Source organism: Mesorhizobium sp. WSM4836 (genome assembly GCF_055811815.1).
This window is the reverse complement of sequence record NZ_JBVVQF010000002.1, coordinates 344167-401837: the sequence shown is the minus strand read 5'-3', so window position 1 is coordinate 401837 and position 57671 is coordinate 344167. Positions and strand designations below refer to the sequence as shown.

The 57671-nt window shown below is 63.0% G+C and carries 48 protein-coding genes, 1 tRNA gene and 1 riboswitch (2 of these 50 only partly in view); of the genes, 20 read left to right on the top strand and 29 right to left on the bottom strand.

Translation table 11 applies throughout. The features are described 5' to 3' along the window. A protein-coding gene (locus tag AC0L2P_RS04095; protein WP_473499955.1) for an FGGY-family carbohydrate kinase crosses the window boundary here: on the top strand, positions 1-1032 show its 3' portion. Its footprint begins 339 nt before the window's first position; the window shows 1032 of its 1371 coding nt (coding positions 340-1371); its start codon lies off the left edge, out of view; the stop codon is at positions 1030-1032. A 36-nt stretch (positions 1033-1068) separates the two neighbouring features. Here AC0L2P_RS04095 and AC0L2P_RS04090 read toward each other — a convergent pair whose 3' ends face one another. Next, positions 1069-2319, bottom strand: a complete 1251-nt coding sequence (locus AC0L2P_RS04090; RefSeq protein ID WP_473499954.1) for a D-amino acid dehydrogenase — start codon at positions 2317-2319, stop codon at positions 1069-1071. A 43-nt stretch (positions 2320-2362) separates the two neighbouring features. Then, positions 2363-3358, bottom strand: a complete 996-nt coding sequence (gene galE, locus AC0L2P_RS04085; RefSeq protein WP_473499953.1) for a UDP-glucose 4-epimerase GalE — start codon at positions 3356-3358, stop codon at positions 2363-2365. A gap of 265 nt (positions 3359-3623) precedes the next feature. Here galE and hemA point away from each other — a divergent pair, with 265 nt between their 5' ends. Beyond that, positions 3624-4901 (top strand): 5-aminolevulinate synthase, encoded by a 1278-nt coding sequence (gene hemA, locus AC0L2P_RS04080; protein ID WP_473499985.1) that lies wholly within the window; start codon positions 3624-3626, stop codon positions 4899-4901. A gap of 149 nt (positions 4902-5050) precedes the next feature. Here the strand turns inward: hemA and AC0L2P_RS04075 are convergent, their stop codons facing one another. Continuing rightward, positions 5051-6217 carry a pyridoxal phosphate-dependent aminotransferase gene (locus AC0L2P_RS04075; RefSeq protein ID WP_473499952.1) on the bottom strand — a complete coding sequence of 389 codons (1167 nt, stop codon included), beginning with the start codon at positions 6215-6217 and terminating at the stop codon, positions 5051-5053. Positions 6218-6329: 112 nt separating this feature from the next. Beyond that, a complete protein-coding gene (mscL, locus tag AC0L2P_RS04070; protein ID WP_473499951.1) occupies positions 6330-6752 on the bottom strand; it encodes a large conductance mechanosensitive channel protein MscL in 423 nt (140 codons plus the stop codon). A 231-nt stretch (positions 6753-6983) separates the two neighbouring features. Here mscL and AC0L2P_RS04065 point away from each other — a divergent pair, with 231 nt between their 5' ends. Beyond that, positions 6984-10472, top strand: a complete 3489-nt coding sequence (locus tag AC0L2P_RS04065; protein WP_473499950.1) for a PAS domain-containing hybrid sensor histidine kinase/response regulator — start codon at positions 6984-6986, stop codon at positions 10470-10472. A gap of 62 nt (positions 10473-10534) precedes the next feature. Here AC0L2P_RS04065 and AC0L2P_RS04060 read toward each other — a convergent pair whose 3' ends face one another. Beyond that, positions 10535-11197, bottom strand: a complete 663-nt coding sequence (locus AC0L2P_RS04060) for a response regulator transcription factor (RefSeq protein ID WP_473499984.1) — start codon at positions 11195-11197, stop codon at positions 10535-10537. A gap of 118 nt (positions 11198-11315) precedes the next feature. Further along, the gene (locus AC0L2P_RS04055; RefSeq protein WP_473499949.1) at positions 11316-11747 is read right to left on the bottom strand and encodes a hypothetical protein; all 432 of its coding nucleotides are present in this window, start codon (positions 11745-11747) and stop codon (positions 11316-11318) included. Positions 11748-11873: 126 nt separating this feature from the next. Between AC0L2P_RS04055 and AC0L2P_RS04050 the strand changes: the two genes are divergently transcribed. Both AC0L2P_RS04050 and AC0L2P_RS04045 read left to right on the top strand, forming a co-directional pair. Next, entirely contained in the window at positions 11874-12224 is a 351-nt protein-coding gene (locus AC0L2P_RS04050) for a DUF952 domain-containing protein (protein WP_473499948.1), read from the top strand. Beyond that, positions 12221-13297 carry a quinone-dependent dihydroorotate dehydrogenase gene (locus AC0L2P_RS04045; RefSeq protein ID WP_473499947.1) on the top strand — a complete coding sequence of 359 codons (1077 nt, stop codon included), beginning with the start codon at positions 12221-12223 and terminating at the stop codon, positions 13295-13297. Before AC0L2P_RS04050 ends, AC0L2P_RS04045 begins: the two co-directional genes overlap by 4 nt. A gap of 3 nt (positions 13298-13300) precedes the next feature. Here AC0L2P_RS04045 and AC0L2P_RS04040 read toward each other — a convergent pair whose 3' ends face one another. Then, the gene (locus tag AC0L2P_RS04040; RefSeq protein ID WP_473499946.1) at positions 13301-14725 is read right to left on the bottom strand and encodes an MATE family efflux transporter; all 1425 of its coding nucleotides are present in this window, start codon (positions 14723-14725) and stop codon (positions 13301-13303) included. Between the two features lie 50 nt (positions 14726-14775). Here AC0L2P_RS04040 and AC0L2P_RS04035 point away from each other — a divergent pair, with 50 nt between their 5' ends. Next, positions 14776-15678 (top strand): histone deacetylase family protein, encoded by a 903-nt coding sequence (locus AC0L2P_RS04035; protein ID WP_473499945.1) that lies wholly within the window; start codon positions 14776-14778, stop codon positions 15676-15678. Between the two features lie 56 nt (positions 15679-15734). On the opposite strand, the gene AC0L2P_RS04030 is transcribed toward AC0L2P_RS04035, so the two are convergent. Beyond that, positions 15735-16037: a DUF6460 domain-containing protein gene (locus AC0L2P_RS04030; RefSeq protein WP_473499944.1), complete on the bottom strand. Its 303-nt coding sequence runs from the start codon at positions 16035-16037 to the stop codon at positions 15735-15737. A gap of 93 nt (positions 16038-16130) precedes the next feature. Here AC0L2P_RS04030 and AC0L2P_RS04025 point away from each other — a divergent pair. Further along, positions 16131-16204, top strand: a tRNA-Gly gene (locus AC0L2P_RS04025). A 298-nt stretch (positions 16205-16502) separates the two neighbouring features. On the opposite strand, the gene AC0L2P_RS04020 is transcribed toward AC0L2P_RS04025, so the two are convergent. Next, entirely contained in the window at positions 16503-17492 is a 990-nt protein-coding gene (locus AC0L2P_RS04020; protein WP_473499943.1) for a LysR family transcriptional regulator, read from the bottom strand. 315 nt (positions 17493-17807) lie between these two features. Between AC0L2P_RS04020 and chvE the strand changes: the two genes are divergently transcribed. The 4 genes from chvE (at position 17808) to araD1 (ending at position 22974) form a co-directional block, all read left to right on the top strand. Beyond that, complete coding sequence (chvE, locus tag AC0L2P_RS04015; protein ID WP_473499942.1) at positions 17808-18872, top strand: multiple monosaccharide ABC transporter substrate-binding protein; 1065 nt, start codon at positions 17808-17810, stop codon at positions 18870-18872. Between the two features lie 99 nt (positions 18873-18971). Continuing rightward, a complete protein-coding gene (mmsA, locus tag AC0L2P_RS04010; protein WP_473499941.1) occupies positions 18972-20504 on the top strand; it encodes a multiple monosaccharide ABC transporter ATP-binding protein in 1533 nt (510 codons plus the stop codon). Then, positions 20501-21793 (top strand): multiple monosaccharide ABC transporter permease, encoded by a 1293-nt coding sequence (gene mmsB / locus AC0L2P_RS04005; protein WP_473499940.1) that lies wholly within the window; start codon positions 20501-20503, stop codon positions 21791-21793. The genes mmsA and mmsB overlap by 4 nt, the downstream gene beginning before the upstream one ends. Before the next feature lie 188 nt (positions 21794-21981). Next, entirely contained in the window at positions 21982-22974 is a 993-nt protein-coding gene (gene araD1, locus AC0L2P_RS04000) for an AraD1 family protein (protein ID WP_473499939.1), read from the top strand. Between the two features lie 206 nt (positions 22975-23180). On the opposite strand, the gene AC0L2P_RS03995 is transcribed toward araD1, so the two are convergent. Continuing rightward, the gene (locus AC0L2P_RS03995; RefSeq protein ID WP_473499938.1) at positions 23181-24275 is read right to left on the bottom strand and encodes a 2'-deoxycytidine 5'-triphosphate deaminase; all 1095 of its coding nucleotides are present in this window, start codon (positions 24273-24275) and stop codon (positions 23181-23183) included. 134 nt (positions 24276-24409) lie between these two features. Continuing rightward, positions 24410-24487: riboswitch (SAM riboswitch) on the top strand. A 70-nt stretch (positions 24488-24557) separates the two neighbouring features. Here AC0L2P_RS03995 and AC0L2P_RS03990 point away from each other — a divergent pair. Next, entirely contained in the window at positions 24558-25748 is a 1191-nt protein-coding gene (locus tag AC0L2P_RS03990) for an O-succinylhomoserine sulfhydrylase (protein ID WP_473499983.1), read from the top strand. A gap of 35 nt (positions 25749-25783) precedes the next feature. Here AC0L2P_RS03990 and AC0L2P_RS03985 read toward each other — a convergent pair whose 3' ends face one another. After that, positions 25784-26938, bottom strand: coding sequence for a ceramide glucosyltransferase (locus tag AC0L2P_RS03985; RefSeq protein WP_473499937.1), 1155 nt, complete (start codon positions 26936-26938; stop codon positions 25784-25786). A 227-nt stretch (positions 26939-27165) separates the two neighbouring features. Here AC0L2P_RS03985 and apaG point away from each other — a divergent pair, with 227 nt between their 5' ends. Beyond that, on the top strand, positions 27166-27558 hold the full coding sequence (gene apaG / locus AC0L2P_RS03980) for a Co2+/Mg2+ efflux protein ApaG (protein WP_473499982.1): 393 nt from the start codon (positions 27166-27168) through the stop codon (positions 27556-27558). Between the two features lie 6 nt (positions 27559-27564). Here the strand turns inward: apaG and AC0L2P_RS03975 are convergent, their stop codons facing one another. From AC0L2P_RS03975 to AC0L2P_RS03965, 3 genes are all read right to left on the bottom strand, one after another. Further along, positions 27565-28575 (bottom strand): Hsp33 family molecular chaperone, encoded by a 1011-nt coding sequence (locus AC0L2P_RS03975; protein ID WP_473499936.1) that lies wholly within the window; start codon positions 28573-28575, stop codon positions 27565-27567. Between the two features lie 147 nt (positions 28576-28722). Beyond that, entirely contained in the window at positions 28723-29634 is a 912-nt protein-coding gene (gene argF, locus AC0L2P_RS03970) for an ornithine carbamoyltransferase (protein ID WP_292659512.1), read from the bottom strand. Between the two features lie 14 nt (positions 29635-29648). Continuing rightward, the gene (locus AC0L2P_RS03965) at positions 29649-30848 is read right to left on the bottom strand and encodes an acetylornithine transaminase (protein WP_473499935.1); all 1200 of its coding nucleotides are present in this window, start codon (positions 30846-30848) and stop codon (positions 29649-29651) included. A gap of 355 nt (positions 30849-31203) precedes the next feature. Between AC0L2P_RS03965 and AC0L2P_RS03960 the strand changes: the two genes are divergently transcribed. After that, the gene (locus AC0L2P_RS03960) at positions 31204-31728 is read left to right on the top strand and encodes a GcrA family cell cycle regulator (RefSeq protein ID WP_023677348.1); all 525 of its coding nucleotides are present in this window, start codon (positions 31204-31206) and stop codon (positions 31726-31728) included. 105 nt (positions 31729-31833) lie between these two features. Here AC0L2P_RS03960 and AC0L2P_RS03955 read toward each other — a convergent pair whose 3' ends face one another. From AC0L2P_RS03955 to AC0L2P_RS03945, 3 genes are all read right to left on the bottom strand, one after another. After that, the gene (locus AC0L2P_RS03955) at positions 31834-32841 is read right to left on the bottom strand and encodes a magnesium and cobalt transport protein CorA (RefSeq protein ID WP_352680454.1); all 1008 of its coding nucleotides are present in this window, start codon (positions 32839-32841) and stop codon (positions 31834-31836) included. Positions 32842-32957: 116 nt separating this feature from the next. Then, positions 32958-33683, bottom strand: a complete 726-nt coding sequence (gene phoU / locus AC0L2P_RS03950; protein WP_473499934.1) for a phosphate signaling complex protein PhoU — start codon at positions 33681-33683, stop codon at positions 32958-32960. Positions 33684-33799: 116 nt separating this feature from the next. Next, positions 33800-35065 (bottom strand): sensor histidine kinase, encoded by a 1266-nt coding sequence (locus AC0L2P_RS03945; protein WP_473499933.1) that lies wholly within the window; start codon positions 35063-35065, stop codon positions 33800-33802. Between the two features lie 197 nt (positions 35066-35262). Here AC0L2P_RS03945 and ppk2 point away from each other — a divergent pair, with 197 nt between their 5' ends. Further along, positions 35263-36165: a polyphosphate kinase 2 gene (gene ppk2 / locus AC0L2P_RS03940; RefSeq protein ID WP_473499932.1), complete on the top strand. Its 903-nt coding sequence runs from the start codon at positions 35263-35265 to the stop codon at positions 36163-36165. Positions 36166-36189: 24 nt separating this feature from the next. Here ppk2 and AC0L2P_RS03935 read toward each other — a convergent pair whose 3' ends face one another. The 3 genes from AC0L2P_RS03935 to AC0L2P_RS03925 form a co-directional block, all read right to left on the bottom strand. Continuing rightward, positions 36190-36939, bottom strand: coding sequence for an enoyl-CoA hydratase-related protein (locus AC0L2P_RS03935; RefSeq protein ID WP_473499931.1), 750 nt, complete (start codon positions 36937-36939; stop codon positions 36190-36192). 15 nt (positions 36940-36954) lie between these two features. Beyond that, positions 36955-37593, bottom strand: coding sequence for an acyl-homoserine-lactone synthase (locus AC0L2P_RS03930; RefSeq protein WP_023677342.1), 639 nt, complete (start codon positions 37591-37593; stop codon positions 36955-36957). Positions 37594-37690: 97 nt separating this feature from the next. Next, a complete protein-coding gene (locus AC0L2P_RS03925) occupies positions 37691-38422 on the bottom strand; it encodes a helix-turn-helix transcriptional regulator (protein WP_473499930.1) in 732 nt (243 codons plus the stop codon). Between the two features lie 270 nt (positions 38423-38692). Between AC0L2P_RS03925 and AC0L2P_RS03920 the strand changes: the two genes are divergently transcribed. Continuing rightward, a complete protein-coding gene (locus AC0L2P_RS03920) occupies positions 38693-39544 on the top strand; it encodes a transporter substrate-binding domain-containing protein (RefSeq protein WP_473499929.1) in 852 nt (283 codons plus the stop codon). Positions 39545-39559: 15 nt separating this feature from the next. Here AC0L2P_RS03920 and AC0L2P_RS03915 read toward each other — a convergent pair whose 3' ends face one another. Continuing rightward, positions 39560-39970, bottom strand: a complete 411-nt coding sequence (locus AC0L2P_RS03915; protein ID WP_023677339.1) for a tellurite resistance TerB family protein — start codon at positions 39968-39970, stop codon at positions 39560-39562. Positions 39971-40217: 247 nt separating this feature from the next. Between AC0L2P_RS03915 and AC0L2P_RS03910 the strand changes: the two genes are divergently transcribed. Continuing rightward, positions 40218-41873, top strand: coding sequence for a lysine--tRNA ligase (locus tag AC0L2P_RS03910; RefSeq protein ID WP_473499928.1), 1656 nt, complete (start codon positions 40218-40220; stop codon positions 41871-41873). Here the strand turns inward: AC0L2P_RS03910 and AC0L2P_RS03905 are convergent. The 8 genes from AC0L2P_RS03905 to AC0L2P_RS03870 all read right to left on the bottom strand — a co-directional run bounded on the left by AC0L2P_RS03905 (position 41836) and on the right by AC0L2P_RS03870 (position 51527). Beyond that, positions 41836-42672 carry a thermonuclease family protein gene (locus AC0L2P_RS03905; protein ID WP_473499927.1) on the bottom strand — a complete coding sequence of 279 codons (837 nt, stop codon included), beginning with the start codon at positions 42670-42672 and terminating at the stop codon, positions 41836-41838. The genes AC0L2P_RS03910 and AC0L2P_RS03905 overlap by 38 nt on opposite strands. 10 nt (positions 42673-42682) lie before the next feature. After that, positions 42683-43333, bottom strand: a complete 651-nt coding sequence (locus AC0L2P_RS03900) for a S24 family peptidase (RefSeq protein ID WP_473499926.1) — start codon at positions 43331-43333, stop codon at positions 42683-42685. Positions 43334-43538: 205 nt separating this feature from the next. After that, a complete protein-coding gene (locus tag AC0L2P_RS03895; protein ID WP_473499925.1) occupies positions 43539-44213 on the bottom strand; it encodes a methyltransferase family protein in 675 nt (224 codons plus the stop codon). A gap of 69 nt (positions 44214-44282) precedes the next feature. Continuing rightward, positions 44283-46502, bottom strand: coding sequence for a 3-hydroxyacyl-CoA dehydrogenase NAD-binding domain-containing protein (locus AC0L2P_RS03890; RefSeq protein WP_473499924.1), 2220 nt, complete (start codon positions 46500-46502; stop codon positions 44283-44285). Between the two features lie 12 nt (positions 46503-46514). Next, a complete protein-coding gene (locus AC0L2P_RS03885; protein WP_473499923.1) occupies positions 46515-47723 on the bottom strand; it encodes an acetyl-CoA C-acetyltransferase in 1209 nt (402 codons plus the stop codon). 30 nt (positions 47724-47753) lie between these two features. After that, complete coding sequence (locus tag AC0L2P_RS03880) at positions 47754-48923, bottom strand: acyl-CoA dehydrogenase family protein (protein WP_473499922.1); 1170 nt, start codon at positions 48921-48923, stop codon at positions 47754-47756. A 111-nt stretch (positions 48924-49034) separates the two neighbouring features. Next, positions 49035-50831 (bottom strand): acyl-CoA dehydrogenase, encoded by a 1797-nt coding sequence (locus AC0L2P_RS03875; protein WP_473499921.1) that lies wholly within the window; start codon positions 50829-50831, stop codon positions 49035-49037. 234 nt (positions 50832-51065) lie between these two features. Then, positions 51066-51527 carry a MerR family transcriptional regulator gene (locus AC0L2P_RS03870; RefSeq protein ID WP_473499981.1) on the bottom strand — a complete coding sequence of 154 codons (462 nt, stop codon included), beginning with the start codon at positions 51525-51527 and terminating at the stop codon, positions 51066-51068. A gap of 549 nt (positions 51528-52076) precedes the next feature. Between AC0L2P_RS03870 and AC0L2P_RS03865 the strand changes: the two genes are divergently transcribed. From AC0L2P_RS03865 to AC0L2P_RS03855, 3 genes are all read left to right on the top strand, one after another. Then, positions 52077-55955, top strand: coding sequence for a peptidoglycan-binding protein (locus tag AC0L2P_RS03865; RefSeq protein ID WP_473499920.1), 3879 nt, complete (start codon positions 52077-52079; stop codon positions 55953-55955). 191 nt (positions 55956-56146) lie between these two features. Continuing rightward, entirely contained in the window at positions 56147-57070 is a 924-nt protein-coding gene (locus AC0L2P_RS03860; protein WP_473499919.1) for a sulfite exporter TauE/SafE family protein, read from the top strand. After that, positions 57070-57671, top strand: the 5' portion of a protein-coding gene (locus AC0L2P_RS03855) for a TIGR02186 family protein (RefSeq protein ID WP_473499918.1). 190 nt of this gene lie beyond the right edge of the window; the window shows 602 of its 792 coding nt (coding positions 1-602); the start codon lies at positions 57070-57072; its stop codon lies beyond the right edge, outside the window. The genes AC0L2P_RS03860 and AC0L2P_RS03855 overlap by 1 nt, the downstream gene beginning before the upstream one ends.

The window sequence follows — 57671 nt, the reverse complement described above, 5'->3', positions numbered from 1 at the left end:
GCGTTCTCCGAGACCGGCACGCCGCGCCTGCCGGCCGGCCTCAATCTCGGCGCGCAGCTGTTCTGGCAGCAGAAGCGCTTTCCGGCGGATTTCGCCAGAACCGCCGCGATGCTGATGTATCCGCAATACTGGGCCTTCCGCCTGACCGGCGTCGCCGCCAGCGAGCTGACTTCGCTCGGCTGCCACACCGATCTGTGGAACCCATGGAAAGCGGACTTTTCGTCGCTGGTCGACCGACTGCAATGGCGCCGGCTGATGGCGCCAGTGCGGCACGCCAAGGACCGCCTGGGGCCGATCCTGCCCGCTCTCGCGCGGCAAACCGGCCCCGACCCGCAAACGCCGGTGTATTGCGGCCTGCACGATTCCAACGCCTCGCTGCTGCCGCATCTCCTGTCCGACAAGCCGCCCTTCTCCGTCGTCTCGACCGGCACCTGGGTGGTTTCGATGGCGGTTGGTGGCGGCAAGGTCACGCTCGATCCGGCCCGCGACACGCTGGTCAATGTCAACGCACTCGGCGATGCCGTGCCTTCGGCGCGCTTCATGGGCGGCCGCGAATTTTCCGTGCTGACCGAGGGCCAATCGGAAGACTGGACCGAAGGCGATGTCGCAGCGGTGCTGGCGCGCAAGACAATGCTGCAGCCTTCCACGCAACAGGGGTCGGGGCCATTTCCGCATAATACCGCATCATGGCTTAACGCGCACGGTATGACCGCCGGCCAGCGCTTTGTCGCCATCTCGTTCTACCTGGCGCTGATGACCGCGACCTGCCTCGACCTGATCGGCGCCGACGGTCACACCATCGTCGAAGGACCGTTCGCCCGCAACCGGCTGTTCACCCGCATGCTGGCTGCGGCGACGGCGCGCGCCGTCATTGCCTCCGAGGCCGCGACAGGCACCAGCATCGGCGCCGCGCTGCTGGCGTCGGCGCAGGGGACGCCGCAAGGCAGAGGCGAAAGGACCGAACCGTCGGCCGATTCACTCTGGACAAGTTACGTGCGCTCCTGGCGTTCGGCGGTCGACGAACAAGCCTGACCGCCGAGTTCATGGCGCCCTGATATCCGGAGATGCCTAGCCCGCGTAGACCAATCCTTGCGGATCGATCTCCGGCTTGCGGCCGGCAACGAGGTCGGCGAGGAACTTTCCCGAACCGCAGGCCATGGTCCAGCCGAGATGGCCGTGGCCGGTGTCGAGATAGAGATTGTCGTACCGCGCCCGGCCGATGACCGGCACGGAGTTCGGCATCATCGGGCGAAGTCCAGCCCAGAGCTCGGCCTTGCTCTCGTCGAAGGCGCCGGGGAACAGGTCCTTGCCGGTGTTCAGGATCGAGTTGAAATCGCGTGGCTTGAACGTGCGGTCGAAACCGGTGAACTCCGCCGTCGAGGACATCCGCAGCCGATTTCCGAGCCTGGAATAGCCGATCAGCCGGTCCTCGTCGGCGCCGCCCATGATCGGCCCCTTGCTTTCATCTTCCAGCGGAACAGTCACGGTATAGCCCTTCACGGGATAGACGGGCAGGTCGATGCCGTAGCGGCGGCCGAGGAGCCCGCTCTCCGGCCCCATCGAGATGACCACCGCATCGCCGGCCACCGGGCCGGCCGAGGTCATCACCGAGCGCACCCGGCCGCCGTCGATCTCGAGGCCTTCGACAGTGGTGCCGTAGAGGAACTGGACGCCGAGTTTTTCGGCGGCATAGGCAGCGAGGCGCTGTGTGAATTGGCTGGAGTCGCCGGTCTGGTCGATCGGCGAATAGATGCCGCCGGCAATCTTGTCCTTGGCGCCGGCGAGGCCGGGCTCGAGCTCGACCAGCCGGTCGCGGCCGACGATCTCGATCGGCAGGCCGTGTTCGCCGAGATAGCGGTAATTGTCGGTGCCGGTGTCAAAGCTCTGCTGCGAGCGGAAGAAATACAGAATGCCTTTCTTGCGCTCGTCATAATGGATGCCGGTTTCGGCGGAGATGGCGTTGATGCAGTCGCGCGAATAGAGCGCCAGACGCAATTTGACGTCGGTGTTGGCGCGCATGCGCTTATGCGTGCACTGGCGCAGGAAGCGAAGGCTCCAGGCGAAAAAATACGGATCGAAGCGCAGCCGCACCTTGATGCCGAGATCGTGGTTGTAGAGGCCGCGCAGGAACGTTTTAAGCGCGGCGGGCGAGGCCCAGGCGGTGGCATCGCCGGGCGACACCAGGCCGGCATTCGACCGGCTGGTGCCGCGTGCTGCCGCCGGATGGCGCTCGATCACCGTCACCTCATGGCCGTCGCTGGCCAGACAATAGGCCGCCGCCGTACCGACAACGCCGGCTCCAAGCACCGATATTTTCATGCCGCCCCCAGCGCGCTGAACCAACCTTTGCGGAGAGCCAACTTCACCCCAGAGCCGAATTCTTGCTGGTCAGGATGCGCTCCCAGGCAAGCGCATCGGCGACGATCTGGTCGAGGTTGTCGCGCCGCGGGGTCCAGCCGAGTTCGCCGCGCGCCAGCTCCGAATTGGCGACGACCGCCGCGGCGTCACCGGCGCGGCGATCGCCCATCCGCACGTCGAAATCATGGCCAAAGACGCGGCGGACGCTGTCGATGACCTCAAGCACCGAATAGCCGTGGCTGTAACCACAATTGGCGACCAGGCTCGATCCGCCGGCACGCAGCCGCTGCAGCGCCAGCCGATGCGCCGCCGCCAGGTCGCTGACGTGAATATAGTCGCGCATGCAGGTGCCGTCCGGCGTAGGATAGTCGGTGCCGAACACCTGCATGAAGGGGCGCTTGCCGAGCGCCGTCTCGCAGGCGACCTTGATCAAATGCGTGGCACCGGGCGTCGACTGGCCGGTGCGGCCCTTCGGGTCGGCGCCGGCGACGTTGAAATAGCGCAGCGCCGTATAGCGCAGCCCATGGGCAATGCCCGCATCGCGCAGCATCCATTCGCTCATCAGCTTGGACAGGCCGTAAGGCGATTCCGGGGCAAGCCGGGCATCCTCGCGCACCGGCTCCAGGCCGGCGCCGCCATAGACGGCGGCGGTCGAGGAAAAGATGAAATTGGGCACGCCTTCGTGCACCGCGGTCTCGATCAAGGTGCGCGTCTTACAGGTGTTGTTCTCGTAATAGGCAAGCGGGTCGGCGACCGATTCGGGGACCACGATCGAGCCGGCGAAATGGATGATCGCGTCGACCTTATTGTCGCGGATGATCGAGGCGACCAGTTCCCTGTCGGCGACGTCGCCGACGACGAGCTTTGCTTCCGGAGCCACCGCCCATTCAAAGCCGGTGGAAAGCCGGTCGAGGACGACGACGCTGTCGCCCGTGTCCAGCAATTCCCAGACCATATGGCTACCGATATAGCCGGCACCGCCTGTCACCAAAACCGTCATCCGCATCCTCGCTATTCATGATTTGTCGGAACTGTCTCAATCGTCGCCTTACTGGAAAACCTGCCGCCAAGCCATTGGAACCTGCGGTAACCGGTGTCATCGGCGCGTGGCATTGTCCTGAAACAAGATTGATCCACATCAAGGGAATAGGCCACGTTCCGTGGTCGTTAGGAACAGGCTCGGGGCGTGGCATTTTGACCAAAAAGGCCAGGTGGACGACGAATGGGCCAATGACTATGATCCCGCGCAAAACTGGGAAGGCGACATGAACTATCAGCGGTTTTTCGAGGAAGCGATCGACCAGCTCCATGCAGAGCGTCGCTACCGCGTCTTCGCCGACCTTGAGCGTATCGTCGGGAAATTCCCGCGCGCCATCTGGCGCGCCAATGGCCGCGCGGACGAAATCACCGTCTGGTGCTCCAACGACTATCTCGGCATGGGCCAGCATCCAGACGTCATTGCCGCGTTCCAGAAGGCGGCAGCCAAGATGGGGTCGGGGGCCGGCGGCACCCGCAACATTTCCGGCACCAGCAACCCGCTGGTCGAGCTCGAACTGGAGCTCGCCGACCTGCACGACAAGGAAGCGGCACTGGTTTTCACCTCCGGCTTCGTTTCCAACGAGGCGTCGATCTCGACCATTGCAAAGCTGCTTCCCAATTGCCTGATCATCTCGGACGAGCTCAACCACGCTTCGATGATCGAGGGCGTGCGGCGCTCGGGCGCCGAGAAGAAGATCTTCCGCCACAACGACGTCGCGCATCTGGAAGGCCTGCTACAGGCGGCCGGCCGCGAGCGCGCCAAACTGATCGTCTTCGAGAGCGTCTATTCGATGGACGGCGACATCGCGCCGATCAAGCAGATCGTCGATCTCGCCGAGCGTTACAACGCCATGACCTACATCGACGAGGTCCACGCCGTCGGCATGTACGGGCCGCGCGGCGGCGGCATCACCGAACGCGAAGGGCTGGCCGACCGCATCGACATCATCGAGGGCACGCTGGCCAAGGCGTTCGGCACGCTTGGCGGCTACATCGCCGGCAACACCGCGGTGATCGACGCGGTGCGCTCCTATGCGCCGGGCTTCATCTTCACCACGGCGTTGCCGCCGGCGATCGCTGCCGCGGCAACCACCTCGATCCGCCATCTCAAGCGTTCGCAGGCCGAGCGCGATGCGCAGCTGCGCCAGGCGACACGGACCAAGCAAGTGCTGGCCGCGGCCGGCCTGCCGGTGATGGAATCGCCTACCCACATCGTGCCGCTTCTGGTCGGCGATCCCGAGCTCTGCAAGATGGCCAGCGACCGCCTGCTCGGTGTGCACGGCATCTACATCCAGCCGATCAACTACCCGACCGTGCCGCGCGGCACCGAGCGGCTGCGCATCACGCCGACGCCGTTCCATTCGGACGCGCTGATCGCGTCCCTGCAGGACGCGCTGGTCGAGACATGGGATGCGCTGGGGATTCCCTACGGTTCGGCCGGCCGGCCTTCGGTCGCCAAGAGCGACCGCGTCATCCCGCTGTTGGTGCCGAAGTCGGGCGGGTGAAGCCCGAGTTGAAACTCGCTCCGGCGGCCATCTGACGCGCTTTCTGCGCTTCCGGTGCTCACGGACCCAAATGTCCGCTGCGCTCCGGTTCTCGAAACCCACGCCAGCTGATTCGTCGGAGCGAGTTTCAACTCGGGCTTCGAGGCAGCTCACACAGTTTTCATCCATTTCGCCAGCCGGTGCGCGGCTTCCTCGAGCTGGTCGAGGCGGCGGTGGAAGCACAGCCTGAGGAAGGCTTCGCCGCCGGGGCCAAAGGCGGTGCCGGGAGCCAGGCCGACATTGGCGCGGTCGACCATGTCGAAGGCGGCAGCGCGGGAATCGGTGATGCCGTCGACCGCGAAGAACAGATAGAATGCGCCCTGCGGCACGGTGAACTGGGCCCTGCCGGTTTCGGCGAGAATGCCGCAGACCAGGTCGCGCGCCGCCCTCGCCCGCTCCACCTGCTCGACGATGAAGGCGTCGCCCTCATCGAGGGCAACGACGGCGCCGCGCTGCATGAACTGCGCAACGCCGGAAGTCGAATACTGAACCAGGTTCTCGAACACCTGCTGCAAGGCGGGATGGATTTTGATCCAGCCGATGCGCCAGCCGGTCATCGCCCAGTTCTTGGAAAAGGAATTGACGAACAGGATGCGGTCCTCATCAGCCATGATGTCGATGAAGGAGGGGGCGCGGCCATGGCCGTAATGAAACAGTGAATAGATCTCGTCGGCGATGATCCACAATCCCCTTTCGCGGGCGAGATCGAGAATCGCCTGCAGCGTTTCCTTGTCGGCGGTCCAGCCGGTCGGGTTCGACGGCGTGTTGACGAACAGCGCCTTGGTCCTTGGCGTGATCGCCGCCGCGATCTTGTCGACATCGCAGGACCAGCCATTGCCCGACTGGTCGAGCGTGACCGCGACCGGAATGGCACCCGCGACGCCGGCGGCGGCGGCGAAGTTCGGCCATGCCGGCGACAGGTAGACGAGTTCGTCGCCCTTGCCGGCCACCGCATCGATGGCCATCTGGATGGCGTGCATGCCGGAGCCGGTGACGATGAATTCCTCGTCGGCGAAAGTCTTGCCGAAATGCCTGGTGTAGTAGCGGGCCAGCGCCTGCCTGAGTTCGGGAATGCCTCGCTGCCAGGTGTAGAAGGTCTCGCCGCCGGCGAGTGCCTTGGCGGCGGCATCGGTGATGAAGGCAGGCGTCGGCAGGTCCCCCTCGCCGGCCCAGAGCGGGATCATGCCGTCGCGGCCGCGGCCACGGTTCATGACGGCGACAATGCCGCTTTCAGGCGCCGCCCGCGCTTCGGCGCGCAAAGTATCGATCAGGGTCATGGATGGGTCCGTTTTCGTTTGCTCGACTGCTAGCGTGTTTCAGGGCGGACGAAAACAGAAAACCCCGGCCGCAGGCGACCGGGGTTTTGGTCCAGAAAGTTTCTCGCAGCCGCTACTTTCTGGCGAGGAGATCGCGAATTTCGGTGAGCAGCGCGACGTCGGCTGGCGGCGGAGCGGCCGGGGCGGCCGGTTTTTCACGCTCGAGCCGCTGGCGCAGATTGTTCACCGCCTTGATCATCAGGAAGATGATGAAGGCGAGGATAAGGAAGTTCAGCGCCACGGTGATGAAGCTGCCATAGGCGAAGACAGCGCCCTGTTTCTTTGCATCAGCCAGCGAGGTTGCATTCACCGCAGAAGACAGCGGTATGAAGTAGTTGTTGAAGTCCAGTCCTCCGAAGATCGCGCCAATAATCGGCATGATGATGTCGTCGACCAGCGAGGTAACGATCTTGCCGAAGGCAGCGCCGATGATGACGGCAACGGCCAGGTCCATCACATTGCCCCTGGAAATGAATTCCTGAAACTCTTTCAGCATTCGACTCCTCCTTGTCCTGACCGGCCGTTCTGCCGTCCGCTCCTCCGGCATCGACCGGCAGGCAGAATAGCAAAAACCTGCGGTTGCAACAGGAGCAAAAGCCGGTTTCAGCCGGTCACGGCCGACGCAGCCGATATAATACGCCGAAAGCCGCGATGGACTCGATCGCCAAGCTGTGATTGCGTCTGCCAGGCCGGATGAAAAAGCCGGCGCAGGGAGGAAGTTCGAGGCGTGCAGGGCTGGTTCATCGTCATCATCGCGATCGCCTATGTGACGTTGCTGTTTGCTATCGCCAGCCTGGGCGACCGGCGCTCGACTTCATCCGGGCCCGGCCGCGCCCGGCCCTTCATCTATGCGCTCAGCCTCGCCATCTACTGCACCTCCTGGACCTTCTTCGGCTCGGTCGGGCTGTCCTCAGAGCGCGGCCTCGAGTTCCTCGGCATCTATATCGGACCGGTGCTGGTGTTCGTGTTCGGCTTTCCGCTTCTGCAGCGCATTGTCAGGCTGGCCAAGACCGAGAAGATCACCTCGATCGCCGACTTTCTCGGTGCCCGTTACGGCAAGAGCTTCGCTGTCGCGGCGATAGCTACGCTGATCGCGACCATCGGCGCCGTGCCGTATATCGCGCTGCAATTGAAGGCGATCTCCGGCTCGGTCAGCCTGATGGTCGAGCACTATACCGGCTCGCCTCCGTCGTTCGATCCGTTCGTCAGCGACATCTCGCTGGTAGTGGCCATGCTGCTGGCGCTGTTTGCGGTGCTGTTCGGCACGCGCCATGCCGATGCCACCGAGCACCAGGACGGGCTGGTGCTGGCCGTGGCGGTCGAAACCGTGGTCAAGCTCGCCGCCTTCCTGGCGATCGGCCTGATGGTCACGTTCCTGATCTTCGGCGGGCCAGGCGACATGTTCGAGCGGCTCGCCGAAAACACGCAGGTGCGCCAGGCGATGGGCTACAACACCTCGCTCGCCACCTGGCTGGTGCTGACATGCCTGAGCGGCTTTGCCATTCTCATGCTGCCGCGCCAGTTCTATGTCACCATCGTCGAGAACCGCAGCGAGGCCGAGCTGCGCACCGCGACATGGGTGTTTCCGCTCTATCTGGTGGCGATCAACCTGTTCGTGCTGCCGATCGCGCTGGCCGGCCTGGAACTGGTCGGCACCAGGACCAGCAGCGACCTTTACGTGCTGTCGCTGCCGCTGTTCAGCGGTCACGACGTGCTGGCCATGGCGGCCTTCATCGGCGGCCTGTCGGCGGCGACCGCAATGGTGATCGTCGAAAGTGTCGCGCTGTCGATCATGATCTCCAACGACCTGATCATCCCGCTGTTCGTGAGGCGATTGCTGCGGACCACGACCTCAGAAAGCGAGGACTGGTCGACGCTCATCCTCAATGTGCGCCGGGCGGCGATCTTCATCATGCTGTTCATCGCCTTCCTCTACTACCGCGAGAGCACCAACAGCGCGCGGCTGTCCTCGATCGGCCTGATGTCGTTCGCGGCGATCGCGCAGTTCGCGCCGGCAATGATCGGCGGCCTGGTCTGGCGCGGCGCCAACGGCCGGGGTGCCGCGCTTGGCATGATTGCCGGCATCGTCGTCTGGAGTTACACGCTGCTGCTTCCCTCGCTCGTCGCGCCCGACACCGGCATCCTCGTCCACGGCCTGTTCGGCTTCGATGCCTTGCGGCCGCAAGCCCTGTTCGGCACCGTTGCCGAGCCGCTAAACCATGGCGTGCTGTGGAGTCTGTCGATCAACACGCTGTTTTTTGTGTTCGGCTCGCTGTCGCGCGCCTCGGTGCCGCTGGAACGCATCCAGGCATCGATCTTCGTGCCGCGCGAGGCGGGGCCGCTGCCCAGCCTGCGCCGCTTCCGCACCACCATCACCGTCAACGACCTCAAGGACACGATTGCGCGCTATCTCGGTGTCGAACGCACCGAGCGGTCCTTCCAGTCGTTCGAGAAGAGCAGCGGGACTTCACTGCACGGCAACGAACAGGCCAGCATGGATGTCATCCGCTTCTCCGAGCAGCTTCTGGCCAGTGCCGTCGGCTCATCCTCGGCGCGGCTGATCCTGTCGCTGCTGCTGCGCCGCAACGACCGCGAATCCAAGGACGCCTTCCGCCTGCTCGATGATGCCACCGAGGCATTGCAGCACAATCGCGACCTGCTGCAGATTGCGCTCGACCAGATGGAACAGGGCATCACCGTCTTCGACCGCGATTTCCGGTTGATCTGCTGGAACCGCCAGTACCGGGCGCTGTTCGACCTGCCCGACGAGATGGGCCAGGTCGGCGTCTCGCTCGATCGTATCCTGCGCCACCTTGCCGAGCGCGGTGATATACCGGCAGACCAACGTGTCACCATGCTGAACCGCCTGACCAGCTTCGTCAGCCCATGGCAGATGGAGCTGAAGACCAGCGGACGCATCCTCGAATTGCGCTCCAACCCGATGCCGGACGGCGGCATCGTCGCCACCTATGCCGACATTTCCGGACGCGTCGAACAGGATCTGGCGCTGAAGCGCGCGAATGAATCGCTGGAACAGCGGGTGAAGAGCCGCACCGCCGAGCTCACCCGCGTCAACGAGGAGCTGGCGCAGGCGCAGATGCTGGCCGAAGAGGCCAATCTCGGCAAGACGCGCTTCCTCGCTGCCGCCGGCCACGACATCCTGCAGCCGCTGAACGCCGCCCGCCTCTATTGCTCGTCGCTGATCGAGAAGACCGGCAAGGGACCTACCGGCAAGGCGGCGATGAACATCGAATCGTCGCTGGAATCGGTCGAAACCATCCTCGGCGCGGTCCTCGACATTTCGCGCCTCGATGCCGGCGCGATGAAACCGGACGATACGAGCTTCGGCCTCGACGGGCTGCTGCGCCAGATCGGCAACGACTTTCGGCCGCTTGCCGCCGAAAAGAAACTCGAGCTCACGATCATGCCGTCGTCGCTCAGCGTCATGACGGACCGCAATCTGCTGCGCCGGCTAATCCAGAACCTGGTCTCAAACGCCATCAAGTATACGCGCCATGGCAGCATCCTGGTCGGCGTGCGGCGGCGCGGCGAACTGGCCGAAATACAGGTGATCGACACCGGCATCGGCATTGCCGGCGACAAGCTCAACACCGTGTTTCGCGAATTCACCCGGCTCGACGAGGGCATGCGCGAGGCGGAAGGCCTCGGCCTGGGGCTCTCCATCGTCGACCGCATCGCCCGCGTCCTGCGCCTCGAAATCCGGATCTTCTCCAATCCCGGCAGCGGCACGCGCTTTTCCGTGTTGCTGCCGGTAGCGGCCGTGCAGGCACCGCGGCGCGAGGCCGAGGCGAAGCCGCCTGCCCGCGCTACGACCTCGCTTGCCGGGCTGCATGTGCTCTGCATCGACAACGACGCCCGCATCCTCGACGGAATGCGGCTGCTGCTCGAGGGCTGGGGCTGCAGCGTCGACACGCTTTCCGGCGCGGAGGATCTCGAGAGGTCCGGCATGCATCGGCCGGACATCGTGCTTGCCGACTATCATCTCGACGACAAGACCGGCCTCGAATTGATCGCCCAGTTGCGTGCGATCCATGGCGAGGACCTGCCGGCAGTGCTGGTGACCGCCGACCGCTCAAGCGAGGTTCGCGCCGCCGCCGGCAGGCTCGACGTGCCGGTGATCAGCAAGCCGCTGAAACCGGCGATGCTGCGCTCGATGATGGCCAGGGTCAGGCCGCTGGCGCCGGCGGCCGAATAGGGAAGTACTTTTTTGACCATGATCTTGTCCGAAAACCGGTTTCCACTTTTCGGGATCATGGTCTAGCCGGCCGCCTGAACCGGGTCGCTGCCTATCTTGGACAAAAGGATGACCGCCTGGGTGCGGCTGTCGACGCCGAGCTTCTGCAGGATGGCCGAGACATGCGCTTTGATCGTCGCTTCGGAGACCCCGAGTTCATAGGCGATCTGCTTGTTGAGCAGCCCTTCCGCCAGCATGCCGAGCACGCGCGTTTGCTGCGGGGTCAGCGCCTGCAGGCGCTTGATCAGGTCGGAAATCTCGGGATCGCGCTCGACGCCGAGATCGACCCCGGCGGGTGCGGCGATATCACCTGCGAGCACCGACTGCACCGCACTGCGGATCTCCTCCATGCTGGCCGATTTGGAGATGAAGCCGGAGGCGCCGAGATCGAGCGCGCGCCGGATCGTCACCGGATCATCATGCGCCGAGACCACCATCATCGGCACCGCCGGATGGATGCCGCGGAGCGAGATCAGGCCGGAAAGGCCGCTTGCCCCCGGCATCGAGAGATCGAGCAGCACCAGATCGACATCCTCATTGGCCAGGACTAGCGCCTTGGCGCTTTCGAAATCGCCGGCCTCGTGAATGGCGGCAACATCGCCGATGCCCGCGAGTGCCTCCCTCAATGCACCGCGAAAAAGCGGATGATCGTCGGCAATGACGAATGTGTAGCCCAACGGTGATATCCCTCCCCGAATCCCGTTGGCGATTTTCCGCCTTGCAGGATCTGAACGATCATAACGCTACGCCTGCTGTTCGGCGTGGCCGGCTTGCTATTCCCGCCCCAGGTCTTTTGCGAATTGCCTAGGTCTTTTGCGAATTGGGCTTGGCGCCGTCTTCGTCCTTGTCCATGTCCTTGACGATATCCATGAAGCTGCGCAGAAAGCGCTCCATGTAGCCCATCGTCTTGTTGAAATCCTCCTCGCTGGGCAAAGTCGATTCGAAACGCGCGGCAAGCGAATTTTCGAGCTTGGCGACGCGCTCGTCGAGCGCCTTCACCGAATTTTGCAGGCGATCGACCTCATCCTGGAAGGCGGCACGTTCGTCGGCCGCCGTCTTGCAGACGAGCTGACCGGAGCGCTCCTCGCAGAGCGACATGGCGCCGGTCTGGGTATCCATACGGACATAGCCATTGGCCGATTTTTCCAGCCGGTAGCGATCGGCCTCCTCGGAAAACGCCGAAGCTGAGACGAGCGAGACCAGTGCTGCAGGGATCAAGACGTGTTTCAGACGCATGTTTTCCTCCATGAGCCAGTTGGCGCAATCTATCACAGTTCGCGCCGGAAATGGGGAAGAACCTGAAATGGGGAAGAACACGGGCCTGCCCTTCCCCGCGTGGTCGGTTCGGACTATAGCGCAACCATGTCCGAGATCATCTACAAGATAGTTCCCGAGGCGCTGTGGCGCGAGGCTGAAAGACAAGGCCGCTTCACCGGCGCGCCGATCGACGTCGCCGACGGCTTCATCCATTTCTCGACCGCTGGGCAGGTTCGGGAAACAGCGGCCAAACATTTCGCCGGCCAAAGCGGGTTCCTGCTGGTCGCCGTCGATGGCGCGCGCCTCGGCGACGCTCTGAAATATGAGGTCTCGCGCGGCGGCGCCTTGTTCCCGCATCTCTACGGCGCGCTCGGCCTCGATGCGGTCGTTTCGGTGCAGGTATTGCCGCTCGGCGCCGACGGCCGGCATGAATTCCCGGCGCTGGAGGCCGAATGAGCGCGCTCGACCGGATCGGCCAGAAACTGCTGTTCACGCTAGATCCGGAAACCGCGCATGGGCTGTCGATTGCCGTGCTGAGATGCGGCCTGCCGGTCGCCGGGCGTCCGCCAAGAGACGAGAGGCTGAGAGTCAGCCTTTGCGGGCTCGATTTCCCGAACCCGCTCGGCATGGCCGCCGGTTACGACAAGAATGCCGAAGTGCCGGACGCGCTGCTCGGCCTCGGCTTCGGCTTCGCCGAGGTCGGCACGATCACGCCGCTGCCGCAGACGGGCAATCCGAAGCCGCGCATCTTCCGGCTGCCTTCGGACGAGGCAGTGATCAACCGGCTAGGCTTCAATAATGAAGGCCGCGCCGCCGCGGAGAAGCGTCTTGCCGCCCGCAAGGGCCGCGCCGGCATCGTTGGGATCAACATCGGCGCCAACAAGGACAGCGCCGACCGCGTCAGTGATTATGAGCGCGGCGTGATCCGGTTCGCGCTATATGCCAGCTATCTGGCGATCAACATCTCCTCGCCGAACACGCCGGGCCTGCGCAACATGCAGGCGCGCGAACAGCTTGGCGAGCTCCTGTCGCGGGTCATGGCCGCGCGTGCGGCGGCACCGGCAAAACCGCCCGTCTTCCTCAAGATCGCGCCGGACCTGGTCGAGGCCGAGCTGGAGGACATCGCCGCCGAGATCACCGACAAGCAAATAGACGGCGTCATCGTCTCCAACACCACGATCGCGCGAGCCGGCCTGAGCAGCACCGGCCTTGCCGGCGAGACTGGCGGGCTTTCGGGGAAACCCTTGTTCGAGCGCTCTACGATCGTGCTGGCAAGGATGCGAAAACTGCTTGGCCCGGGTCCCGCTATCATCGGCGTCGGCGGCGTCGGTTCCACCGAAACGGCGCTGGAAAAGATCCGTGCCGGCGCCGATCTCGTCCAGCTCTATACCGGCATGATCTACGCCGGGCCTGCGCTGCCGGGGCGCATTCTTTCCGGCATGGCCTGTTTCATGGACAGTCAAGGGCTGAAGTCGCTGCGCGAGCTTCGCGACAGCCGCCTCGATCGCTGGGCGGCGAAACCGCTTTAGCGATCAATTAAAGGCCGTGCGCACGCGCAGCCGCAATATGGCGAGCAGGCTGAAGCCGCGCACCAGCAGGAACACGTGCAACGCCGCCCACAGGCCGTGATTGCCGAACGCCGGCGCCAGGATCAGCAGCGCGGCGCTGAACGCCAGGAATGACACCAGCATCATATTACGCATGTCGCGCGACCACGTCGCGCCGATGAAAACCCCGTCCATCTCGAAAGCCAGCGCGCCGCTGAGCGCGGTGAACGCCGCCCACGGCAGGTAGATATCGGCAATGGCGCGGACGTCTGTCGAGGTCGTGATCAGGGCGACCAGACCGGTGCCCTCCAGCAACAAGAAGAGCGTCGCCGCGCCAGCCAGCCCGAGCCCCCAAAGCAGCGTCAGCCGCACCGCCTGGTCAAACGCCGTGGCGGCACGGGCGCCGATGGCGCGCCCGGCGAGCTGTTCAGCGGCGGTGGCGAAACCATCGAGGAAATAGCCGGCAACCAGGAAGAGGTTCATCAGCACGGCGTTGGCGGCCAGCGTCAGAGTGCCGAATTGTGCGCCTTGGCGGGTGAACAGCGCGAAGGCGGCGAGCAGCGAAAAGGAGCGGATCATGATATCGCGATTGAGCGACATCATGTGCAGGAATGCCGGCAGATCGAGAACGCGGTGGCGCGGCAACCTGGGCGCCGCCCAAAAGCGCCGGCCGACAATGGCGAGACCAAGCAGCATGGCGACGAATTCGCCGGTGAGCGTCGCCCAGGCAACGCCGGCAACGCCCCAGCCGAGCTCCAGGCCAAGCAGGAAGCAGAGGGCGATGTTGATGCCGTTCAGCATCAATTGCAGCATCAGCCCGAGCCCGCCCTCGCCGCGCCCCAGCACGTAGCCAAGGATGGCGTAATTGATCAGCGAGAACGGTGCAGCGAGCATCCTGATGCGGATATAGACGTCCATCGCCGCGCCAACGCGCGGCCCGGCGCCGATGAACCATTGCCCGGCAGCCGAAACCAGGGGCGCAAGTGCGGCAAACACGATGCCGGCGACGACCGCGATCAGCACGGCGCGCCAGAACACCGCCTGCTCCTCCAGCGCGTCGCCGCGCCCGAAGGCCTGGGCAACGAGGCCGGTGGTGCCGGAGCGCAGGAAGTTGAAGGTCGTGAAAACGACGTCGAAGATCAGGGCGCCGGCCGCCAGGCCGCCGAGAAGGGCGGCGTCGCCGAACTGTCCAACCACCGCCGTATCGACAATTCCGAGCAATGGCGTCGTCAGATAGGCAAGCGTCATCGGCACCGCGATGGCGAGCACCGAGCGGTTGGTGACGACGAAGGCCCTTGCTTCGGTGGCGTGGGCTTCGGTGGTTAACGCCTGCTCCAAACGCGTGTTGCTTCCTGTTGCGGCTTGATCGGCTAGCCGATGTGCCCCAGTTTGCGGATCTCGCGCAACCATCCACCCCATTATGGTCAACCGAAACCCGCCTCTGGCGCACTGGCCGCCCCATGCCCTTGCAGATCGTTCATCATCCCGACTACGACGCCGGCTTCGCCGTCAATCACCGCTTCCCGATGAGTAAATACCCGTTGCTGATGGAAGCCTTGCGGGCACGCGGCCTGGCTCGGCCCGAAGCGCTCAACATGCCGGAGGCGGCGCGGCCATCGTGGCTGAAGCTTGCCCACGCCGCAGACTATGTCGACCGGGTGCTCGCCTCCGACGTGCCGGTGAAGATCGAGCGCGAGATCGGTTTCCCTATTGGACAGCGGGTTTCGCTGAGGGCGCAGCTCGCCACGGCCGGCACCGTGCTGGCAGCGCTGCTGGCTTTGCTGAACGGCATCGCATGCAACACCGCCGGCGGCAGCCATCATGCACGGCGCGCGCAAGGTGCGGGCTTCTGCACCTTCAATGACGTAGCCGTTGCCGCGCTGGTGCTGCTCGCCGAAGCTGCTGTCAAAAACATCCTGGTTGTCGATCTCGACGTGCATCAGGGCGACGGCACGGCGGATATTCTGGGCGACGAGCCGCGCGTGCTTACCTTCTCGATGCATGGCGACCGCAACTACCCCGCGCGCAAGATCGCCTCCGATCTCGACGTCGCCCTGCCCGACGGAACCGGCGATGCAACCTATCTGGAGCGGCTGGACGCCATTCTGCCGGAGTTGTCGGCGCGAAGACGCTGGGACCTCGTCTTCTACAATGCCGGGGTCGATGTCCATGCCGAGGACCGGCTCGGCAGGTTGTCGCTCACGGATGAAGGTCTGCGCGCCCGCGACGATATGGTGATCCGCCATTTCCGCACGCTTGGCGTACCGGTGTGCGGCGTTATCGGCGGCGGCTATTCGACGGATGTTGCAGCACTTGCCGCACGCCACGCCATCCTGTTCGAGGTGGCGGCGGGCTACGCCTGAAAGGCTGCTTGTTTGAGCATGATCTTTTCCAAAAACCGACTTTTTGGGATCATGCTCTACTTCCTGAGATTGGCGATCCTGAGCAGGATGAAGGCCGGCACGACGATCGCAGCACCGAGCAGGATGTAACCAAGGAAGCGGTCGATGGCGTGGAAGCCCAGGTTCCAGAGATCGATGAAGAACTTGCGGATGCCGTAAAGCACGTCCATCGGCGACCAGCCGAAGGCGTTCATGACCAGGCCGACGAGGAACGACATCACGAGCAGCTTCAGGATCACCCGGAGCGGCGTATCGCCGAGAAAGCGGTTCAGTGCGGACAAGGCCTGTCTCCACAGTCGGGTGCCGCGATTCGGGCACATGCCGAGAAATACGCAGTTGACCGCCCGGCATCAAGCCGAGCCCTCAAACCGGATTGCGCATCGGCGCCGGGCCATGATATCGGAGGAACCAGCGCGGGTATGATGTAATGGTAGCCTGTCAGCTTCCCAAGCTGAACGCGCGGGTTCGATTCCCGCTACCCGCTCCAGCTTTTGCCCCGGTCCATTGCACTTGTTTTGGCCAAGCTGAAAACCAGCAGATTTACAGCCCGGCTAGCCATCTTTCATCTGTTCGGCCGATGTGCCAGTTCGTGGAATATCTCACATTAGGGGTCGGCGGGGCCTCGAATGACCCCAACCGGAAAGTCTACCCTTGGCCCGTTGGCTTCTGCTGGCGGGCTTTTTTGAGCATCACGCAGTAGTGGCCGACGTGCATCGGCGTCGCTGCTGGCGGGCCTGTCTGGTCGTCTGGCCGGCCACGGGATGCGTCCGCTACCCGCTCCAGCCTCAACCTACCTCTCGCAGAATAAAATCGTGCAGCATCTTGGCTGCCGGCGACAGCGCGCGGTTCTTTACCGTGATCAGGCTGTAGGGCCTGACCTCGATGTCGAATTCAGTCTGGACGACGTCAATGGCGCCGTTGAGCCCTTCTGGATTCTGGATGAACTTCGCAACCTGGATCGACACCGGCGCGATGGCGTCGGATTGCGCGACCATGACCAGAGTCAATAGCAGCGAGCTGGTGTTGAGAATGCGGTCCGGCAGCGCGATGTTTCGGTTCAGGAAGTTGCTCTCCATCGCCTGGCGCAGCGGCGAGCCGCCCGACTGGAAAACCCAGTCATAGGCGGCGGTGTCTTCCAGCCGCACCGCCTTGCCCTTGGTCAGCTGATGGCCCCGGCGCACGATCAGGCAGGCCTTTTCGACGCCGATGACGCGGGCTTCGAACAGCCGCGGATTGAGGTCGTCGGGGATGCGGGCGATGATGAAATCGTGACGCGAGGCGATGAGCTCGCGCGCCAGCACGTTCGAGGTCTCGACCTGCATGGTGATTTCGATGCGCGGGTAGAGGCGCCGGATCTCGCGGATCGCCGGCACCGCCAGCTCGATCGCCGGTGCCGTCACCGCGCCCAGGAACACCGAGCCGCCCTTGCCCGCCTTGAGCTCGAATATCTCACGGTCGACCTCGCGCATCTCGAGCAGGATCGATCGCGCGCGCCGTGCCAGCGCCTTGCCATAGGGCGTCAGCGTGATGCCGCGCGGCAGCCTTTCGCAGAGCTTGACATCGAGCACCGCCTCCATCTCGGCGATCATGCGCGAAGCCGCCGGCTGCGAGATGTTCATGACCTGGGCCGCGGCACTCACCCGGCCGTGATCGTCGAGGGCTGCGATCATGCGCATATGACGCAGGCTCAAGCCGCTGCGCAGCAGAGTTCCGCCATCACCCGGGATTTCATCGTAACTGCCTGATATTCCGTCAGGATTTCGCAGCGCCGCCATGATTTTTCCCTACTCCTACGCCCGGCGCCCCGGCTGAATCCGGCAGCATCGCACTAGCCTAAGCCATATCAGTCTCGATATAGCAACCATCAAAGATCGCATTTGACAGTTATGGCAAAGCGACACACCCTTCGCGCGTCCTGAAACTTGGCGGTCGGTGACGAGGAAAACTCGTGTCGATTTAGAGCCAGCGTCTCAGGGCCGATTGGGAGGATACCGGAGATCGATGACGGCAGCGGCGCGCTTGGCGCTCCTGCACGATTGCGCGGCCCACGAAACCCAAGGGTACGCGTCCATCAAACAGGGAGAGTTAATGTGAAGATTATCAAGACACTGGCCGCCGTCGCGGCTCTTGGCATCGCTGCCATGGCCATCCCGGCACAGGCAGGCGAAGGCTTGGTCGGCGTGCTGATGCCCACCAAGACCTCGCAGCGCTGGATCAATGACGGCGACGCCGTCAAGTCCCAGCTCGAGGCTCTGGGCTACACTGTCGACTTGCAATACGCGCAGGACGACATTCCAAACCAGCTCAGCCAATTGGAAAACGAAATCACCAAGGGCCCGAAGGCGCTGATCATCGCTTCGATCGACGGCACCACGATGGGCGATGCGCTGCAGAAGGCGAATGACGCCGGCGTCGTGGTCGTCGCTTACGACCGCCTGATCAAGAAGACGCCAAATGTCGACTACTACACCACCTTCGACAATTTCGGCGTCGGCGTCATCCAGGCCAAATCGCTGCTCAAGGGCCTCGGTTATCCCGAGAAGAAGGGCCCGTTCAACGTCGAGCTGTTCGGCGGTTCGCCGGACGACAACAATGCGTTCTTCTTCTACAACGGCGCCATGTCGGTTCTTCAGCCGCTGATCGACGACAAGACCCTCGTCGTGAAATCCGGCCAGATGGGCATGGACAAGGTCGGCACGCTGCGCTGGCTGGCGGCAACCGCCCAGGCCCGCATGGACAATCTGCTCTCCGCCAACTACTCGGACGGCAGTCGCGTCGATGGCGTGCTCTCGCCCTATGACGGCCTGTCGCGCGGCATCATCGCTTCGCTGCGCGCCGTAGGCTACGGCACAGCCGATCAGCCATGGCCGATCGTCACCGGACAGGACGCCGAGACCGCTTCGGTCAAGGCGATCATCGCCGGCGAACAGTATTCGACCGTGTTCAAGGATACCCGCGAACTCGCCAAGGCGACGGTCGAACTCGTCGACAAGGTGCTCTCTGGCGGCAAGCCGGAAGGCCTCGACACCAAGACCTACAACAACGACGTCAAGGTCGTTCCCTCGATCCTGTTAACGCCGCATGACGTCGACAAATCGAACTACCAGGCCCTGGTGGTCGACTCCGGCTACATCAAGGCCGAAGAACTGAAGTAATCGCGGTCACAAAGCCTGGGGTCCTGCGCAGGCAGGGCCCCTTTTCGTTGGCGAGCCAGCCCGGTATTGTTGGCGGACCTTGCAGGAGTGGTATTCTCAATGGCATCGACGATTTTGGAGATGCGCGACATCACCAAGATGTTTCCCGGCGTCAAGGCGCTGTCGAACGTCAAGCTCATGGTCGAGGAAGGCGAGATCCATGCCGTGGTCGGCGAGAACGGCGCCGGCAAGTCGACGCTGATGAAGGTGCTGTCGGGCGTATATCCGTCCGGCACCTATGACGGCCAGATCATCTATCGCGGCGATGAGTGCCATTTCAAAGGTATCCACGACAGCGAGCGCAAGGGCATCGTCATCATCCACCAGGAGCTTGCGCTGGTGCCGATGCTGTCGATCGCCGAAAACATCTTTCTCGGCAACGAGCACGCCAGATACGGCGTCATCGACTGGAATGCCAATGAGGCGCGCACCAGCGCCCTGCTCAAGAAGGTCGGCCTCAAGGAAGACCCCAACACCCTGATCACCAATATCGGCGTCGGCAAGCAGCAGCTGGTCGAGATCGCCAAGGCGCTCAGCAAGGAAGTGAAATTGCTCATTCTGGACGAGCCGACGGCGAGCCTGTCCGAAAAAGACAGCCAGGCGCTGCTCGATCTGCTGCTCGAATTCAAGCGGCAGGGCATCACTTCGATCCTGATCTCGCACAAGCTCAACGAGGTGAACCGGGTCGCCGACAAGGTCACCATCATCCGTGACGGCCGGACCATCGAGACGCTGGCCAAGAAGGACATCTCGGAGGACCGCATCATCACCTCGATGGTCGGCCGTTCGCTCGACGACCGCTATCCGCCGCGCGAGCCGAAGATCGGCGAGACCGTTCTCGAAGTGAAAAACTGGTCGGTCTACCACCCCATCCATGCCGAGCGGCAGGTCATCAAGGGCATCAACCTCAACGCCCGCAAGGGCGAAGTGGTCGGCATTGCCGGGCTCATGGGCGCCGGCCGGACCGAGTTTGCCATGAGCCTGTTCGGCCGGTCTTATGGCCGCCGAATCACCGGCGAGGTGTTCCTTAACGGCAAGCCGATCGATGTCTCTTCGGTGAGCAAGGCGGTGGAACACGGCATCGCCTATGTCACGGAGGACCGCAAGACCTACGGTCTCAACCTGATCGACCATATCAAGCACAACATCACGCTCGCCAATCTTCCTGGTGTGTCGCGCCATGGCGTGATCGACGATTTGCGCGAGCTTTCGGTCGCCAATGACTATCGCGGCAGGACCAATATCCGCGCCTCGAGCGTCTACCAGATGACCGGTAACCTTTCTGGCGGCAATCAGCAGAAGGTGGTGCTGTCGAAATGGCTGTTCGCCAATCCGGAAGTGCTGATCCTAGACGAGCCGACACGCGGTATCGATGTCGGCGCCAAGTATGAAATCTACACGATCATCGCGCGTCTCGCCTCCGAGGGTAAGGCAATCATCGTCATCTCGTCGGAAATGCCCGAACTGCTCGGCATCACCGACCGCATCTACGTCATGAACGAAGGACGCATCGTCGGCGAAATGGCGGCAAGCGACGCCAGCCAGGAAAAGATAATGCGCGCCATCGTCCGCGGAGAAGGAAAAGCATCATGAGCACCGAAAGCGCTCCCGGGCCGCAGAGTGGCGTTGCCCAGGACCTACAACAGGCACCTCGCATTGCCGTCTCGGCGCTGGTCACCAACCTGCGCGAATACGGGTTGGTGCTGGCGTTGATCGCAATCATGGTGTTCTTTCAGTTCACCACGTCCGGAACGCTGTTCAAGCCGGTGAACCTCAGCAATCTGGTTCAGCAGAACAGCTTCATTATCGTGATGGCGCTGGGCATGCTTCTGGTGATCGTTTCGGGCCATATCGATCTCAGCGTCGGCTCCGTCGCCGGCTTCATCGGCGCGCTGGCGGCGATGATGATGGTCATCTGGCCGCTTGGCCCATTGAGCAATCCGCTGGTCGTGTCGATCATCTGCCTGATCGTGGGTGGCGCAATCGGCGCGGCACAAGGCTACTGGATTGCCTATCACCGAATACCGAGCTTTATCGTCACGCTGGCGGGCATGCTGATCTTCCGCGGCATCTGCCAGGCGCTGCTGGGCGGCGGGTCTTCCGTAGGGCCGCTTCCCGTCGGCTTCAAAGCGCTCAGTTCCGGCTTCATTCCGGACCTGATCGGCCCATTGACCCTGATACCGCCAACCGTCAACGCCGCCGGCAAAACCATTGTCGGCAGCGGCCTGACGCTGCACCTGACGACGGTCGTGATCGGCCTCGTCGCCGTGCTCGCCTATGCCTATTTCGGGCTCAGGGCACGGCGCACCCGCGAGAAGCATGGCTACGAAGCCGAGCCGTTCTCGCTGTTCGTCGTCAAGACCCTGGTGATCAGCGCGCTGGCGCTGTTTCTCGTCTACCAATTCGCCACCTATAGGGGCCTTCCCATCGTTCTCATGGTGATGGGCGTGCTGATCGCGTTGTTCGTGTTCGTTACCAAACGCATGACGATCGGCCGCCGCATCTACGCGATGGGCGGCAATGCCAAGGCAGCCCAGCTCTCGGGCATCAAGACCGAACGGCTGACGTTGATGGTGTTCATCAATATGGGCGTGCTGTCGGCACTCGGCGGCCTGATTATCGCGGCGCGGCTGGGGCAGGCTGTGCCGGCGGCGGGCCTCGGCAGCGAGCTCGACGTCATCGCCGCGGTGTTCATCGGTGGCGCGTCGGCTATGGGCGGCGTCGGCCAGGTCATCGGCGCGGTGGTCGGCGGCTTCATCATGGGCGTCATGAACAACGGCATGTCGATCATGGGCGTCAATGTCGACTGGCAGCAGGTGGTGAAAGGCCTGGTGCTGCTCGGCGCCGTCGTCTTTGACGTCTACAACAAGAACAAGGCTTGAGAGGCAACCAGGAGGCATACGGGTCACATCGCGGCGCTGCCGGGCGGCGCAAAGAAGTCCCCGAGGGACCTGATCCGCGAGCGCAATCCGGACGAAGAGTTTCAACCGCGGCGCGGACAGAGTCCGGGCCGCGCAGGGTAGGGTTTGCCAAGAAAGGCAGGCCAGCCCGCAATTCAGAGAGGGTTACCATGCTGATCTCACAGATCCTCGACGACGCCGAGACGATCCGCGTCGTTGCCCGCAACGGCGGCAAGACCCGCGTCATTAACGGCGCCCGCAGCGTCTATTCGCTGGCGATGGAGGCCGCGCGCACCGGCAGCGGGCTTGTCGCCCTGATCGAGCGCAAAGGCTTCGGCGAAACCGTCGATCTCGACGCAGCCTACAAGAAGGGCCGGCTGCTGTCGCCGATCAACCATCCCGATCCGGCGCATCTCCATCTCACCGGCACCGGGCTGACCCATCTCGGCTCCGCCGCGACCCGCGATTCCATGCACAAGAAGCTCAGCACGGACGGCGAGGAACAACTGACCGATTCCATGAAGATGTTCCGCATGGGGCTTGAGGGCGGCAAGCCGGCGAAAGGGCAGACCGGCGTACAGCCGGAATGGTTCTACAAGGGCAACGGCACCATGGCAGTAGCACCAGGGGCGGCGCTTATGTCGCCGGCCTTCGCTCAGGACGCCGGCGAGGAGCCCGAAATCGCCGGTATCTATGTGATCGGCGACGACGGCGCCCCGTTCCGCGTCGGCTTCACGCTGTCTAACGAGTTTTCCGACCACGTCACCGAGCGCGTGAATTACCTATTCCTTGCCCATTCCAAACTGCGCAACGCTTCGTTCGGGCCGGAGATCCTGATCGGCGATCTGCCGTCCGATATCCGCGGCGCTTCACGCATCCTTCGCGACGGCAAGCTGCTTTGGGAAAAGCCTTTCCTGTCGGGCGAGGCGAACATGTCGCACACCATTGGCAATCTCGAGCATCACCACTTCAAATACTCGGCCTTCCGCCAGCCGGGCGACGTGCATGTACACATGTTCGGCACGGCGACGCTGTCCTTCGCCGACGGCATCAGAACCGAGGCCGGCGACGTGTTCGAAATCGAGGCGAAGGATTTCGGCCTGCCGCTGCGCAACCCGCTCAAAATCGAGCAGCCGGTGAAGGTCGCCGTGAAGGCACTTTGAGGTGTCGATGACAAGCGCGATCTCCCCCTCGTGGGGAAGATGGCCGGCAGGCCAGAGGGGGGCGCTGCCGCGCCAGCGTCTCAACTCATCAAAGCTCGGCCTTCGGAAGTTTTCACCTGCGTCAACACGAAGGCCGCGATCCTTCGCGCCCCCCTCTTCCCTGCCGGGCATCTCCCCCACGAGGGGGAAGATTGGCAGTTCCAGCGTCAGCGCGCGGCGCGGAAATGCTTGGACAGTTTCAGGCCCTGCGCCTGATAGTTCGAGCCTAGATCTGTGCCGTAGAGCGCCTGCGGCCGTTTCAGCATGTGCTCGTAGACCAACCGTCCGACGATCTGGCCGTGGTCGAGGATGAACGGCACTTCGTGGCTGCGTACCTCGAGCACTGCCCGGCTGCCGGTGCCGCCCGACGCCGAATGACCGAAACCCGGGTCGAAGAAACCGGCATAATGGACGCGGAACTCGCCGACCAACGGATCGAAGGGCGTCATTTCGGCGGCGTAGAGCGGCGGCACATGCACCGCCTCGCGCGACACCAGGATATAGAATTCGTCCGGATCGAGCACCAACTCGCCGGCCCCGCTCTTGTAGAGCGGCTCCCAGAAATCGACGACATCCTGCGCGGCGCGCTTGTCGACGTCGACAAGGCCGGTGTGGTGCTTGCCGCGATAGCCGACCAACCCGTCCTTGTCGCCGTCGAGGTCGATCGACAGCGCGATGCCGCCGCCTGAGATGTTGGGCGGTTCGGTGGCGACCAACATTACGGCGCGGTGCAAGTCGTGCAGCTCGCTTTCCGACAAGAGCGCATTGCCGGTGCGGAACCTGATCTGCGACAGCCGCGAGCCGGTCCGCACGACAATCGGGAAAGTGCGCGGGCTGACCTCCAGATAGAGCGGGCCTTCATAGCCGGCGGCGATCTTGTCGAACTCGTGGCCACGGTCGGTCATTACCCGAGTGAAGATATCGAGCCGTCCGGTCGAGCTTTTCGGGTTGGCCGAGGCGGAAATATGCGCGGGCAGCGCCAGGCTTTCGAGCAGCGGCACGATGTAGACGCAGCCGGTTTCCAGCACGGCACCTTCGGCGAGGTTGATCTCGTGCAGCTTCAGCCGGTCGAGCTTGTCGACAACCCTGTGGTCTGGGCCGGGCAAGAAGGAAGCTCGCACCCGCCAGGCCTTGTCGCCGAGCCTGAGGTCAAGGCTGGCCGGCTGGATCTGATCGGTATCGAGCGCGCGCGGCGATTTCAGCGCGCCCGTCTGGAACAGCGCGGAAATATGCTGATCGGGAAGAATGCCTGTCTGCCGCAAGGGTCTGGCTCCGTTCGAACGCCGGGCGAGGTCTTGTTCTGTCGCAGGTCCGACCGTGGACGCCTTTGGCACCTGCCTGGTACACCCTCTTAATCATGCCGGCAATTGACGCAAGCGTGGCGCGGGTCTAAAGCTCGTTATCCCGTGGTGATTTGGCCGGTCGGCTTGCAGCCACGTTAAACAAGTCGCTAAAGGACCGTCGGGCCGCAAGGCCATATGGACCGGTTGCGACTTTCGCGGCCGGTTTTTTGTTGTTTGGACCAATTTTGGTGTTTGGATAGAATCATGACCAAGAAGCGCGACTGGAAGCCTCAGACCGCACTCGTGCATGCCGGGACGCTGCGTTCCGGCTTCGGCGAGACCTCCGAGGCGATGTATCTCACTCAGGGCTATGTCTACGAGACGGCGCAAGCGGCGGAAGCCCGCTTCAAGGGCGAGGAGCCGGGCTTCATCTATTCGCGCTATGCCAATCCGACGGTCGACATGTTTGAAAAACGCATGTGCGCGCTGGAAGGCGCCGAGGACGCTCGCGCCACGGCATCCGGCATGGCGGCGGTGACGGCAGCACTGCTGTGCAGTGCCAAGGCGGGCGACCATATCGTGGCGGCGCGTGCACTGTTCGGCTCCTGCCGCTGGGTGGTCGAGACGCTAGCGCCGAAATACGGCATCGAGGCAACGCTGGTCGACGGCACCGACATCGCCAGTTGGGAAAAAGCGGTCAGGCCCAACACCAAACTGTTCTTCCTGGAAAGCCCTACCAATCCGACGCTGGAGGTGGTCGACATCGCCGCCGTCGCGGCACTTGCCAATTCGATCGGCGCCAGGCTGATCGTCGATAATGTGTTCGCCACGCCCTTGCAGCAGAAACCCTTGCAGCTCGGCGCCCACATCGTCGTCTATTCGGCCACGAAACATATTGACGGCCAAGGGCGCTGCCTTGGAGGCGTTATCTTGTCGGACAAAAAATGGATCGACGAGAATCTGCATGACTATTTCCGCCACACCGGCCCCAGCCTCTCGCCCTTCAATGCCTGGACCCTGCTGAAGGGCCTGGAGACGCTGCCGCTGCGCGTACGCCAGCAGACGGAAAGCGCCGGCCGCATCGCGGATTTCCTCGCCGAGCGCCCGCAAATCGCCCGCGTCATCTATCCGGGCCGCGCCGACCACCCGCAAGCGGCCGTGGTCAAGAAGCAGATGTCGGGCGGCTCGACGCTGATCTGCCTGGATGTGAAGGGCAGCAAGCAGGCGGCCTTTGCTTTCCAGAACGCACTCGACATCGTGCTGATTTCCAACAATCTCGGTGATGCCAAGAGCCTGATCACTCATCCAGCGACGACGACGCACAAGAACTTGACCGATGAAGCGCGTGCCGAGCTCGGCATCGGACCGGGAACGCTCAGGCTTTCCGTCGGCCTGGAGGATGCCGACGATCTGCTCGACGATATCGAGCAAGCGCTGAGAGCTGCCGGATAAGGGCTGGCCGAACAGAGGCGAGCGGGACGCGCCGATCAGGCGCCGGACGGGGTCTCTTCCAGCTCCGCGATGGCCTTGGTCTGGATAGTCATCACGTTGCCGCGCCAGTGGACGGCGCCACTCAGCCATCCGCGCGCCCATATCGCGGGCAGCATGCAGTCGCGAACCATCATCGCCGGGATTGTGCGCAGCGACAGGTGCCATCCCTTGGCCGAAGCCAGGGCGCATTCCGGCAGGTAAGCCGCCGCCAGCACGACGATGGCGGTTGCTGGCAGGCTGACGCCTGCGTCAGCCGCGGCGATCAGCGCAAGCACCAGTGGTGGCGCCGCGCCGATTAGAATCTCGGGGGCAAAGAACAGTGCAAAGGTGACGCGGCGCAGCCGCGCCCAGCGCGCCTGCCGCGACCAGATGTCGCCGAGCGTGCGCCGGCCGAGCGGCTGTTCGAAGGGCGAGGCGACAAGATTGACCCGCAGTCCGAGCCCGTTGACCAGCTTGGTCGCGGCGGCGTCCTCGGCGATCTCGGCAGCAAGCGCGCAGATGCCGCCATTGGCATCGAGCACCGGCTTGTTCCACAACATGCTCTTGCCTTGGGCGAAGCCGAGGCCGAGCGCCTCTCCAGCATACTGCCAGCGAGCCTGCAGCGTGTTGAGAAAGGCGCATTCGACCTCCCCCCAGAAGCCGTCCGGCCGCGAGCCGATCGGCGTCGAGCAGACGAGGCCGGTGTCGTGCCGCCACGCGGCTATCAGGTGCTGGACATAATCTCTCGGCATAAGCACGTTGGAATCGGCAAGGATGACCCAGCGATAATGCGCCGCCTCCCAACCCTTCACGCAATTGTTGAGTTTTGGATTGCCGCTGATGCGGTCGTCACCGACCAGAAGGCGGGCGCGAATAGCTGGAAAGCGCACCATTGCGGCGGTGATCGGCTTGACCACCGGGTCGTCGGCATGGGCGACGCAGAAGATGAGTTCGTAGCGCGGCCAGTCGAGTGAGAAGGCGCGCTCCAGCGTCTCTTCGGCAAACGGCTCGACGCCGCGCGCCGGAATGATGATCGATACCGGCGGCGCGTTGGCCGCGGGCGGTTCGATCCTGCCTGGTCGCTTCAGCTTCAGCGAAGCTAACAGGATGCTGGCGAGATTTGAAAGAAGGAGGGCTATGGAAAGGAGGGCGGCTGCGAATGTCGGTTCCATCGAGATCTGGTCACTCCAGAAATGCCGGCCGCATGACGGCCGTTTTCAACAATTCGACAGAACGCTGAGTCGCCCGGCACAAGCCTGCACACCATCATTGTCATGTGTCACTTAAATGACATTGTTTTTCGGCACCTGCGCTTGAATCGGGCAAGGAGATGACGCGCATCGTTGATCAAACTGCGCTGAGCGTCGAAAGTTCCATCTACATTGCTTTGGAGCAGTTTGTGTACAGCGCCGTCACCCGCAACATCGAAGTGCAGGTCAGGCCGTTCTATCTGGAGGATCACTCCGACCCGCCGCAAAACCGCTATGTCTGGGGCTACCAGGTAACCATCGATAATCAGTCGGATGAGTTCGTGCAGCTTCTGTCGCGCTACTGGCACATCACCGACGGCACCGGCAAGGTCGAGGAAGTGCGCGGCCCCGGGGTCGTCGGCGAGCAACCCGGACTCAACCCCGGTGACAGTTATCAGTATACGTCCGGATGCCCGCTCTCGACCCCGTCCGGCATCATGGTCGGGCACTACACAGTGCGCACCAAACGGGGCGAGACGTTCGACGTCGCCATCCCCGCCTTCTCGCTCGACTTGCCGGGAATGCGGCGCACCGTCAATTGACGGCCGTCATCCGGCCGCTGCAAACTCCGCCGGGTCGAAGTCATATTGCTTCGAGCAGAATTCGCAGGCGACGTGAATGCTGCCGTCCTCGGTGCTGTCCCTGATCTCCTGGGCGGAAAAGCCTTCGAGGATGCCGCGGATCTTCTCCCTCGAGCATGAGCACTGGTCGGCGACCGGCACGCCGCCGAAAACGCGGACGCCATGCTCGTGGAAAAGCCGGTAAAGCAGCCGTTCGGCGCCGATCGTCGGATCGATCAGCTCGGTCGGTTCAATGGTACCAAGCAGCGCCAGCAGCTCCTGCCAGGAATTGTCGGTCGGGTCGTGGATTTCCTCACGCGGATCGCCATCGCCACCAGGAAGGTCGGGTACGCGCATGCGCTCCGCCGACTGCGGCAGGAATTGTGCCAGCAGGCCACCGGCCCGCCATTGCTCGCGGGCACCGCCGACGCCGGGCGTCAGAAGCTTGGCAACCGAAAGCCGGAGGTCGGTCGGAATCTGCTCCGACTGGCGGAAATAGGTGCGTGCGGCATCTTCCAGCGTGACGCCGTCGAGCTGGACGATGCCCTGGTAGCGTTGCGTGTGAGCGCCCTGATCGATGGTCAGCGCCAGGACGCCGCTGCCGAGCAGCGTCTGCGGTGACGTCTCGCCTGCAGAAGTCAAAGCCTGCAGCCGGTCGGCATCGAAGCGGGCATAAGCGCGAAGCGCGTGCGGCGTGGAGAAATCGGCGACCAGCATGTCGACCGGCCCGTCGGTGCGGGTCTGCAAAATGAACTTGCCCTCGAACTTCAGCGAAGTTCCGAGCAATACCGTCAGCACACAGGCTTCGGCCAGGAGCCGGGCGACCGGCTCGGGATAGTCGTGGCGGCTGAGAATAGCGTCGAGCATCGGCCCGAGCTGGACGGTGCGGCCGCGCACGTCGAGCGGGCCGACCTCGAACGGCACGACGTGGTCGTCGCCGGCGTAGCCGAATTCGCCGAGCTTGGGTTTATGTTCAGCCAATTGATGAGTTTCCAACATGACAAAGCTCCGGGGCGCGGCGATGCCGCCCTCCGGGGCGCATGCGACGAGACGCGCTCGATTTGCGTGATGCGCCTGAGATAGGCACCACACACTTCCGGATCAAGGCGGCGCGGATCAGGCCGGCCCGGATCACCGCGGCCCGTATCAAGCGCCCAGGCACCAGGCCAAGACCGCCTTCTGGGCATGGAGCCGGTTCTCGGCCTCATCGAACACCACCGAATGCGGTCCGTCGATCACCTCGTCGGTAACCTCCTCACCGCGATGCGCCGGCAGACAGTGCATGAACAGCGCGTCCGGTTTGGCTTTCGCCATCAGTGCCGCATTGACCTGATAGGGCAAAAAGACATTGTGGCCGCGGGCACGGTGCTCCTGGCCCATCGACACCCAGCAATCGGTGACGATACAGTCGGCCTCGTGAACGGCCTCCTCGGGCGAACGGGTGAATTTCAGCTTGCCGCCATTGGCTTTCGACCAGTCGACATGCTTCTGAGCCGGTTCGCTGCCCTCGGGCACGGCGACATTCAGCTTGAAGCGGAACCGCGCAGAAGCCTCCAGCAGCGAATGCAGCACGTTGTTGCCGTCGCCGGTCCAGGCGATCGTCTTGCCGGCCACCGGACCGCGGTGCTCTTCGAAGGTCATGATATCGGCCATCAGCTGGCAGGGATGGGTCTCGTCGGTCAGCCCGTTGATGACAGGGACCGTAGCGTTTTCCGTCAGTTCCAGCAGCCGGTCATGCGAAGTGGTTCGGATCATGATGGCATCGACATAGCGCGACAGCACCTTGGCCGTGTCTGCTATGGTCTCGGAACGGCCAAGTTGCATCTCGGTGCCAGTCAGCATGATCGTCTCGCCACCCAACTGCCGCATGCCGACGTCGAACGACACGCGCGTGCGCGTCGACGGCTTGTCGAAGATCATCGCCAGCACCTTGCCTTCGAGCGGCTTGCTGCGTTCGCCGGCCTTGAGCCTTGCCTTCCGCACAGCTGCGTCGTCGAGCATGAAGCGCAGATCGCCTTCGGAAACGGCGGAAAGATCGGTGAAATGGCGAAGGGACATCAGGAATTCCAGGATTACTTCGCAGCGGCAGCGACGATGGCATCCGCCAGGCTCTTGGCGCCGGCACGAATGCGCTCGAGCGCTTGGTGGATCTCGGCATCGGTGACGGTGAGAGGCGGCAGCAGGCGGATAACGTTGTCGCCGGCCGGAACCGTCAAGAGATGCTGGTCACGCAGTGCCACCGTGACTTTGGTGTTGGGCATCGCGCATTTAAGCCCAAGCATCAGGCCGGTGCCCCTGATGCTTTCGATAACGTCCGGAAATTCGTCGGCGACGCCGGCGAGCCCCTGCTTCAACAGCAGGGCCTTGCGCCGGACGTCCTCGAGGAAGCCGTCTTCCAGCACCACGTCGAGCACGGCGTTGCCGACCGCCATCGCCAGCGGATTGCCACCGAAGGTGGTGCCGTGCACGCCGGCGGTCATGCCGACCGCTGCCTCGTCGGTGGCGAGGCAGGCACCCATCGGGAAGCCGCCGCCGATGCCCTTGGCCACCGCCATGAGGTCGGGTGTGATACCCGCCCACTCATGCGCGAACAGCTTTCCGGTGCGGCCGACGCCGCATTGGACCTCGTCGAAAATCAGGAGCAGCCCGTGCTGATCGCAGAGCTGCCTGAGCCGCTTCAGCGACTGCGTCGGCACTTGCCTGATGCCGCCTTCGCCTTGCACTGGCTCGATCAGGATCGCCGCGGTTTCGGGCGTAATCGCCCGTTCGGCGGCATCCATATCGTCGAAGCCGACCTGGTCGAAGCCTTCGACCTTGGGGCCGAAACCTTCCAGGTATTTGTATTGGCCGCCGGCGGCGATGGTCGCCAGGGTGCGGCCGTGGAAGGCGCCTTCGAAGGTGATTGTGCGGTAGCGCTCGGGATGGCCCTTGACGAAGTGGTAGCGCCGCGCCGTCTTGATGGCGCATTCGAGCGCCTCGGCGCCTGAATTGGTGAAGAACACCTTGTCGGCGAAGCTGGCGTCGGCCAGCCGCTCGCCGAGCCGGCTCTGTCCCGGAATCTCGTACAGATTGGAGACGTGCCAGAGCTTGGCGGCCTGCTCGGTGAGGGCCGCGACCAGATTCGGATGGCTGTAGCCCAACGAATTCACGGCGATGCCGCCGGCGAAGTCGAGATATCGCTCGCCCTTGTCGGTGACCAGCCAGGTGCCTTCACCGTGGTCGAAAGCCAGGGGTGCGCGAACAAAGGTCTCGAAAAGCGCCGAACCGCTCATTATATGCGTCTCCGGAACCGGAAAAATCAAAAAGCCGCCAAAGCGGCGGCCCTTGTGGCTTATCGTTTTTTTCGGCCGTGAAGTCAACGAAAAGGTCGCGCAAGGACGTGCGGCAAGCCCTTCAGCATAACGCCGGCTCATAAGCGACCGGGCAAGTTGGGGAAAACCGAAAAAACCGATTCGTGCTGGCCTTGGGACTCTTGTCACCGAGTCAGCGCATAAGGTAATTGTAGTAGAGAAATAACTAGATTTCGTGCGGCGGACCTAATCACCCGATATATGTGGTGTCTGCCCGGCAGAAGCCGGGTCGGGAATGGATTCCGATTGCCGCACGTTTCAGCAGGAGCGCGGTCTCATGAACTGGACTGACGAGCGAGTCGAACTTCTCAGAAAACTGTGGTCGGAGGGTCTCAGCGCCAGCCAGATCGCCGCACAGCTTGGCGGGGTCAGCCGCAATGCGGTCATCGGCAAAGTGCACCGGCTGAAACTGTCCGGTCGCGGACGCACGACCGCCTCACCGGCACGCCAGAAGAAGACGGTACAGGGATCGACGATCCAGAAATCGGTGTCGCGGGCAGCAAGCGCCACGCGTCATGCCACCACGTCGATGTCGATCGGTGCGACCGCGCTCAAGGCACAGTTCGATGCCGAACCGGTGGCGCGCCACTATATTCGCCCGGTCGAGAACGTCGTCGTGCCGATCTCGCGGCATCTGCAACTCGTCGAGCTGAACGAGCGCACCTGCAAATGGCCGAATGGCGATCCGCTTTCGGAAGATTTCCATTTCTGCGGCAACGACGCCGCCGAAACCGGGCCCTACTGCAAGTACCACGCCCGCGTGGCGTTTCAGCCGGCATCGGAGCGGCGGCGGAGCAGATAGTAGGGGGGAGTAGGGCAGTAGGTAAGGATTAGGGCTTTTGCGAGTGCGGTCCTTGGCAATTTACTACATACTGCCCTACTCCCTTACTCCCCTACTCCCCTCTCTTCACAGCCATCCATTCTTGCGAAACCGCCAGTAAAGAAAAGTGCAGATCAGCGCAATTGTCGCCAGGACGGCCGGGTAGCCATATTCCATCCTCAGTTCCGGCATGTCGCTGAAATTCATGCCGTAAATGCCGGCAAATGCCGTCGGCACCGCCAAGATGGCGGCCCATGAGGCAAGCTTTTTGGAGATCGCCGTCTCCTGGCTTTGACCGACCAGAAGGCTCGCCTCGAAGGCGAAGGCGAGAACCTCACGCAGGCTGTCGATCTTTTCCTGGACAGTGCGGATGTGGTCGGTGACGTCGCGAAACAGCGGGTGCATGGCTGTGTGGATTTGCGGCAGATCGGCGCTGGTGAGCCGTCGGCAGACCTCCACCAGCGGCAGGGCCGCGTTACGCAGGCGCAAGAGATCGCGGCGCAGCATATAAAGCCGTTCGATATCGGAGCCGGTCATCGGTTTCAGCAGAACCTTGTCCTCGATCGCCTCGACCTCGTTTTCGATCTGCTCGAGCACCGGCATGTAGTTGTCGACGATGAAATCGAGAATGGCGTAGAGGACGAAATCCTCGCCCTTGGCGAGGGAATGCGGGCAGCTTTCCCAGTGCTGGCGAACGGCGGCGTAGGAGGTCGACGGGCCATGCCTGACGCTGACGATGTAGCCGGCGCCGACAAACAGATGCGTCTCGCCGAAGGTGACACGGCTGTCGATTAGCTGCGCCGTGCGGGCAACGATGAACAGGGCATCACCATATTGCTCGATCTTCGGCCGTTGGTGCGGATGCTCGGCGTCCTCGATTGCCAGTTCATGCAGATGGAATTGCGCCTGGACGCGCAGCAACAAATTGCGGTCGGGCTCCAGCAGTCCGATCCAGACGACATGGCCCGGCTTCCCGGCCCATTCGCCGGCTTCCTCGATCGGTATGTCGGCGATGCGCCGCCCAGCCGTATAGACGCCGCAAGCGATTATGCCCGACATCGGCGGCGCGGGAGCAAACTCGCGAACATATTCCATCGCAGCCTCCTGAAGGCCGGGCCTTCGTCGCGGAACTGAGAAGTCGGCGCGTCGAAAGCTTAGCGCAATTGTCTCTCAGGTGGCGAATCCGAAATTCGCATCGGCGGGGAGAGAACTCACTTCGCTGGTTGCGTTGCGGGAAGAATAATCTTGTCCGTCTTGTCGCCCTTCGGACGATCGGCCGGCATCTGATCGCCGGTGACGATATAGTAGATCGTCTCGGCGATGTTGGTGGCGTGGTCGCCGATGCGCTCGATGTTCTTGGCGCAAAACAGGAGATGTGTGCAGGGCGTGATGTTGCGTGGGTCTTCCATCATGTAGGTCAGCAACTCGCGAAACAGCGAGGTGTACATGGCGTCGATCTGGTCGTCGCGGTCGCGTACGAAACCGATTTTTTCCACCGACCGCGATGCGTAGACGTCGAGTACTTCCTTGAGCTGCGTCAATGCCAGATGGGCCAAAGCCTCGAGGCCGCGGAACAGGCTGTTCGGCTGGCGCCCGTCGGCGACGGCAACCACGCGCTTCGCGACGTTCTTGCCGAGATCGCCTACCCGTTCGAGGTCCGCCGAAATGCGGATCGCGCCCACGATCTCGCGCAGATCCGTCGCCATCGGCTGGCGCTTGGCGATGATGATGATCGCCTTGTCGTCGATCTCGCGTTGCCCCTCATCCAGAACCAGGTCGTCTCGAATGACTTTCTGGGCAAGCCCCGGATCCGCATTGACCAGCGCCGCGACTGCCTGCTCGACCATGCGCTCGGCATGCCCGCCCATCGCCGCGATGCGCTTCGACAGATATTTCAGCTCCTCGTCATAGGCGCTGACGATGTGGACGGACTGCATGGACGAATGCCTTCCCAGAGTCTTCTGGTTGAGTCGCTCCCTCGAATCCCCGCTGATACGCTAGCCGGATGACAGAAAAAAGAAACGGCCCATTATGTGCTAGAGATGGTACCGCGTCAGCGAGCCGGCAAATGGACCGTGAACGCCGCGCCCTTGCCGACCTCCGACCTGATGAAGAGCCTGGCGTTGTGGCGCGTCAGGATATGCTTCACGATGGACAGGCCAAGGCCGGTGCCCTTTTGGGTCCGGCTGTTCTCGACGTCGACGCGGTAGAAGCGCTCGGTGATGCGCGGGATGTGCTCTTCGGGGATGCCGGGGCCGAAATCCCTGATGGTGACGTCGATGCCCGGTTCGGGATCGCTGTCGCTGCGCGTGATCGACACTACGACGCGTCCGCCCGACTGACCGTATTTGCAGGCGTTTTCCAGCAGATTTTCGAAGACCTGGAAAAGCTCGTCCCGATCGCCGGGCACGTCGAGCGGCCCTTCCGCGAAATCACGCTCGATGACGACGCCGTTTTCCTTGGCGAGCGGCCCAAGCGAATCGATGACGCTGTCGATGGCCTGGCGCAGGTCGACCTCGGTTCCCGGCTTGAAATAGGGCTTCATCTCCAGGCGCGACAGCGACAGAAGGTCGTCGATGAGGCGCGCCATGCGGCTGGTCTGGTTCTGCATGATCTGCAGGAACTGCTCGCGCGCCGCGGGGTCGTTGCGGGCCGGCCCGCGCAGCGTCTCGATGAAGCCGGCAATCGAGGCGAGAGGCGTGCGCAGCTCGTGGCTGGCATTGGCAATGAAATCGGCGCGCATTCTGTCGATCCGGCGCGCCTCACTCTGGTCCTTGAACACCAGCACGTAGAGATCCGTGGCATGGCCGACAGAAGACGCGCTCACCCGATAGGCTCGTTCGACCGGCAGCTTTTCTATGTAGTCGACGCTGTCCGAAGCGAGGTTGCCCGCCAAGATACTATCCAGCAACGCCTGCATTTCCGGCGCGCGGAATTTCAGCGACAGCGACATGCCGGGGGCAATCCCGCCAAAGGCGGCAAAGGCGGCGGCGTTGGCATGGACCATGGCGGCGGAGCGATCGAAAATGATCAGCGGATCGGCAACCGCCGCCGCGAGATATTCGCCGGAAAGCCGTTGCAGCCCGCTCGACTCGATGGCCGCGGCATTTTCGGTCGATTGGCGCGCGACGCCGGCCGGCAGCACCGCAGCGGCAACCAGCATGGCGCCAGCCAGCAGCACCACGTAGCCGGACATGCCGGCAAAACCATAGACCATCAGCACCGCAACGAGGCCGGCCGCCAGCAGCCAGCGGCTGTTCCACAGCCGCATGGCGGCGGCTTGCGTCCTGCCTTTCCGCTCTGTGCCGATGTCGGCCATTTGCGCTCCGTCTGCGGCGACTTCAAGAACTTCCTGTTGGACCGGCGCTAGAGCGCAGTGCGTCCAATTGGACGCACAAAGGACGCTCTACCGTTTGTCTGCTGCATCGTTCTTTCCGAAAATCGATTCCGATTTTCGGGCCCGATGCAGTAAGGCTCCCAATAGCATGAGTTCGGAAGCTGGAAAGGTTCGTCGCGATGAAAAACGCCAAGGAAAGCCCCGCCGCACCCTTATCGGGACCGCTGAAGATCATCATCGACGGCAAGGAGAGGAAGTTCGACATTGAAGCCCCGACGCTTCCCGACTGGGTCGAGGACCGCAAACTCACCGCCGGCGGCTATCCTTACGACAAGAAGATGAAGGGCGAGGAGTATAACGAGAGGTTAGAGAAGCTGCAGATCGAGCTGGTCAAGGCGCAGGCGTGGCTGCAGTCGACAGGCAAGCGGGTAATGTCGCTGTTCGAGGGGCGCGACGCTGCCGGCAAGGGCGGCACGATCTTCGTTTTGCGCCAGTATCTGAACCCTCGCACGGCGCGCAACGTGGCGCTGACCAAGCCAACACCCACCGAGCTTGGGCAATGGTACTTCCAGCGCTACGTCGACCACTTCCCGACGTCGGGCGAATTCGTCACCTTCGATCGCTCCTGGTACAACCGCGCCGGCGTTGAACCGGTGATGGGATTCTGCACGCCCGAACAGCACGAGCAATTTCTGGACGAGGTTCCGCATTTCGAACGGATGATCCGCAACGAGGGCATCCATTTCTTCAAATTCTGGCTGAACATCGGCCGGGAAACGCAGCTCGAGCGGTTCCACGACCGTCGCTGGAGCCCGCTGAAGAGCTGGAAGTTTTCGCCGATCGACATCGCCGGCATCACCAAATGGGACGACTACACCAAGGCGCGCGACCTGATGGTCGAACGCACGCACAAGGAGTTCGCGCCCTGGATCATTGTGCGGGCGAACGACAAACGGCGCGCGCGGCTGGCCGTCATGCAGCGCATTCTCCTTTCGCTTCCCTATGACGGCCGCGACCTCGACGTCATCGGCAAGGAGGACAAGAAGATCATCGGCGAAGGGCCGACTTTCCTCGAAAAATAAGCTCACCTCGCCGATACGCGGCTCTCATGCCGCCAGCCGGGCAATCCGCTGCAGTCGCTTCAGCGTGGTGTCGTCCTGCAGCGCCTGCTGGAAAAGCGAGATCTCCTGGTCGATGCGGTCGCAGAGCGCGCCGGTGTCGCCCCTAAGCAGGTCGCGCGTCTGCTGCAGCGCCGAGACAGGCTTCTTGGCGAGTTGCCTGGCTCTTGCCAACGTAGCTTCCTCGACGCTCCCGTCCGTCACGATCTCGCCGACAAGGCCCAGTGCCCTGGCATCTTCTGCGGCGAGCGTGTCGCCCAGGCAGAAGAAGCGGAACGCCCCGGCATAGCCGAGCTTCTGCGGCGCCAGAATGCTGGTGGCCGCGTCCGGCACCAGGCCGAAATCGACGAACGGCACCCGAAACGTACTCTTGCTCGACGCGATCACCATGTCGCAGTGGAACAGGATGGTGCAGCCGACGCCGACGGCGTCGCCCTCGACACAGGCAAGGACCGGTTTCGGGAACGTCGCCAGCGTGCGGAACATATCGGTGACGGCGTCGATCAGTCGCCGATGTTTGGTGGCGTCGAGAAATTCGGAGAAGTCGGCACCGAGGCAGAAGCATCCGGCCAGGCCGCGCAGGACCACGACGCGGACGTCGTCGTCGACAGCGGCTTCATGGAATGTCCTGGCCAGGCTTTCATAGGCCCGCCTGTCCAGCACCGGGCGGCCGTCACCCGACGATACCGTGACGATCAGCGTGTGATTGCGGAATTCTGCTTTTGAGTGAACGTTCATGGCCTCTCTCCAATCTCACGAGGCGCGTCTCTGTCCGAGCATGTCCGGGTACCCTCTGGCCAGCACCGGCGCAAAATGGTTGCGGCGCGAACGCACCACGTCTAGCGTGTGCTCGTTGAAGGTGAGCAGTGTGGCAACCACTTGCTGGTTGCCATAGGTACGCTGGTAACCGAGCGGCGTTGCCAGGAAATGCAGCTGCAGCGCGCGAAGCACCCACATCGGCTCGAATTCGATAATCACCTGGTTGACGTTGCGCTTCAGACCCCACTCGACGAAGCCAGCGATCAGCTCCGTGCCCACCGTCGACACGCCGCGCCGGCCGTCGCGGAACCCCGGCGCAACCGCATAGCGGGTCAGTTCATAGACATTCGGGCCCGACGGTGGCGTCCCCTCATAAAGGTCCGCCAGCACATCGGTTAGAAGATGTGCCCGGGTCGTCGGCAACATCCGCTGGTAACCGGCGAGCTCGCCATTGCGGATGACGATCTGGTGCACTGCCTCGTCGTGGTCGAATTGATCGATCTCGAGGCCATCAGGGCGCTGCAGATCGGTCCATCCCATCTCTTCGACGAAAACTCTGTAACGCAAACGATGAACTGCCTCCCAGAGGTCGGGCCGTTCCATCAATTCCTGGGTCGTGAGGGAAAAAAGCATTTGCCGTCTCCTGGTTTCAATAAGAAGATACGGCCGTGCTTTCCCGAAAAAATTACGCGATCGCGTAGGCAAGAATTTCTAGGCCGGCGCGGCCGACCTAGTTAATATAGCCGCGCCTTATCGCCTCCGCGACGGCCTGGACCCGGTTGACGGCACCGAGTTTGCTTTTGGCGTTAAGAAGGTGTTTCTCCGACGTGTGTTCCGAAATGCCGAGAATTTGTGAAATCTCCCATTCGGACTTGCCAACGGCGGCCCATTGCAGGCACTCGCGCTCACGCGGAGTCAATTCGACATGGTCGATGGTTTTGCCCGCCATGGTGTGGAGCTGCATGGCGCGGCCAATCGCATAAGTCGAGACCAGCGACACCAGCCCGAATTCGGCGCCCGACAATTCGACAGCCTCGCCGCCTAGCGACACCATGACGATCTGGCCATCGAGCGTGATTAGCGGGAAGGCCAACCCATCGCGCAGCTTGAATTCGCCAGCGTCACCCATGACGTCGCCGCCGCTCTTGCCAATACGGATGCCCTGAGACGCTTCCCGCCACTGGAATGGCGCTTGAAGCTGCTTCATGTGACTGACGACAGGGTCGTGGTCGACATAGTTGCGCGCAACGTAGCGCTCAAGCCATTCAGCCGGCCAGTCGCAAAGCAGCACGTGGTCCTTTTGCTGGTTTCTCGGCGTGCCAGGTTGCGGAACCGTCCCGGCCATCAGCGCCGTCAGCCCGAACCCGCTTGTTACCCCCAGCAGCTTTTCGCAGACGGCGGCGGCTGTGCCGGCGTGCTGCAACTGATCTATCAACTCCAATGTACGATCGAAATGACCCATCGCAACATCTACCCCATGTTGCCTTCCACTCTTGAGGCCAATGGCAGTGATCAACCCGCACCACGCCGTCAACCCCGGACTGCAAAGCTGCCTCCCCTATGCGTCCTACTGCTCCTCTTCAGCCGGCATCACACAGTCATTTGCAAACTCACTAAACAATATCCCTAAATCGTCATGATGAAACCAAAAACCGTTGTGCCTGGGTTATTTTCGTACAAAAACCTGTGTTATTTCGTACTAAGTCGGGGCAAGACCGGACGGAGTCGTCGCGTGGCGTTTCGGCGCATATCCATTTCATTCATCTCCATATTGATCGGAGCGCAATCGCTTGCCGCTGCTGCGCTCGCCGCGGAGCCGCAGGTGCCGATGTTTTGGGACGCCAAGGAGCGGCTGCCGAAGCCGGACCTTTCGATGCTGCCGCGGCTGAGATTCCTGACCACCACGGATTTCCCGCCGTTCAATTTCCTCGATGGGGCAGGCCGGCTGTCGGGCTTCCATGTCGACCTGGCGCGCGCCATCTGCGCGGAGCTCGGCATTGCCGAGAAATGCCAGATCCAGGCGCTGCCCTGGGCCGAGCTCGACGGTGCACTCGGCAAAGGCGAAGGCGAAGCGATCATCGCCGGCATCGCCGTGACGCCGGAGTCGCGGTCGAAACACGCATTTTCACGCTCATACCTGCAATTTCCGGCACGCTTCATCATGCTGAAGACACAGGCGCTGACCGAACCAATGTTCGACAGGCTGCGCGGCAAGCGTGTCGGCGTGATAGCCGGTTCCGCGCATGATCGGATGCTGCGCGATTATTTCGGCAACGTCCAAATCGTCCCCTTCGCGAAGCCGGAGGAGCTTTATGGCAAGCTGAAAGCCGGCAAGATCGATGCCGTTTTCGGCGACGGCATGCGTTTCGCGTTCTGGCTCGGCGGTTCCGATGCGGCGGGCTGCTGCCGTTTTGCCGGCGGCCCCTATCTGGCGCCCGAATATCTCGGCTCAGGCATGGCAATCGCCACTAGGGCCGACGATCCGGCACTGGCCGCCGCATTCGACTACGCGCTGCAGGAGATTTCGGTGAAAGGCATGTTCGCCGAGTTCTATCTGCGCTATTTTCCGGTCAGCTTTTTCTGAGCTTGGCTGCCGGCTTCAGGTTAGCGTGCGAAGGCGGGCCTTGGCGGCTCGGGCAATGGCGGCGACCGTCAGCGCATCGAGGTCGAGTTCCCGGCGGACGAGCTGCAACACGCGCACCTCCTCCAGGCGCATTTCGAGATCGACGGCTGCGACCTCGAAGGCGGCCGCATACGCGGTGTCACGCAGGCGTTCGGGCAGCGCCTCGGCGACACGCGCCAGGACGCCCTCCAGCCCGTCCTTTTCATGCAGCATTTTCTGGCAGGCCTGGGCGACCTCGACCAGCCGCTCCTGGTTGAAATCCTCAAACACCGGCCAGGATCGAACGACGTCGCCGATCCGTGCCAGTTCGACGTCGGTCATGTCGCGGTCTGACGCCGAGGTGATGACCATCAGGTAGATCATGGCTTCGTGTGGCGACAATGGCATTTACAACTCCTTGAGATGGTCCCGAAGTTAGGAACGAGGGACCGGCGCCGCAAGGAAAAACAGCGGCCATCGTTGGCAGCACTCGGTCGCGCCTGGAACTTGATCCATCCCGACCAGTTGGGACGGGCTCTTAATCTTCTTGCCTGATCACCGTCCTGCCCGGAAACCGGGTTCCACTTTTCGGGATCATGGTCTAGAGCATGCGGCTGCCGGCATTGGATGCCGGCAAAGTTGCAGGAATAGCATCATGGCCGAACAACAGCCGATCGATCTCAGCCCGGAAGTCCTCACCGCCGCCTCTGAAAGCAAGGCGTGGCCGTTCGAGGAAGCGAAAAAGATCGTCGCTCGCTACGCCAGCAGCGGCTACCCGGAAACAGTGCTGTTTGAGACCGGCTACGGCCCGTCAGGGCTGCCGCATATCGGCACGTTCGGCGAGGTGGCGCGCACATCCATGGTGCGCCACGCCTTTCGCGTGCTGACCGAAGACAAGGTCAAGACGCGGCTGCTGTGCTTCTCCGACGACATGGACGGATTGCGCAAGGTGCCGGACAATGTGCCTAACAAGGACATGCTGCGCGCCTATCTCGGCAAGCCGCTGACCAGGATACCGGACCCTTTCTCCAATGAGTATCCGTCGTTCGGCGCTGCCAATAACGCACGGCTGCGCGCATTCCTCGACCGTTTCGGCTTCGATTACGAATTCGCTTCCTCGACCGACTATTATACTTCCGGCCGCTTCGACGCGACGCTGCTCAAGATGCTCGAGCGCTTTGATAAGGTGATGGCAATTATGCTGCCGTCGCTGCGCGAGGAGCGGGCGCTGAGCTATTCGCCCTTCCTGCCGATCCATCCCAAGACCGGCATCGTCATGCAAGTCGCGATCGACGAGCGCAAGCTCGACGCCGGCACCATCGTGTGGCGCGACCCGGTCACCGGCGAGCGCTTCGAGACGCCGGTGACCGGCGGTCACGCCAAGCTGCAATGGAAGCCAGATTGGGCGATGCGCTGGGCAGCACTCGGCGTCGATTACGAGATGTCCGGCAAGGATCTGATCGATTCCGTCAAGCTCGCCGGGCAGATTTGCCGCGCGCTCGATGCTCCGGCACCGGAGGGCTTCAATTATGAGTTGTTCCTCGACGAGCACGGCCAGAAGATCTCGAAGTCGAAGGGCAATGGGCTGACCATCGACGAGTGGCTGACTTACGCGCCGACCGAGAGCCTTAGCCTTTATATGTTCCAGCGCCCGCGAACCGCGAAGAAGCTTTATTTCGACGTCATCCCGAAGGCGGTAGACGAATATTACACGTTCCTCTCTGCCTATCAGAGGCAGGACTGGAAGGAGCGGCTGGGCAATCCGGTCTGGCACATGCATGACGGCAATCCCCCGGCAGTCGACCTGCCGGTGCCGTTCTCGCTGCTGCTCAACCTGGTCAGCGCCTCGAATGCCCAAAACAGGAGCGTGCTGTGGGGTTTCATTTCGCGCCACGCGCCGGGTGTGACGCCGACGACCCATCCCGAGCTCGACCGGCTGGCCGAATATGCCATCCGCTATTTCGACGATTTCGTGAAGCCGGCCAAAGTGTACCGTGCTGCCGACGCGGTCGAGCGGGAGGCGCTGACCAAGCTTTCGGAAGCGCTCGCCGCGCTGCCGGCTGATGCCGACAGCGAGGCGATCCAGAACGCTGCCCTCAATGTTGCGCGCAAGATCGAGCGCTACCAGGATCATTCCAAGCAAAGCCCGGAGGGCGGACCCGGCGTCTCCGTCGCCTTCTTCCAGATGATCTATCAGGTGCTGATAGGTCAGGAGCGCGGGCCGCGCTTCGGCTCCTTCGCCGCGCTCTACGGCATTGCCGAAACGCGTGAGCTCATTGAGCGGGCGCTGGCTGGTCAGCTGGCGGCATGAGGACGCCGTCCTGCTCCTTCAGGATCGAGCTCGGCGCTACAGGCGCGGATCGCGACGCAGCCGGGAGCGGCGGCAGGCCTGAAACGCTCGGCGCCGGCCCGAAGACGCCTTTCTTTGCTGCACGCGCCTTCTCGCCGGCTTCTACGTAAGCGCCGCCCTTGGCGGCGCGCGCCCAGCCGTTCTCGACCAGCCATTGGCCGATATCCTGGTTGCCGATCCGGCACTCGGCGGCGATCAGATCACGGCCGCCTTCGGGCGGCACGGCACAGACCACCGCACGACCGCGCAGAAAGGCGCGGAAGGCCGTTCGCGCGCGGATACCACAATTCCAGGACTTGCCGCCGTCGGTGCAAGTCTCCTCCTGCTTGACGATGTCGATACCGGAAACTGCAATCGAATAGCCCTTTCCCTCGATGAGCCCGGCGGCCGACGCGACGGGCTGGAACAGTTTCGTGCCTTTCCAGTCGTCGGGCATTTTCGTTTTTGGCGGCTTGGGCGGTCCGGCCAACGCCAGATCGCTCAACGGGGCTCTCGGCTCGATCCGCTCGAGCTCGTCGGAACCGAGCTGCGGCGGCACCACGATTTCCGGATCGATTGCCCTCGAATGCGCTGCCAGCTTGGCCGGCTCTGGTTTGGGGATGGCCGACGTAGCCGGCGCGGCGGGCTGCGGTTCAGCACTGACCTGGATTTGCTCCCCGGAACCGCCGCTTTCGCTTTGGACGGCGCGGCCGCCGGCGACAATTGCCATGGCCATCGCGGGGATCGCCAAAACAGCCAAGGCAAGGTGAGGCAGACGCACCAGCGCCGGCCTACTGGCTTGCCCAGACAATCCGCGCCACCCATTCGACATCGCGCATGAGGATGTCGCGGTCCGGGTGATCGGGATTGAGGGAGACCAGCGCGATCGCCTTGGGTGTCTGGCGGTCGAGCACCTTGGCCATCACCTCGCCGGCATTGGTCTTGACGACGACGCGATCGCCCTTTCGTATCGTAGCCCCCGGCTCGACGATCAGGACATCGCCATTGCGGTAGAGCGGCAGCATGGAATCGCCCTGGACCTTCAAGGCATAGGAGGTTTCGGTTGCCCGTGCCGGAAGCTCGATCAGGTCCCATCCCTGCCCGGCCGGAAAGCCGGCATCGTCGAAAAAGCCGCCGGCGCCGGCCTGAGCGAAGCCGAGCAGCGGCACCGAAGACTTCTGCGCCGGCAGGAATCCGGGGCTGGGCTTGCCCCGGCCTTCGACCAGCCCGGTGAATTCGTCGAGTGAGGCGCCGGTCGCCTCGATGATCTTGGCCAGCGATTCGGTCGAGGGCCAGCGCGGGCGTCCATCCGAGGACAGCCGCTTCGACTTGTTGAAGGCGGTCGAATCAAGGCCAGCACGCTTCGCCAGTCCCGAGGCCGAGAGCGAATAGCGCTCGGCCAGAGCGTCGATGGCGGCCCATACCCGATCATGCGAGAGCACTTTGCTCTGCCTCTTGGTTTGAGCACCGGATGTTTCCGAAAACCGCTGACACTTTTCGGTCCGGCGCTCTATAACAGGAAAAAATACCTTCCCCGTTCTAGTCTTCGATCGCCAGTTTGTCCACCGGCTGTCGGGGCAAGGGCACGTGTCCATCGCCCGCCTCGTTCAAGCCATGCAACCGCCGGCAGGACAATGCGGAGGGCCATCACCACAGGCCGGGCACAAGCCGGTAGCGCACCGTTCGGGCATAGTCCGTATAGCCGTCGAGCTCCGCTCTCAGCATCTTTTCTTCGTCCAGGATGCGCAGCGCCAGGATCGGCACGTTGAGCAGCATAAAGAGCAGCCCCCACCAAGACCCCAGTGCCAGCGGCACGCCGATGACAAGGATCAGCACGCCGACATACATGGGATGCCGCACCAGCGCGTAGGGACCGGTGGCGATGACGGTCTGGCCTTCCATCTTCTCGATCGTGGAAGCGCCGTAGCTGTTCTCACGGAAGACAAGAAGATCGATCATCAGGCCGAGTGCCACGAGAAAATTGCCGAACACCGAGATCCAGGCCGGGACATGCGACCAGCCGAAGCGATAATCGAGCACCGAGACGATCACCAGCGCGATCGCGCCGGCGAAGGCGAGCGTGATGATGACTTTCTGCGCCGGCCGGGTTTCCGCGCCAGGGCCGGCCTTGATGCGCCGTTCCAGCAGCGCCGGGTTCCTGAGCGCGAGGTAGATGCCGATGATGTTGGTCGAAAGCGTGAAGACAATGAGGAAGGCCCAGCCCTGCCAATAGGCCAGCGTTCCCGCCGGCACGAAGATGACGGCGGCGAGCACGAGCAGACCGACAATGGCTGACTTCAGGGTGCGGATGGCGAGGTTCATCGCTTTTCTCCCGGGTTGACAGCGCTGGCCGTCAACCCGCTCGTGGCGTCGCCACCAAGCCAGACGGGGTCAGGCCGCCTTTTTCACCTCGCCCTTCGCGTAGGGGTCGAAGCGCTGGTAGAAGGTCTCGTCCTTCTCGGCCATGTCGAGCAACAGCTTCGGCGCCTTGAACTCGGGGCCGTATTTCTTCTGCAAGCCCTTGGCGATCTTGACGAACTTCCTGGCGCCGATGCCGTCGATATAGGACAGCACGCCGCCGGTGAAAGGCGCGAAGCCGAAGGCAAGGATCGAACCGACGTCGGCCTCGCGCGGATCGGTGACGATGCCCTCCTCCATTACCCGCGCCGCTTCCAGCGCGATGGTGACCAACAGCCGCTGCTTCAGCTCCTCATAGTCGACCTTTTCCGGCGCAAGCTGCGGGTAGAGATCCCTGAGGCCCGGCCACAGCTTCTTTTTGGCCGGCTTTTGTGGATAGTCGTAAAAGCCCCTGCCGTTCTTGCGGCCGAAGCGGCCATGCGTGTCGACCAGGGTGTTGATCAGCGCCATCTGCTTGGGATCGACCGCCTTGTCGCCAAGATCCCTGATGGTCTGCTTCATGATCTTCTGGGCAAGGTCGATCGCCGTTTCGTCGGTCAACGCCAAGGGACCGACCGGCATGCCGGCGGCTTTCGCCGCATTCTCGATCATCGGCGCCGGAACACCGTCGATCAGCATCTTGTAGGCTTCCGACATGTAGCGCAGCACGCAGCGGTTGACGTAGAAGCCGCGCGTGTCGTTGACGACGATCGGCGTCTTCTTGATGGCGCGGACGAAGTCGATTGCGGTAGCCAGCGCCTTGTCGCCGGTCTTCTTGCCGAGGATGATCTCGACCAGCATCATCTTGTCGACCGGCGAGAAGAAATGGATGCCGATGAAATTCTTCGCCCGCGCCGAATTCTTGGCCAGCGCCGTGACCGGGATGGTCGAGGTGTTGGACGCGAAGATCGCCGACGGCTTCAGCACGGCTTCCGCCTGTTCGGTGGCTGCCTTCTTGACGGCCGAATCCTCGAACACCGCCTCGACGACAAGGTCGCAACCGGCAAGATCGGCGTAGTCGGCCGTCGGCGTGATCAGCGACAAGAGTTTGTCCTTTTCCTCCGGCTTGGCGCGGCCTTTCCTGATCTGATCCGAGACCAGGCTGTCGGAATGCGCCTTGCCCTTGGCCGCGGATTCCATGTCGCGGTCGAGCAGCACCACCGGAATGCCGGCCTTGGCCGTCACATAGGCGATACCGGCGCCCATGAAACCGGCACCGAGCACGCCGATCTTCTCGAACGTCGTTTCCGGCACACCGGCCGGGCGGCGCGCGCCCTTGTTCAGTTCTTGCAGCGACACGAACAATGAGCGGATCATCGCCGCCGCTTCCCTGGTCTGCATGATCTCGGTGAAGTAGCGTTGCTCGATCCGCAAGGCGGTGTCGAACGGCACCAGCAGGCCCTCGTAGACGCATTTCAAAATGGCGGCAGCGGCGGGATAATTGCCATAGGTCTCGCGGCGCAGAATGGCAATTGCCGGCGGCCACAGATTGGCCCCGGCCACCGAATAGATCGGAGCGCCCGGCAGCTTAAAGCCCTTTTCATCCCATGGCGCCACCGGTTTCAAGCCGTTCCTGATCATCGCCTTGGCGGTTTCGACCAGCTTGTCCGCCTCGGCAATCTCATGGATCAAGCCCATCGACTTGGCCTTTTGCGGCGACAGCGTCTGGCCGGAGGTCAGCATTTGCAGCGCCTGCTGCTGGTCGGTCAGCCGCGGCACGCGCTGGGTGCCGCCGGCGCCTGGAAAAATGCCGATCTTCACTTCGGGAAGCGCCATCCTCACCTTGTCGGAATCGGCCGCGACACGGCCATGGCAGGCGAGCGACAATTCGAACGCGCCACCCATGCAGGTGCCGTTGATCGCCGAAACCCATGGCTTTCCCGAGGTTTCCAGCTTACGGAACAGGCTGTTCATGGCGCCCGCATTTTCGAACAGCGCCTTGGTCGCCTTCTCCGGGTCCTTGGCCTTGTCGGCGGCGAAGGCCGCCAGCATCTTCTGCAGCATGGTGATGTCGGCGCCGCCCGAGAACGTATCCTTGCCGGAGGTGATCACCGCGCCCTTTATCGCTGCATCGCTCGCCACTTTGTCGACGACGGCGTTCAGTTCGCGCATCACCTCCTCGGTGAAGACGTTCATCGAACGGTCCGGCATGTCCCAGGTGACCAGCGCAATGCCGTCGGCGTCGATGTCGAACGTGAAATTGGTGTAGCTCATCATCTCTCTCCGTCAGACGCGTTCGATGATCGTTGCGGTGCCCATGCCAGCGCCGATGCAAAGCGTCACCAGCGCGGTATTGAGGTCGCGGCGTTCCAATTCGTCCAGCACCGTACCGAATATCATTGCACCGGTGGCGCCGAGCGGATGGCCCATGGCGATGGCACCACCATTGACGTTGATCCGGTCATGCGGAATGTCGAAAGCCTGCATGTAGCGCAGCACCACCGAAGCGAAGGCCTCGTTGAGCTCGAACAACTCGATGTCCGACAGCTTCATCTTCGCCCGCTTCAACAGCTTCTCGGTGACGTCGACCGGGCCGGTCAGCATCAGCACCGGTTCGGAGCCGATATTGGCAAAGGCGCGGATGCGCGCGCGCGGCTTGAGTTCGAGCGTCTTTCCCGCCTTTTTCGAGCCGAGCAGCACGGCCGCCGCGCCATCGACGATGCCGGAGGAATTGCCGGCATGGTGGACGTGGTTGACTTCTTCCACCTCGGGATGCTTCTGCACGGCGACGGCATCGAAACCGCCCATTTCGCCCGGCATGACAAAGGACGGATTGAGCGCGGCCAGCGACTGCATGTCGGTCGAAGGCCGCATGTGCTCGTCGTGATCGAGAATCGTCAGGCCGTTCTGGTCCTTGACCGAGATCACCGAATTCTTGAAGCGGCCCTCGCCCCACGCCTTGGCGGCACGCTTCTGGCTCTCGACCGCGTAGGCGTCGACGTCGTCGCGCGAAAAGCCGTATTTTGTGGCGATCAGGTCGGCAGATATCCCTTGCGGCACGAACCAGCCGGGCAGGCCGACCGACGGGTCCATAAACCAGGCGCCGCCGGAGGCGCCCATGCCGACGCGCGACATCGATTCGACGCCACCGGCAATGACGATGTCGTCGGCGCCCTGGGCGATCTTGGCGGCGCCGAAATTGATGGCGTCGAGGCCCGAGGCGCAGAAGCGCGATATCTGCATGCCAGGTGCCTTGGTGTCGTAGCCAGCTTCGAAAGCGGCGGCACGTGGAATAACCGCACCCGCCTCGCCAACCGGATCGACACAACCGAAGATGATGTCGTCAACAGCGGCGGTGTCCAGTCCGTTGCGGTCGCGGATGGCCTCGAGCACCTTGGCGCCGAGCCGCACCGCCGGCACTTCGTGCAGCGAGCCATCCTTCTTGCCCCTGCCGCGCGGCGTGCGTACGGCATCATAGACATAAGCTTCGGCCATTTCCTGCTCCTTGGGTTTGCTGAAACTCGCTCAGAGCGAGCGCCCGATCAGCAATTTCATGATCTCGTTGGTGCCGCCGTAGATGCGCTGGACGCGGGCGTCGCGAAACATGCGCGCAATCGGATATTCATTCATGTAGCCATAGCCGCCATGCAATTGAAGGCATTCGTCGACGACTTTTCCCTGCAGATCTGACAGCCAGTATTTGGCCATCGACGCCGTCACCGGATCGAGGCCGCCGTTAATGTGGCGGGCAACGCAGTCATTATAGAAGACGCGGCCGATGGTCGCCTCGGTCTTTAATTCGGCAAGCTTGAACTGGGTGTTCTGGAATTCGATGATGGCCTTGCCGAAGGCCTTGCGCTCCTTGACGTAGTCGATGGTAAGCGCCAGAGCGCGCTCGACCATGGCAATGGCAGTGGTGCCGATCTGCAGCCGCTCCTGCGGCAATTGTTGCATCAACTGGACGAAGCCCTGGCCTTCGTCGTTGCCGAGCAGGTTGGAGGTCGGCACACGTACGTCGTCGAAGAACAGTTCCGACGTGTCGTTGGCCTTGAGGCCGATCTTTTCGAGGTTACGGCCGCGCTCGAAACCCTCCACCTCGTCGGTCTCGACGACGATCAGCGAGATGCCCTTGGCGCCCTTCTCAGGATCGGTCTTGGTAACGACGATGATGAAATTGGCGAGCTGGCCGTTGGTGATAAACGTCTTCGAGCCGTTGAGCTTGTACCCGTTGCCGTCCTTTTCGGCGCGCGTCTTGACGCCTTGAAGGTCGGAGCCCGCACCCGGCTCGGTCATGGCGATGGCGCCGATCAGCTCGCCGGTCGCCAGCCTCGGCAGCCACTTCTTCTTCTGCTCCTGCGAGCCGTAGTGGAGGATATAGGGGGCAACGATCGAATTGTGCAGGCCAATACCGAAACCGTCGACGCCGACATGGCCGATCGCCTCGATGATGGCGCTCTCATGCGCGAAGCTGCCGCCCGAGCCGCCATATTCCTCCGGCATCGAGGCGCAGAGCAGGCCGGCAGCACCCGCCTTCAGCCAGCTTTCGCGGTCGACCATCTCGTTCTTCTCGAACTCGTCATAACGCGGCGCGATCTCTTCCGACATGAAGCGGTGCGCCATGTCGTAAAGCATTCCAACCTCGTCCGCCGCCCAGGCGGGCTTGGGAAGGCCAAGGACTTCGGCGGGGTTGGTCATGTTTTCTCTGATCCTCCTTCCAAGCACGCCGTCAGAATTGAGGCTGGCGCGCTGCCGTGGCGACCCCTCCCTTCGGGCCGCCCTCCCCTCAAGGAGAGGGGAACGCCGAACCTAGAACGCTTCGGCCGGCAGTGCCATCAATGTGTCGGCACCGCTGGAAATGCGGGCAAGATGCGCCGACGTCTCCGGCATGATCCGCTCTATGAAGAAGCGCGCCGTCACCAGCTTGTTGTCGTAGAAAGACGAAGCGCCGTCGCCGCCGTCGGCCAATTTCGCCGCGGCCACCTTGGCCATCCGGGCCCACATATAGCCCAGCGCCACCAGGCCGAAGAGATGCATGTATTCGGTCGAGGCGGCAGCGGCATTGTCGGGCTTGGCCATGCCGTTCTGCACCAGCCACATGGTCGCCGCCTGCAGATCGTTGAGGCCCTTTTTAAGCGCCTTGGTGAAGAGCGCCATCTTCTCGTCGGTGCGGTTCTCCTCGCAGAACTCGCCGACTTCCCTGAAGAAGGCCTGGACCGCGCGGCCGCCGTTCAAGGCCAGCTTGCGGCCGACGAGATCGAGCGCCTGGATGCCGTTGGCGCCCTCGTAGATCATGGCGATGCGGGCATCGCGGACGAACTGGCTCATGCCGTGCTCTTCTATATAGCCGTGGCCGCCGAACACCTGCTGCGCCATTACCGCATGATCGAAACCCTTGTCGGTGAGCACGCCCTTCACCACCGGCGTCATCAGGCCGGTGTAGTCGTCGGCCGCCTGGCGATCCTTGTCGTCACCGGAGCGGTGAGCGATGTCGGACTTGATCGCCGTCCACAGCGCCAGGGCCCGGCCGGCCTCGTTGAAAGCCTTCATGGTCATCAGGCTGCGGCGGATGTCCGGATGGACGATGATCGGATCGGCCTTCCTGTCCGGCGCCTTCGGTCCTGACAGCGAGCGGCCCTGCAGACGATCCTTGGCGTAGGAAACCGCATTCTGATAGGCGACCTCCGATAGCGAGAGCCCCTGCAGGCCGACGCCAAGCCGCGCCTCATTCATCATGGTGAACATTGCTTTCAGCCCGCCATTGGCCTCGCCGAGCAGCGTGCCTTCAGCGTCGTCGTAATTCATGACGCAGGTCGAATTGCCATGGATACCCATCTTCTCCTCGATCGAGCCACAGGAGACGGTGTTCTTCTCGCCCGGATTGCCTGAGGCATCGAGCTTGAGCTTCGGCACGATGAACAGCGAGATGCCCTTCACGCCATCCGGCGCGCCCTCGATACGGGCCAGCACGAGGTGGACGATGTTGTCCGACATGTCATGCTCGCCAGCCGAGATGAAGATCTTCTGGCCGGAGATCCTGTAGGTGCCGTCGCCATTTGGGACGGCCTTGGTGCGCAGCAGGCCGAGATCGGTTCCGCAGTGCGGCTCGGTCAGATTCATAGTGCCGGTCCAGGCGCCCTCGACCAGCTTCGGCAACCATGTTGCCTTCTGCCCTTTGGTGCCATGGGTGATGATCGCAGCGATCGCGCCTTGCGTCAGGCCGGCATACATCATCAGCGACATATTGGCTGACACCATATATTCGGCAACCGCGGTGTGCACCGCGTAGGGCAAGCCTTGCCCGCCAAACTCGACAGGTGCGGCGAGCCCCATCCAGCCGCCTTCGCGATACTGATCGAAGGCTTCCCTGAAGCCTTTCGGCGTCGTTACCGAACCGTCGTCATGGCGCATGCAGCCTTCCACGTCGCCGACACGGTTCAGCGGCTGCATCACGTTTTCGGCGAACTTCGCGCCCTCGGCAAGAATGGCCTCGAGCACATCCGGCGTCGCGTCGGAAAATCCGGGAAGATTGTAATAGCGCTGATATCTCAGCACGTCGTTCAGCACGAACAGGGTGTCCCGGACCGGCGCTCTGTAGATCGGCATGCGTTTCCTCCACCATTCGGTCTTGGCCCCGAAATCAGCCTCAGCATATGAGGATGGCAGATGGACCAACGTTACGGTCGAGATAACAAATATTGACGTTTGCGTAAACGTCAATTCTGCGGTGCGGCAAATTTTGTCCCGCGCCAAGACGGCAACCACAAAGGATGGCAAACGACGAAGAACCGCGCAGCGAAAGCCACGCGGTTCTCATTCGTCGGAAATCGACAAGTTAGTTTAGCTCGCCACGCTGGCCTGCGGCGTCGAGCGCTCGATCAGCATTTGCCGGACCGTCGACATCGAGGCATTCAGTTCGCTGATGGCATCGTCGATCAGCGCCCGCTGCTTCTGCAGACGGGCAAGCTGCTTCTCCGACTTGTCGAGCGCCAGCCGCAATTGCTTGGTGTTGGAACCATTTGGATCATAGAGGTCCATCATCTGCTTGACATCGCGCAGCGAGAACCCGACCTTGCGGCCAAGCAGGATCAGCTTTAGCCGCGCCCTGTCGCGGCGCGTATAGAGTCGGGTCGAGCCGTCGCGCTTCGGGTTGAGTAGACCCTTGTCCTCATAGAAACGCAGCGTACGCAGCGTCACTCCGTATTTCTTGGCCATTTCGCCGATGCGGACAAGCTCTTCACCGGCTTCGCTCGACATATCGTTGGTGTTGGCCGCGGCTTGGCCGGGCGAAATAAGTTTCATGGTCACTGGCTTTCCCCGTCTGGTGGCGTCGCGGTCGCGGACCTTGCGTCGCCTGAGTGAAAGCGGGGGCGTGCTTCCACTCGTGGTTTCAACAAACAAATCGCAAACGGCGTATCCGCTCATTTACGTTTACGTCAATTCTATATCGATAGCCGCCTCACCACGCAAGAGGGTTCTGGGCTTGGAACTTTATGCCGCAGCGCCGGCGGAAAACCTAAAAAGTCGTTGCCGATCTCGGGAGCGATCATGCGGCTGATCAAAATTCTACAGCGTCTTTGTGCGTCCAAAAAAACACCCGGCGCCGTCGGCAGGCAGTCGACAAAGTTGCAACTTCTTAAGCTTGGTTAACGCGTTGTTTACCACGTTGGGGCGAAATGTGCGCATGTCGGTTACCCGTGTCTATCCTGTACTGAATTTTTCACGGTTTTTCGGAGCGCGGATGAGACCCGGGAAGCTCGTCTTCCACTGCAATAAGCCAAGCAGTCGCCTTCGTCCCGGCAGGACTTTGGGAACCTGGTGAAAGCCAGCAATTCTGAAACGGGCGCATTGATGAATAGCAAGCGGTCCTACCTCGATACACTCAACGCCGGCAGGCAACGCCGGCCGCACACGACGCTTGAAGAGCTCAACCGCTCCCTGGAAACTCTGGAGCAGCGGCTGGGGCGGACGCGCGAGGAGACGGCAAGCCACCCCGATCCGCGCCGACCAGCGGCAGAACCGCGCTATCCCAGCGCCCAGCCCTATGGCCAGCAGCGCCGGTATGAGGACCCACGCCAGGCGCAGCGGCCGAAAGGTCCAGCAGCCGCTTTCGACCCGAATTACCAGGCGATCGCCCGCGATATCGACCGGGTGCGCGGTCAGGAGGACGGCGTGGCCCTAGCCGGCAAGATCGCCGGCGAACTGCGCGGCCTGCGCGAAGAGCTGCGCCAGCAGATGGCCTCCGGCCTGCAGCGCGAGTTCGAGGTACTGCGCAAGAATATCGAGCGAGCCTTCCAGTCAGATGGCGGCGGCAAGGGCAGCGCCGAACTCGGCGTCGAATTCGAGCGGCTTTCCGGCGCCATCCAGGCACTGGCCGAAAAAAGCGACGACAGAAGCGTCAATATGCTGCGGCTCGAGCTTGAGCAGGTCAAGGCCGCGCTCGATACGCTGGCGCGCGAGGAGAGCGTGCAGGCGGTCGGACGCCGCTGGGACGATTTCGACCGCCGCTGGAACGCCTTCGAGGATCGCGTCGACGCCGATCAGCGCAAGCGCTCCGATGCACCCGGCCTGTCGGCGCTGACGGAGCGGCTTGAGCAGATCAGCAATGCCGTCAGCAATCTACCGGAATCGCTGTCGCTGCGCTCGCTCGAGGAAAAGGTCCGCACGCTTGCCGGAGCGGTCGACCATTTCGCCCGCCAGCAGGACAATCGCGGCAGCGACACATTCAGTCAGATCGATGAGCGGCTCGACGAGATTTCCCGCGCGATCGTCGCCTCGACGGTTGCCGCGCAAGCCAATTCATTCGACCCCGAGCCCTTCGAACGCATCGAGAAGCGGATCGATTCACTAGCCCAGCAAATCGAGGAAGTGTCGCAGGATCGTCCGGGCCGGGAGGTCATCGACCGTCTCAACACATTGTCGAGCCGCGTGGATGAGTTGGCCGGCCGAGCCAATCTGCCGGAACAGGCGATGGAGCGCCTTGCCATGCAAGTCGCGCTTATTGCCGACAAGATCGACCACGCACCTGCCATGCCCGACGCCGACTATATCTTCCAGGGGCTCGAGCAGCGCTTCGACGTGCTGTCCAGCATGATGGAACGTCGCCAGGGCGACGCCGTGGAACAAGGCAACATGCTGTTTCGCGACCTTGAGCGCCGGTTGGACGAGGTCGCCGACAGGCTGGACCAGCGCATGCCGCAGGTCGACAGCACCGGCATCATGGATGCCATCGACGCCCGCTTCACCGCGCTGGCCAAGCGGATGGAGACGCGCGTTCCAGATCCTGCCAACGAGGCGGCGATCCGTGGCCTGGAGAGCCGGCTCGAAGACATCTCAAGCCGGCTGGATTCGTCCGCGGCACAGGTCGCCAGCATCGACCCGGCGTTGATCCGCAGCCTCGAAGCACAGGTCGCGAGCCTGACGGCGCATCTTTCCAGGCCCGGCACGCCGCTGCCGGAATTCGACGACATCAGCCCGCGTCTCAACGAAATCGAGAAGTCGCTGGCCGGAACCCGCGATACCATCCTCGGCGCCGCGCGCGAGGCGGCCGAGAGCGCCGTCCGCTCGCTGGCCGGATCAAGCGCCAACACGGCGGCCGTTACTGGCCTCGCACAGGACCTGAAGACGCTCGAGGCGCTAACGCGCCGTTCGGACGAGCGCAATTCGAGGACGTTCGAGGCTATCCACGACACGCTGCTCAAGATCGTTGACAGGCTTGGTTCACTGGAGACCGGCGAACCGGCAAGCGCGGAGTTGAGCAAGCGCTTCGGCCGAGCATCCAAGATCTCGGTGCAGGACGCACCGTCGATGGACCTCGACCAGGCGCTGCTATTGACGGGCAGCATGGCCGATCTCGACGGCCGCGCCGCGGCGCTCGTGCGCGATGAGCCAAGTCCGCGTACGCCGGCCGAGGCCGCCGCCGCAGCCGCCCTGGCGGCTCTCGGTTCAGACACGACACGTGAAAAGAACGAACAACGCGGCGGCAGGAAATCGATGTTGGGCGGGCTGGCGCGCGCCTTGAAGGGCAAGAAGGACGCGGAGGTGCCGCCGCTTGCCGGCCCGGCGCCGAGCACCGAGATACCGAGCGCCGAGATACCGGGCGTCGATCTTGACGAGCCCCTCGACCCGAAGCTCGCCAACCGGCCACTGGAACCCGGCTCCGGCGCACCCGACCTCAGCGCCATCATGAAGCGCGTGCGCGACGAGCGCGGGCAGCCGGCCCGGCAAGGTGGTGTCGAGGCGGCGAAATCGGACTTCATCGCGGCAGCCAGACGGGCTGCGCAAGCGGCGGCCGCCGAGGCGGACGCCCTCAAGCGCCAGTCAACGATGAAAGGCCCGGTCAAGGCACTCAGGATCGGCGACCTGCTCAAGGCGCGGCGCAAGCCGATCCTGATGGGGGCAATCGCCATCATGCTGGCGCTTGCCGGCCTGCAGCTGGGCAAAGCCTTCTTCTCCGACCCCGTCGAAGCCGCCAATAATGACGCGGCACCGGCCATGGCCGTACGACCGGTGGAAACCGCATTGGCCAGCGTTGCCGGCGAGCCGAAGGCGGACGCGCAGACGGCAGCACAGGAGAGCGCGCCGTCGCCCACCGTCAGGCAGGCAGAGCCATCTGCATCGGTGACCAAGGACGACACGGCGGCGCAAACCGGCCCGGCGACACCGACAACCGAGGCATCGATGGCGCCCTCAGCTTCCGCGGCGCCCGCTGACCTGGAGGCGCCAGACACCACGGCCGCAGTGCCCCCGCGGGCAGCGGCGACGGCCAGCGACGCCGAGCCAATGGCTGCCGCGCCTGCTGTTACCACCGCTGCGACGCAGGACACGACCGGCACGGTGCCGCTGGCAAATGCTGCTGCGGCAGCGGATTCCAAAATCGACGTTCCGGCCGATGCCGGTCCGGCCGCCCTGCGCGATGCAGCGGCCGGCGGCGACGCCAAGGCGCTGTTCGAGGTCGGCTCGCGCTACGCCGAGTCGCGCGGCGTCAGGGAAGACATGGCGGCGGCCGCTAAATGGTATGAGAAAGCTGCCGAACTCGGTTTCGCACCGGCAGAATACCGCATCGGCAATTTCTACGAGAAGGGCATAGGCGTCGCACGCGACATCAAGAAAGCTAAAACCTGGTACCAGCTTGCCGCAGCGCAGGGCAATGCCAGCGCCATGCACAATCTTGCCGTGCTGTTTGCGATGGCGGCGGATGGCGTGACCGACAATGAGTCGGCAGCACACTGGTTCCAGGCGGCGGCGGATCTGGGTGTAAAGGACAGCCAGTTCAATCTCGGCATCCTCGCGGCGAAGGGCGTCGGCATGAAGCAGAACCTCGAGGAGAGCTACAAATGGTTCGCGCTCGTCGCCAAGACCGGCGACAAGGATGCGGCGGCCAAGCGTGACGAGATCGCCAAGGCGCTGAGGCCCGAGCAGTTGGAGCGTGCGCGGGACGCGGCTGAACTGTGGAAGGCCAAGCCGCTCGATCCAGCCGCCAATTCGGCCGACATTCCTGAATCGTGGCAGGACGGCACACCGCAGACGACCGCCGGCATCGACATGAAGAAAGCTGTCCAGAACATCCAGCGCATTCTCAACAAGAACGGCTACGAGGCCGGCAATCCCGACGGCATGATGGGCCAGAAAACCAAGAACGCGATCATGGCCTTCCAGGCCGACAACGACATGAAGGCAACCGGCGCGGTCGACGAAAAGCTGGTCAAGGCGCTGCTCGCGCGCAAATAACGGCGGATGCGTCGTTTCCGCGATGCCCTTGCCACGGATTTGCCTGTTAACTGATTGAGTTGTTTTTTGTTTCGGCGGTGCGACGAAGTTTGACTTCACCGCCCGGCCGGCGCAAGAACGAGATAACCTTCTGACGCAAAATGCCCGCAACGGTTGCATTCGCCAGGAGGCAAACTGATCGAGACTGACGGGTGGGCATCTATCTCCCGATCGCGGAAATTTCCGTCAACGTCTTCGTGCTGCTGGCCATGGGCGCGGCGGTGGGTTTCCTGTCGGGCATGTTCGGCGTGGGCGGCGGCTTTCTCATCACGCCGCTGCTGATCTTCTACAACATACCGCCGGCAATCGCGGTCGCCACCGGCGCCAACCAGGTCATCGCTTCCTCCTTCTCCGGCGCCCTGTCGCACATGAAGCGCGGCACGCTCGACTTCAAGCTCGGCGGCGTGCTTTTGGCCGGCGGCATCGTCGGTTCGACCGGCGGCATCTATGTCTTTGCATTCCTGCGCCGGCTCGGCCAGCTCGATCTGTTCATCTCGCTGCTCTATGTCGTGCTGCTAGGCACTGTCGGCGGGCTGATGCTGGTGGAGAGCGTCAATGCGCTGCGCGCCACTCGCAGCGGCGCCGCACCGGTGTTGAAGAAGTCCGGCCAGCACAACTGGATCCACCGCCTGCCACTGAAGATGCGGTTCAGGGCCTCGAAGCTCTTCGTCAGCGTCATTCCGGTGCTTGGGCTGGGCGCGGCGATTGGCTTCCTGTCCTCGATCATGGGCGTCGGCGGCGGCTTCATTATGGTGCCGGCCCTGATCTATCTTTTGAAAGTGCCGACCAACGTCGTCATCGGCACTTCGCTGTTCCAGATCATCTTCACCTCGGCCTACACCACGCTGGTCCACGCTACCACTAACCAGACGGTCGACGTCATGCTCGCCTTTCTGTTGATGGCAGGCGGCGTCGCCGGCGCGCAATATGGCGCCAAGGCCGGTCAGAGGCTGCGGGGAGAGCAACTCAGGGCGCTGCTGGCGCTGCTGGTGCTGGCGGTCGCCGTCCGGCTTGCCATCGATCTTTTCGTCACGCCGCCCAATCTCTATTCGCTGTCCGGCGTGGGCCTGAGCTGATGGCTGGCTTGAGGACGTTCGCGGCCGCCGCGTTGCTGTCGCTGCTGGCGGCTGCGCCACCGGCGAAGGCGCAGGCGCCACTAACCGAAAATATCCAGATCGGCCTTTCCACCGACAATGTCTCGATTACCGCCGGTTTTTCCGGTGCCGACCTGACCATCTTCGGCTCGCTGGAAAATGCCGATCCGCTTGTCGCGCGGCAAGGGCGCTACGACGTGATCGTCGTGCTGGAAGGCCCGGCCCGACCGGTCGTCGTGCGCCGCAAGGACCGGGTGCTCGGCGTCTGGGTCAATCTGGAGTCGGAGACCTTCGAAAACGTACCTGTCTCCTACTCAGTGGCGACGACGCGGCCGCTGCAGGACGTCACCGATCCGAACAGCTACAAGCAGCTGTCGCTTGGCGCCTCGAACCTCTATTTGCAGCCGGCCGACGCCGAGGACAGCCCGGCGACAATCGAGGAATTCACCGCCGCGCTGCGCGAACGTAAGGCGGCGACCGGGCTCTATAGCGAGAATGTCGGCGGCGTGCAGTTCCTGTCGCAGAACCTGTTCCGCGCCACCGTCAGGCTCGCTCCCAACGTTCCGGTCGGCACCCACAAGGC

What these genes read in the sequence shown, in the direction of transcription:
- AC0L2P_RS03945 (WP_473499933.1), bottom strand. Translation starts at nt 35,065, where the DNA reads ATGGCCGACATCGGCACAGAGCGGAAAGGCAGGACGCAAGCCGCCGCC.
- AC0L2P_RS03890 (WP_473499924.1), bottom strand. Translation starts at nt 46,502, where the DNA reads ATGAGCTACACCAATTTCACGTTCGACATCGACGCCGACGGCATTGCG.
- AC0L2P_RS04090 (WP_473499954.1), bottom strand. Translation starts at nt 2,319, where the DNA reads ATGAAAATATCGGTGCTTGGAGCCGGCGTTGTCGGTACGGCGGCGGCC.
- AC0L2P_RS04020 (WP_473499943.1), bottom strand. Translation starts at nt 17,492, where the DNA reads ATGGCGGCGCTGCGAAATCCTGACGGAATATCAGGCAGTTACGATGAA.
- AC0L2P_RS03865 (WP_473499920.1), top strand. Translation starts at nt 52,077, where the DNA reads ATGAATAGCAAGCGGTCCTACCTCGATACACTCAACGCCGGCAGGCAA.
- AC0L2P_RS03875 (WP_473499921.1), bottom strand. Translation starts at nt 50,831, where the DNA reads ATGCCGATCTACAGAGCGCCGGTCCGGGACACCCTGTTCGTGCTGAAC.
- ppk2 (WP_473499932.1), top strand. Translation starts at nt 35,263, where the DNA reads ATGAAAAACGCCAAGGAAAGCCCCGCCGCACCCTTATCGGGACCGCTG.
- AC0L2P_RS04035 (WP_473499945.1), top strand. Translation starts at nt 14,776, where the DNA reads ATGCCCTTGCAGATCGTTCATCATCCCGACTACGACGCCGGCTTCGCC.
- araD1 (WP_473499939.1), top strand. Translation starts at nt 21,982, where the DNA reads ATGCTGATCTCACAGATCCTCGACGACGCCGAGACGATCCGCGTCGTT.
- AC0L2P_RS04040 (WP_473499946.1), bottom strand. Translation starts at nt 14,725, where the DNA reads ATGGTTGCGCGAGATCCGCAAACTGGGGCACATCGGCTAGCCGATCAA.
- AC0L2P_RS04050 (WP_473499948.1), top strand. Translation starts at nt 11,874, where the DNA reads ATGTCCGAGATCATCTACAAGATAGTTCCCGAGGCGCTGTGGCGCGAG.
- mscL (WP_473499951.1), bottom strand. Translation starts at nt 6,752, where the DNA reads ATGCTGAAAGAGTTTCAGGAATTCATTTCCAGGGGCAATGTGATGGAC.
- AC0L2P_RS03975 (WP_473499936.1), bottom strand. Translation starts at nt 28,575, where the DNA reads ATGTTGGAAACTCATCAATTGGCTGAACATAAACCCAAGCTCGGCGAA.
- AC0L2P_RS03895 (WP_473499925.1), bottom strand. Translation starts at nt 44,213, where the DNA reads ATGAACCTCGCCATCCGCACCCTGAAGTCAGCCATTGTCGGTCTGCTC.
- AC0L2P_RS03930 (WP_023677342.1), bottom strand. Translation starts at nt 37,593, where the DNA reads ATGCTTTTTTCCCTCACGACCCAGGAATTGATGGAACGGCCCGACCTC.
- AC0L2P_RS03870 (WP_473499981.1), bottom strand. Translation starts at nt 51,527, where the DNA reads ATGAAACTTATTTCGCCCGGCCAAGCCGCGGCCAACACCAACGATATG.
- mmsA (WP_473499941.1), top strand. Translation starts at nt 18,972, where the DNA reads ATGGCATCGACGATTTTGGAGATGCGCGACATCACCAAGATGTTTCCC.
- galE (WP_473499953.1), bottom strand. Translation starts at nt 3,358, where the DNA reads ATGACGGTTTTGGTGACAGGCGGTGCCGGCTATATCGGTAGCCATATG.
- hemA (WP_473499985.1), top strand. Translation starts at nt 3,624, where the DNA reads ATGAACTATCAGCGGTTTTTCGAGGAAGCGATCGACCAGCTCCATGCA.
- AC0L2P_RS03925 (WP_473499930.1), bottom strand. Translation starts at nt 38,422, where the DNA reads ATGGGTCATTTCGATCGTACATTGGAGTTGATAGATCAGTTGCAGCAC.
- AC0L2P_RS03935 (WP_473499931.1), bottom strand. Translation starts at nt 36,939, where the DNA reads ATGAACGTTCACTCAAAAGCAGAATTCCGCAATCACACGCTGATCGTC.
- AC0L2P_RS04055 (WP_473499949.1), bottom strand. Translation starts at nt 11,747, where the DNA reads ATGCGTCTGAAACACGTCTTGATCCCTGCAGCACTGGTCTCGCTCGTC.
- AC0L2P_RS03915 (WP_023677339.1), bottom strand. Translation starts at nt 39,970, where the DNA reads ATGCCATTGTCGCCACACGAAGCCATGATCTACCTGATGGTCATCACC.
- AC0L2P_RS03955 (WP_352680454.1), bottom strand. Translation starts at nt 32,841, where the DNA reads ATGGAATATGTTCGCGAGTTTGCTCCCGCGCCGCCGATGTCGGGCATA.
- AC0L2P_RS03960 (WP_023677348.1), top strand. Translation starts at nt 31,204, where the DNA reads ATGAACTGGACTGACGAGCGAGTCGAACTTCTCAGAAAACTGTGGTCG.
- argF (WP_292659512.1), bottom strand. Translation starts at nt 29,634, where the DNA reads ATGTCCCTTCGCCATTTCACCGATCTTTCCGCCGTTTCCGAAGGCGAT.
- AC0L2P_RS03880 (WP_473499922.1), bottom strand. Translation starts at nt 48,923, where the DNA reads ATGACCAACCCCGCCGAAGTCCTTGGCCTTCCCAAGCCCGCCTGGGCG.
- AC0L2P_RS04075 (WP_473499952.1), bottom strand. Translation starts at nt 6,217, where the DNA reads ATGACCCTGATCGATACTTTGCGCGCCGAAGCGCGGGCGGCGCCTGAA.
- mmsB (WP_473499940.1), top strand. Translation starts at nt 20,501, where the DNA reads ATGAGCACCGAAAGCGCTCCCGGGCCGCAGAGTGGCGTTGCCCAGGAC.
- AC0L2P_RS03965 (WP_473499935.1), bottom strand. Translation starts at nt 30,848, where the DNA reads ATGAGCGGTTCGGCGCTTTTCGAGACCTTTGTTCGCGCACCCCTGGCT.
- phoU (WP_473499934.1), bottom strand. Translation starts at nt 33,683, where the DNA reads ATGCAGTCCGTCCACATCGTCAGCGCCTATGACGAGGAGCTGAAATAT.
- AC0L2P_RS04030 (WP_473499944.1), bottom strand. Translation starts at nt 16,037, where the DNA reads ATGTGCCCGAATCGCGGCACCCGACTGTGGAGACAGGCCTTGTCCGCA.
- AC0L2P_RS03985 (WP_473499937.1), bottom strand. Translation starts at nt 26,938, where the DNA reads ATGGAACCGACATTCGCAGCCGCCCTCCTTTCCATAGCCCTCCTTCTT.
- AC0L2P_RS03910 (WP_473499928.1), top strand. Translation starts at nt 40,218, where the DNA reads ATGGCCGAACAACAGCCGATCGATCTCAGCCCGGAAGTCCTCACCGCC.
- AC0L2P_RS03885 (WP_473499923.1), bottom strand. Translation starts at nt 47,723, where the DNA reads ATGGCCGAAGCTTATGTCTATGATGCCGTACGCACGCCGCGCGGCAGG.
- AC0L2P_RS04045 (WP_473499947.1), top strand. Translation starts at nt 12,221, where the DNA reads ATGAGCGCGCTCGACCGGATCGGCCAGAAACTGCTGTTCACGCTAGAT.